Here is a 57327-nt window from a genome sequence, read left to right as displayed (position 1 = left end):
GATAAACAATGCCCCGAAACGCTCCAGCCGAATATCGCTCTGACTGGCCCAAGAGGCCTCCAGCACCCAGCTCGATAGCTGCAGGCTCGGCGACTCGAGTGTCAGATTCACTCCAGGATTGAGCACCAATGCACAGTGCTTACCGGCGCCTTGAATCTGATAAGTGACTTTCCCGTGCCAGATCGGGGGAAGAACAGGCACTACCAGCGAGCGCTCGACGGCATCGAGCAGCACGTTGATCACTGTTGGCCGATAGACAGGGAACAGGCGATAAAGGATGTAATCACTGGGAAATGAATAGAAGGAAAACAGAAACAGCCGCCCCCCATCCGCTTTCTTTTTCTCCAGACGCCGAGCCGTGTCGAACCCGGTGTCATGGCGCAGCGTAGCGAAAGGCAGCGCCTTGTACTCGTAGCCATAACAGGTTTGCGGTGTGCAAGGCAGCACGATGGCCTGTCCGGCGGGCGGAGTGAAGGTTATACGACCGGGCAGGCCCAGTTCTTGACGAATATCGATCGCCCGCTCGTAATCGTCATCAAAGGTCGGCACCCCGAAATGATCGCGTAACGGGTAAAGCCTGGGGCTGTCGAGCAGCAATTTGCCGGCGTTCAGATCCAGCGTCTGAACAATCAACGACGAGCGCGGTATCCACGCGGTCAAAGCGTTGTCGAATCGATAGGCTTGGCGATAAGCCTTTTCAACTTCATCGAAAAACAGCCCGACCTGTTTGGCTTCTTCGGCGATGGCGGCAAAACCCTGAGCCAGTGCCGTTACCCCCACTGCCAACCCGGCCAGCATCACAGCGGCCCCACCCAGAAACGCCCCGGCAGTTGTGACGCCGACGGCATAAGCGCCTGCCGACAACACCAGACTGGCCGAGTCGAAAGCCAGTTGCGTCCCAAACTGCGCCCGCTCGACATCGTTCTGCGCGGTCGTCAACTGGTAGATGTCGAACCCGACATTCGCCAGCTGCAGCAATCCTCCGCTCGCTTCGCCCACACTCGGCCCCACAGCGGCTTTAACCACCGGAGCGACAGTACGGGCAATCAGTTTCTCTTCCACCAGCGCCTGTCGAACCAGGCCTACCAGACCCGCCACATCGACCACATTGCCATGCACCAACTGCGCGTAATTGACATAGGCATGCAACCGGACAGCCAGGGTCAGGGACCGATCGGGTCCTTCCTGTTCCCTCAACGCGTTCATCAGCGCTTGTATGGCGAAGCCAGCGTTCAGGGTATGGACACTACCAACATCGGTAGGATCGACAGGATCGCCCGGAACGGATGATTGATTGGCCAAGGCTGCAAAACGTTCCGAGAGGTAATTTTTTATGCGCAAGAGTCTCGGGTCATCGGTGAAGACTCGTACCACGTGCTCAGGGTTTGCAGGGTCGACCAAGCTCATCCGGTACATCCCGTCGGGCATGATCTCCAGGGTTTCGAACAACGGTACAAGGTGGGGTGCCAGCTGATTCTGCTGCTGAAGGCGGGTCGTCACTTGCGCGATCTGTTGCCCCCACCCGTGACTGTCCAGCGCCAGCAGACAACTGCCCAGGCGAGGGTTACTCATCAATGATTGTCCGCGGGCACTGGCCAGACGCTGCCTGACAGGGCGTTGCGGCTGTCCCGCCAACGTGCCGGGTTGCAGCAGTTGCGAGACAGAAGTTGAGCCAGGCAATGCCACTCTCGACACCCGCGAGCCTTCCAGCTCGATCAGATCGAAGGTCGGACGCGCCGCATCGCCATAGGCCGCGTAATGCCTGGCCATCTTCTGCCGGAGGAAGAACTGTTCCAACGCCTGTCTGAACTGGGTCGGATGCTCGAACTCGAATACGCCAAAATTCGGATCATAGAAGTGATAAGTGCTGCGTTCGCCCTCAACGGTTTTGGCCACCAGCATGGCGTGATTATCGGAGTTGAGCATCAGCGTACTGGTGGCTGTTCTGGCTTGCAGAATGTCCACAACCTGACTCAGATCCGAACGCCCCAGCACGCTGCCCACCTCACTGATCTGCACATCCCGCAACGCCTCCAGGCTGTGCAGAAAGATCGCTGAATCACTCCCTTGCGGCTCGATTACCCCCAGGTAGAATCGCTCGCGCAGAATGTTGGCCGCGGCCTTCCCCTCCGACAAGGCTGCCGCCATCACCAGGGCCAGTGGATAACAACGCCCACCCACCCTGTCACCGGAGCCCTGAAGCAATAAATCCTGCGGGACAAGCTTGACGGTGCCCGCTTCGAAACCGTCCAGAACAACACCGAGGCGCTCGACAATCTGGTCACGGTATTCGAGTTTCGCCACCTGCTGGATTCGGGCCACTTGCTTGCCCCACCGGCGCAGCGTCAAAGGTTGCTCAAGCGCGTTTTTCTTCAGCCCCAGGGCGGTTTCGGAAAGCGCTGGCGGATGATCGAGAGGGCTGACAAGCCCGGCCAGAAACCCGGGAGCCTGGCGTTGATACAGCGCGTGTTCGATCGTCGCGTAGCGGCCCGCCGCGCCTAGTTCGCTGAAGCTGTTGGCCAGGTTATCCAGCTGCGGACGAACCGTGTCGAAGCTGTGATTATCCAATGCCTGCGCACCGGTCAAGGCGCCGAGCAGCAGACGCTGCAAGGGGCTCAACTGAGCGACTTCGAGGCTACCCTTGGCGAGTCGGCTCAAGAGTTCATCGATAGGCAACTGTTGTGTCTGCGGATCGCTCAATGATGCAGGCGGCAGCGCATCGGGGCTTTGAGCGAGGATCGATTGGCGGTCATCGAAGCTCAGGGATACAGCCTTGTCGAAGGTCACCGTACCGTTATGGCTACGACTCATTGTCCGCATGAACGGCTCGCCCAGCTCATCGGCCAGATGCTGCAACAGCTCGGTGGACAGCACATGTCGGCCCTCGATTACCGGCCAGCCTTCCTCAAAATCAATGCTCTGGTGTTTGAGCAGTTCCGCCATGTTTCCTGTGTAGCGGGCTTTCAGTTCGCCATCGGTCCAGCGTTTTTTTTCCGCTTCGAACCAGACCTCCGTATTTTCAGCGTTTTCTTTCCATGAGTGGTCCGTCTCCTCCTCTGTAGCGTTGTTGAACCCAGTGTGCAACCGTACCGCATCCCGAAATTCAACAGCGCCACCCGGCGTCAAAAGCTTGCTTTCGTAGTCCATTAGACCGGCCCGTACAGCTCCCGGCCCTGTCAGGAATATCGAGCCCTGGGCTTGGGGACGGATGCCGTCACTGAAGTAATCGGCGCCCCCCCTACACAAGTTACTGGCCCGATAATCATCGCTGCCGGATTTTTGGTCGAAGATATCGAATTCGTCCCTGAGTACTTCCTCCGTTAGCTCATAAATGCCATTGGCATCGTAGAGTTTGATTTTGCGCTTGTCGGCCTCGAGCTCAACCGCTAGCAGTACATGCAGGTGGATCTCGAAGCGCTCGATAATGGCTTCCAGCGCCGCCGACCCGGGATGGCTAATAATCAGCGCATTGGACTCGCCATTGTCGATCATCGCCAACTGCAAACTGTCGGGCCGAACATTGCGATTCTCGAATGGAACAAACACCTGTTCTAACGAAGGTGCGCTTTTGGCAAATCTTTCCAGCGCATCGCGATGCGCCGCCGGGATTTGCCCAGAGTAGTCGGTGTAACGACTGCGCAGCGTCTGGCGACCCGGTATCCAGTGAGGATTGTGGTCCAGCAATAGTTGCAAGACACCTAGCCGTGCGTCGAGCTTTAGTTGGTTAACGTCAATACCAGCCAGGTTCTGAGCAAGCGGCGGCAAGAAATCCACGTCGTTGTAGATGCCGCCCTCGCCATGTTCCACCAGCACCCGCACAATGTCCGAAGCGGCGGCGAGATTGCCGCGCAAGGACATTTCACGGTTATAGAAATCCTCCAGTCGCGAGAATGCTCGGAGTTCATGAACATCGCGCAACCGCATACCCTCTTCATTGAGGTTGGCCATGAGTTGAGCGTTTTTATCCCTCAACGCACGCAGGGTTACCTCGTCCTGACCGTAGCCGCGAACCAGCAAGTCCATTCGCGCCTCATCAGCACTGTTACCGCGTTCGGTCGCCTGATTGATGTGCATGTACATCTGGCGCTTCAACGCAGTGGCTCGCTCTTCATACCGATCGGCCAAATCATGGCCGGAGGCAACCCGTCCTTCGCCGGACAGCACATCAGCCTTTGCTGCCTCGACAATGATTCGATTGGTTTCGTGAACCAGTAACCCATCGCTGTCATACCAGACATTCAGCCCGTAGCCTTCCTTGGCCATCACCTGCTTCCAAACATTGATGTAGTCGCGCTGAATCGCCCCGACGCCACCCCCAAGCCAGACGAAATGCAGATTCTTCGGCACTTCGGTGGCAGGTGTCTTCAGTTGCTCAAGGCTGTTGTGCAGGCGCGCTTCGAATCCCTCTACTTTGTTGTAGATTTGCGCCAATTCATCAGCCTCGGTACCACCATTCAAAGGTGGCTCCGACTCTGCCGCGCGGCGCCGGCGGCTACCTCCCTCCAAAGCCCCCAATGCTTGTTTTAGCAGCCCTAACGGCTCCAACAGTTGTGGAGAACCCAGCGAATCGATACAACCCAAGTAATAGCGAAACACCGCGTCATATTGATCGGTGCCCTTATATGATATTAATGCCTGCTCAAGATCCACTCGCTTGAACAAATCCACAAAATTGACGTAGCCATCCGTCAACGAGAACTTAGACTCACTCATAAACAACACTTCCATTTATCGTATATAAAAAAGCCGAAACCGACTCTAGACAATGATAATTCCACAAGGGCACTCAGGCACCCGGGCATTTAACCTGTTATAAATAAAGCGAAGAAAGCGCCGCCGTTCCAAGACGGGCATCGAGCATCAATACATTTAGAGGTATATCGCCGAAGCGTCACACAACCTCTTTAAAATCGACCAACACCAATAAAGCACACGTTAAAACTAACCCGACACTCAATACCGCTCAACCAACAAGGAATTCAATTAATTACAAAACAAACATTACATCCAACGTTACAGACTTATGCACTTTTACTCGTTTAGTCATGACTCACAAGCCAAAATACTGGAAAGCCCTTTATAGGCCGGACCTCAGAACAAGCGCCTGAAATAATGATTCGTCACACCCTGAAAAATCCGGAAATCAAAGTAGAACGTCCTACAAAGCAGAATAAAAATTCTTCGTGGCAGGTAACAAAATCCCACTCAAACAACCGAACAGGCTTACACGCACAAATGCCGAAACAATCGAGAGAAATAACCGGACTGAGGTGATGAAGGCGGCCCGGGCGGGCCGCCAGATTTCAGCAGAGGGGTTTGCTGCCATACCAGCGCGGCGTGTACACCCAGTCACCGCCTTCGGCGCGGGGGAACACGCAAGTGGTGGACGAGCCGATCAGCACCATGGTGCGCATGTCCACTTGCTCCGGCGTGAGCGCGCCGAGTGTAGTGGTCCGCAGCGTCTGACCGGGCCGACCGATATCACGTCCCAGCACCACCGGGGTTTCAGGGGTACGGTGCTGTGCCACGATCTCCAGCGCACGGCCCAGCTGCCATGGCCGCGAGCGGGAGATCGGGTTGTAGAAGGCCAGCGCCAGATCGGCTTCGGCGGCCAGGTCAAGACGCTTTTCGATGATCGACCACGGCTTGAGGTTGTCCGACAGGGACATCACGCAGAAGTCATGCCCCAACGGCGCACCGGCCTGAGCGGCCGTCGCCAGTGAAGCGGAAACCCCCGGCAGAATCTCCAGATCGACGCTGTGCCAGGCCGGGTCAGTCGACTCGTGCAAGGCTTCCAGCACGGCGGCGGCCATGGCGAACACGCCGGGATCACCGGACGAGACCACGATCACCGACCGCCCCTGGGCCGCCAGTTCGAAGGCGTGACGGGCACGCTGCATCTCTTCGCGGTTGTCGGTGCAGTGCAGCACTTGATCCGGGCGAAACGGGCCGGCCATGCGCACATAGGTTTCGTAACCGAGCACATCAGTGGCTCTGGCCAGTTCAGCCTTCACCGCAGGCACCATCAATTCGGCAGCGCCCGGGCCCAGGCCGATCACCGCCAGTCGACCGCGTGGCTGGCCGATCTGCGCAACGTTCAGCGGCTGTTCGACGATTGCCAGCGCCAGGTTCGCGTCGATCGGGATAATCGTCGCGCCGGGAATAGCCTCGCGAGCCAACTCGCTGGCATCGCTGGCAGCCGACGCAAAACGCAGCGGCACACCCAACTCAAGCGCCGCTTCGCGCAACGTCGAGTTGGCCATCTCAGTGACCGGCGCCAGCAAGCACGCCAGCGATTGAACGGCGACTCGCGCCTGACGTAGCGCCGCGCGAATCGCCTGGGGCAAATCCGCCACACTGGCGCTGACCGCCAACAACACACTGCGCGGGTAGATCAACAGTTCATTGGCGGCCGGCGTCCGTTCGGCGCTGCCGACATGGATCGACAAATGAGCCTCGGGATCCTGCGGTAACTGTGCTTGCGCCAACCAGGGCGCAGCGCCTTCGATGCGCACGTGTTCGCCAGCCAGCAAGTCCGAGACAAAGCGCTTGCCCAGCTCCAGATCGCCCAAGGCATAGCCGCTGGGGGGATTGAGCAGGCACGTGCCGAAACGCAGCTCACCGCTGGTGGTAATCGCCGCCGCGACGTCGAGGCCGGCGGCAATCTCGCGCGCCATGACATTCACCCCACCGAGGCCGCCGAGCAGCGGCACCACGGCGCTGCCGTCTTCGGCCACGGCCAGCACCGGTGGCTCAGCACCTTTTTCCAGCAGCAACGGCGCCAGGGTGCGGATCACAATCCCGGCGGCGCACAGCGCGATGATCGGCGTGTCCTGTTGATAAAGCTCGCGCAGGGTCGCGCCGAACTCGTGATAAACAAGGTCCGCGCCATCGACCCGTTCGGCCAATCCATGGATCAATGCGCCCGGATACACCTGCTGAATTTTGCGTGCGGTCGCGAGGCTGCCATTACCGAGGATGACAATCGCCGGAGCGGAATGGGCCATCAGCCTTGCCACCTTTCACCAGGAACGATGATCAGCGAGAAATAAGGCGAGGACATCGGCTCGACCTGATCCAGCGGCACGATTTTCTGATTGGCCATGGTCGCGCGTTCCACGTACAGCGCACGCTCGGCCAGACCGAGTTCTTCGAGCACCTGACGGACCTTGGGAAAATTGCGCCCCAGTTTCATGATCACCGCGGCATCGGCATCGGCCAGCCGACGCTTGAGGTCTTCGTGGGGCAACACCCCCGACAACACCGACAGGCTCTGATTGCGATACACCAGCGGCGCACCGAGTACCGACGCACCGCCGAGCATCGAGCAGACGCCCGGCACCACTTCGGCTTCATAGCGTTCGGCCAGACGATCGTGCAGGTACATGTAAGAGCCGTAGAAGAACGGATCGCCTTCGCAAATCACCGCCACGTCACGGCCGGCGTCCAGATGCGCAGCGAGTTGTTCGCCAGCCGCATCGTAGAAATCGCTGATCACTTGTTCGTACGACAACGGCGCCGGCAGCGCTTCAGTGGTCACCGGGTAAACCAGCGGCAACAAGGTTTGTGCGTCCTGCAGGTGCGCTTCGATGATGCCGAAGGCGTTGCCCTTTTTGCCCTTGGCGACGAAGTACGCCACCACTGGCGATTCGCGCAACAGGCGCAAGGCTTTGACGGTAATCAGTTCCGGATCACCGGGGCCGACACCCAGGCCGATCAAACGTCCAGGTTGCTGCATCATTCGATCTCCGTAGCAAGGGCGTTGACGGCGGCGGCGGCCATGGCGCTACCGCCCAACCGGCCTTGCATGATGACAAAGGGCACGCCACGGCTGTCCGCCGCGAGCATCGCCTTGGATTCTGCGGCGCCGACGAAGCCCACCGGGAAGCCAAGGATCAGCGCCGGTTTCGGGGCGCCGGCGTCGAGCATTTCCAACAGATAAAACAGTGCGGTCGGCGCATTGCCGATCACCACCACGCTGCCTTCCAGGTGCGGGCGCCACAGTTCCAGCGCGGCGGCGGAACGGGTATTGCCCAACTCACGGGCAAGGTCCGGCACGCTGTCATCGCGCAGGGTGCAAATCACCGGATTGTTGGCCGGCAAACGCGCGCGGGTCACGCCTTCGCTGACCATCCGCGCGTCGCACAGAATCGGCGCGCCAGCCGCCAGCGCATCACGCCCGGCCTTGCCTGCGCCTGCGGAAAATTGCAGCCCGTCGATGGCCTCGACCATGCCGCAGGCGTGGATCACCCGCACCGCGAGTTTCTCCAGATCGGCCGGGATGCGCTCGAGGTTGGCCTCGGCGCGAATGATCGCGAAGGAGTTGCGATAGATCTCCTGACCGTCGCGGATGTAATCAAGCATCAAGGGAACTCCGTGGGCGGGCGTCGAGCAAGGCGCCGACCGCTTCAATAGTAAGATTGCGTGCGTGCAGGGCGCCGAAGCCCGGCTGCCCCGCATCGCGAAAATAGAGGTCGTAATAACCGGGGGCGACGGCCAGTAACGTGACCGGCACCCCATGGGCGGCGGCGCAGGAACGCTGGCAACCGGACAAATGCACTGTTTGATCGTGGCGTTGCAACAGCGCAGCCAATTGCAAGGCGTCGCTCTTGGTATCGGCCAGGCCTTTACCGCAGCCAGCAGAACCAGTGCAGGCGATCAATCGTGACAAGGGCTGATCGGGTTCACACAGCAGGCCCAGTTGTTCCAGACGTCGAACGACTTCGGGCGCCCGTTCTTTTCCAACAGTGGGTAGCAACAGACTTTGCCATGGGGTGAAACGCAGGCTCCCGTCGCCGCACTCGCGCGCCAGTTGCGCCGCGCCTCTGAGCATGACGGGATCGAGCCGCCCCAAAGGAGGTACGGCACCGATATAGACATATTCGGTTCCAGCCTGCGGATGAGCGCCGATGTGCAGAGCATCCGGAGTCAACGAGCGCCGCCAATCCGTGATCGACTTCAAGGGCACACGCTCGGCCAGGCGAGCGAGAAAATCCGCGGCCGGGATTTCGGCCAGCACATGACGCATCCGTGTTTGATCGGGCCGCGCCAAATCGAGAAACAACTCCAGCACTGCAACGACCAACGCGTGTCCTTGCTCAAGTGACACTGAACCTGCGGGCGTGTCCGTGGGGCAACCCGCCAGACCGAATGCCAGCAACTGTTCGCCCTCTCGCTCAGCAGCAGACAACCACAAATCATGGGGGTGTTCGAGCATCGCCAACGCCTCGCCGCCGTCGAGTTGCACGGCAAACTTGGCGCTGAGCTCGTGGAAGCGTTCGTGGCTTTGCAGGGTGGCGAGAATCTGTTCAGCCAGCGGGCGCGTGTCGAACAGCATATGCCGATCAATCCCGGCGCTCGGGCTGAGCATCAGGTTGCGCACATCGTCGCCAGCGGCGGTACGCGGGCCCAATCCGGCGGCGAGCAGGCTGTCGATCAGTGCCGTCTGCTCGCTACCGATCCCGCGAATCTGCAGATTGGCCCGGTTGGTCGCCTCGATCACGCCCTCGGCAAACCGTTCGGCCGCGCTGGCCACCGCTTCAGCCTGGGCAGTGTTGATCGAGCCGCCGTTCAATTTGATCCGACAGATGCCGCCATCCAGTGCCTGGACGATACGCAGCAACCCCGGGCAGGCCGAGGGGCGTAAAGCGGTGGACATCGGGCGTTCGTTCAAAGGGGTGACCGGCTGGCTGGCAGCGCTGTGGTGGGCGAAAGGTCGCCATTATGCCTGCTTTGCCCGAGCGCATGAAAATGCCTGCCGGTCGGAAACCGCCAAGGCTACAAATTACGCAGCCTGGCGCTGTTCAGAGTTCGTACTCTTCGAGCTTGAAAGGGATCTCGCGAAGGGCCTGCTCAACGCTCGCTCGATGGGCATCCATCGCCCGGCGCTTGATCACCAGTTTTCTGGCGCGAATATCCAGTTGCGACATCGGCTGATGGATCTGCCAAAACAGATAGGTGGTATTGAGGACCATCTTGATAAACCGGATGTGACTGAGCACCACAACCAACTCGCCGCTGGCGTTATAACTGATCGGCAAAATATGCGAGTTGAACGTCTTGCCACTCAGGGCCGTAAACTTTTTCAGGATCGCCGCATCGTTTTCCAGCGCTGCAAGTCCTGCTTCAACTTGTGCCAGTTGGGAACGCGCGAGCAACGGCGCCGCCAACTTTCGCCATGCCTCCTGCACGCTTCCGGAGAATTCGCGCTGGACCAGAACGACGGGCTGTTCCTCAAGATTCCAGCCAAATGACCAGAGAATGCCGGCAAAGTGATCGAACCATTCAGCAGGCTGGGTACTGCTGTTGTAAAGTTCGTCCGCCTTGATCTGCGCGAGTAGAACGCAGTTCTTTACAAAATGGTTGTCGGCTGCAGTCTGACCCCCGATGCCTGTGAACAACATATTGTTCACAGCGATTGCATTGCTGCGGATGTTATCTGTGTTTGAATTGATATCCATATCTCTCCTGCCAACCTGGCAATCATTAAAAAGTAAAATGTTTCGTCGTTAAATCAGAACTTTCATTAAGCCCGACTTAAGCTGGAGCCAAACTAGCAAAAACACGCATTAAGCAAACCGCTTTTGCACAACATTAAGTTTCCGCTATCGGTTAAACATTCTCCGACAACCGACCCGCGTCAGATACCGGCAGCCGCGTTATCATGCCGCCCTTGAGATCAACCCTGGATTAAGGAACGGCATGACACCCTGGCTAACGGTTGTGGGAATCGGTGAAGACGGCTTCAAGGGCCTGGGCAAGAATGCCCGGCGCGCCCTGATGGCCGCCTCGCGGATCATCGGCGGCCAGCGCCAACTGGACTTGCTGCCGGTGTGCATTCGCGGCGAACGCCAGCTCTGGCCCAGTCCGTTTACCCTTGAGCCGTTACTGGCGCTGCGTGGCGAGCCGGTTTGTGTACTGGCCAGCGGCGACCCGATGTTCTTTGGCGTCGGCGCCAGCCTTGCGCGGCAACTGCCCGGCGCGGAAATGCTGATCCTGCCCGCCCCGTCCTCCGTGTCACTGGCGGCCGCTCGCCTGGGCTGGCCGTTGCAGGACGTGGTAACACTGTCGGTGGTCGCCCGCCCCGTCGCCGCACTCTACGCCCATCTGTTCAGCGGTATGCGCTTGCTGGTGTTGAGCAACGACGGCCAGACTCCGGCGGCCATCGCGGCATTGCTGCGCGAGCGCGGTTTCGGGCCGAGTCGCCTCACCGTGCTGGAACATCTGGGCGGCGACGCCGAACGACGCATCGAGGGTGTCGCCAACGACTGGAACGACCCGGTGATCGCCGATCTGAACCTGATCGCCATCGAATGCATCGCCGAACCGAACACGCCACGCCTGTCCCGACTCGCCGGGTTGCCAGACTCTGCCTTCAAGCACGACGGCCAACTGACCAAACGCGATGTGCGCGCCATTACCCTCGCGCGCCTGGCCCCGATTCCCGGCGAACTGCTGTGGGACGTCGGCGCCGGCAGCGGTTCGATCGGCATCGAGTGGATGCGTGCTCATCCGAGTTGCCGGGCACTGGCCATCGAAGCGGATGAAGGGCGGCAGTTGTTGATCGAACACAACCGCGATGCCTTGGGCGTACCCGGTCTGCAATTGATTCGCGGCAGCGCGCCCCAAGCCCTGACCGGACTCGAACGCCCCGACGCGATTTTCATCGGTGGCGGCGTCACCCGCGAAGGCGTACTCGACACTTGCTGGGCGCAACTCAAACCCGGTGGTCGACTGGTGGCCAACGCCGTCACCCTGCAAAGTGAAGTGACCTTGATGGCCTGGCGCGAACGGCATGGCGGTGAACTGACCCGCATCCATGTCGCTCAGGCGCAGCCGCTGGGCGAGTTCGACACCTGGCGTCAGGCGCTGCCGATTACTTTGCTGGACGTGACGAAGCCCCTCGATGCGTGACGAAACCGCCGAACAACCCGCCCCGCTGCGCAGCGGCCTGACCACTGGCAGCTGCGCCACCGCCACCAGCCTCGCGGCGGCACGCCTGCTGCTCAGTGGCGTGGAAGCAGACGCCGTCGAGATCATTCTGCCCAAAGGCAAACGGGTGCAAATGCGCCTGGAATTCTGTCGGTTGATGAACGACGGCGCCGAAGCCGGAACGATCAAGGACGCCGGCGACGATCCGGACGTGACCCACGGCGCCCTGCTCTTTTCCCAGGTGCGCTTGCACTGTGAGCCGGGCATTCGCTTCAGCGCCGGTCGTGGGGTGGGCACCGTCACCCGACCAGGGTTGGTGCTGAACGTCGGCGAACCGGCGATCAACCCGGTGCCGCGCAAGATGATCAGCGAGCACCTGACGCTGCTGGCCGAAGAACTGGATTATCAGGGCGGCTTCGAGGTCACGGTGAACGTCGAGGGCGGCGAAGCCCTGGCACTGAAAACCATGAACCCGCGACTGGGAATTCTCGGCGGCCTGTCGATCCTCGGCACCAGCGGCATCGTCCGGCCATTCTCCTGCGCGGCCTACATCGCCTCGATCCACCAGGGCATCGACGTTGCCAAAACCAACGGTTTCCTGCACATCGCCGCGTGCACCGGCAACGCCAGCGAAGACACCATGCGCCGGGTCTACGACTTGCCGGAAATCGCCCTGATCGAAATGGGCGACTTCGTCGGCGCGGTACTCAAGCACTTGCGCAAAGTACCTGTGGATAAACTCAGCCTGTGCGGCGGGTTCGGCAAGATCAGCAAACTGGCGGCCGGGCACATGGATTTGCACAGTCGGCATTCAAGCATCGACCTGCCGCAACTGGCCGAATGGGCAGCAGCGGTCGGCGCCGATGAGACGTTGCAACAGGCGATCCGCGAAGCCAATACCAGTCAGCAGGCATTGGCCATGGCCAGCGCTGCCGGGATCGCGCTCGGCGACGCGGTGTGTCAGCACGCTCTGAACTTTGCCCGCAGCGTGGTGCCGGCGCAGGTTCAGGTCGAAGTATTCGCCATCGATCGCCAGGGCGGGATTGTCGGCCATGCAGGAGTTTTTCCATGAAGCGCGTGTTGTTGCTCGGCGGCGTCACTGAGGCCCTGGCCATCGCCCGAACCCTGGGGCCGGAACACATCTATAGCCTGGCCGGTGTCGGTCGCGTGCCGACGGATCTGGACTGCCAGGTTCGGGTTGGCGGCTATGGCGGCGCTGAAGGTCTGGCGCAGTTCATTCGCGATGAAGGCATCGACCTGCTGCTGGATGCGACCCATCCCTACGCGGCCCAAATCAGCCAGAACGCCGCGACCGCCGCGCAATTGAGTGGCATTGCATGCTGGGCCCTGCGGCGTCCGGCCTGGCAACCACAAGCCGGGGATGACTGGCGCGAAGTCAGCGATTGGGCCGAATTGATCGAAGCGTTGAAACCGTTCCGGCGACCGCTGTTTACCCTCGGTCGCGAACCGCTGCAGCACCTGCACGAAATCCCGCCGGAGCAATTCTGGACGTTGCGTGCGTTGGACGCTTATCCCGGGAATGAGCGCTGCGAGGTGATTGGCGCGCGTGGGCCGTTTCTGATCGAGGATGAACGCGAGCTGTTCGAACGGCGGCAGATCGATGTGCTGATCAGCAAGAACAGCGGCAGCACCGCCACCGAGCCGAAACTGGAAGTGGCGCGGGAACGCGGAGTGCCGGTGCTGGTGTTGAAGCGGCCGGTGTTGCCTGGGGTTGAGCGGGAGTTTTGGGCGGTGGATGACGTCTTGGCGGCTTTGTCAGTGTCAGACATTTCCTGAACCTGCACGAGCTTGCGACTTTGCCGACAACTTTCCAGGAGAGGACCGACTGTTCCCGGCAAGCGCTTCAACTCTATATTCGATTCCCCTGATCCTAGCTAGCAACACCACCCATGCCACTCATGGGTAAGGCCTCCCATTGGGCCGAGAAAAGTGTGGCTTGCCAACTTGTATCCCAAGGAATACGATCCAATATGATCGACTTCGAACGATCTCGTGCGTTTGCCGATTGGCTCGACTCACTGAGGGACATCATCGGTAAAGCTCGCATTATCGCCAGGCTCAGAGCTGCCGAACACGGTAATTTCGGTGATTGTGAACCCATAGGCGAGGCTGTTTATGAAATGCGTGTTCATTACGGCCCCGGCTACAGGATGTATTTCACTCGTCGAGGGGCAGTGGTCTATCTGCTGCTGGTGGGCGGTGACAAGTCGACTCAAAAGCGAGATATCAAGCGCGCTCTTCAAATGGCGCAAAACATCGGTAATGAGGAGTAAGTCATGGCCGAACAATTCACCCGATTCGACGCCGCCGAGTTTCTCAAAACACCAGAAGAAATGGCCGCTTACCTGGACGCCTGCTTTGAAGAAGATGCAGGTGACGGAGTTCTCATACGTGCCGCACTCAACGACATAGCGCGTGCAAAAGGCATGACACAGATTGCCCGTGATGCCGGGCTGGGTCGTGAGAGTCTCTACAAAGCATTGGGCAGCACTGGCAACCCGGAATTCGCGACTATCATGAAAGTGATGAAAGCATTAGGCCTGCGGTTGCATGCCAGCGCTCTCTGATTGCACTGCGACACCACACCGCACGCGGCCTTTTTACTTATCGCCCCTGATCAGGCTAAATAGCCGCGCCTGATCGCCCACTCAACCGGATCTGTCCTCATGTCCCGACAACGGCTCGCATTTGCCTGGATCGCCTGCTTTGCAGTGCTGTTCAACATGCTCGCCATGCCGATGTCCGGAGCGATGGCGCAGACGGCGAAATCGCCGGCCGAACAGTTGCTGTGGGGCAGTTTCTGCTCTTCCAACGGCACTAAACTGGTAGCGATTTCCCTGGGCGATATCGAGCAGAAAGCTCCGCAGAGCGACGATCATTCCAACATGCAGCATTGCTGGTGCTGTTCGGGCTCTGCGCCATTGGTGACGTTGCCGGGGCATACGCCGCAGCTGTATTTTGCGCGTTTCGAGGCCAATCGAAGCCTGCCGCCGGCCACGCTCGACACCCCTACACCGCGACAGCAATGGCCGAGTCTCAACCCCCGCGCATCCCCTCTGGTGTGATTCCTTCTCGCAATTGACCTGCGTTTTGAATCGTTCTGGAGAACTGCCATGTTGAACAAACTCATCGTTCTGGCTGTGTTGCTGCTGCCTGCCTGTTTTGCCAATGCTCACGAATACAAGGCTGGCGAGCTTGAGATCGCCCATCCGTGGTCGCAAGAGTTGCCGCCCAACGCGCCCACCGTCGCGGCGTATTTCGTGATTCACAACAACGGCAAAACCGCCGACCGACTGCTGAGCGTTGACTCGCCAATTTCGGGAAAGGCCGAATTGCACGAGCACGTGAAGCAAAACGACCTGATGAAAATGCAGCAAGTGCCAAGCGTCGAGATTCCGGCTGGCGGCGAAGTCACCTTCGCACCGATGGCCTATCACGTAATGCTGCTGGAGCTGAAAGACCGCAGCCTGTTGAGCGACGGCAAGCGCTTCGCGCTGACGATGCACTTCGAAAAATCCGGCGATGTGACGGTCGAGGTCGCGGTGCAGAAAAAGGCGCCTGACGGCATGCAAGAGCATATGCACGCTCAGTAATCGCCCACGTTGAAAACGCCCATGCGCCCGCTTGGCACCCGGTCATCCATGCACCGCCGTCAGCCAATGAGCCTGACGCGCGGCGGCTGGATCAGCCTGTTCGCCATGCTGATGATCTTTATCGGCCCGCTGATTTCTCAGTCGATGCCGATGGATCAACGCGCCTCAATGTCCATGAGCATGAGCATGTCGATGGACATGCCCATGGACATGTCGGCCATGGAACATGGCGCGCAACCCGCCGCCGAGCACTGCCCACCCAAAGCCGACCATCACGCACTCTGGGAAAAATGCGGCTATTGCAGCCTGCTGTTCAATTGCCCGGCGCTCACTGGCGGTCTGTCCTTCGTCGCCTTCGACAGTCCACAGACAACCACTTTCAGCACTCCCGCCACCCGCCTGGGCCACGCCCGGCAAACCTTCTTCCCCGGCGCCCGTACCCGCGCACCGCCGATCGTCGCGTAAACACCCACCTCCGATCTCACACGGTCCGCAAGATGGCCATAGCTACCTGTGGGAGCGAGCTGTGTGGTGAGGGGGCTTGCCCCCGTTCGACTGCGTAGCAGTCGTAAAACGTTGCACGCCGTGTACCTGATACACGGCGATCGCAGGTTTTGGGGCCGCTTCGCGGCCTAACGGGGGCGAGCCCCCTCGCCACAGGAACTCGCTCCCACAGAGATTTGCACAGGCTGCCGGCCGTGTCGTTTACGACTGTTCGATGGAAATTGTCATGTCCAGGTTTTCTGCTGACACACGTTTGGGCGCTGCCCAGGCTTCTTTTGCCCTGAACGAATCCCGCGTTCGTTTCAGGCACGCCACCGCCGTTCTTTGCGGCGTGCTGCTGACACCGATGGTGCTGGCCGATGAACACACCGGCCACACCGAAGAACTGAGCCCGACGGTGATCACCGCCATCGCGCCGAGTTCGCCGCTGACCATCGTCACCAACCCCAAGGACCCGCGCCAACCAGTGCCGGCCAGCGACGGTGGCGACTATCTGAAAACCATCCCCGGCTTCGCTCTGGTGCGTAATGGCGGCACCAACGGCGATCCGGTGCTGCGCGGCATGTTCGGCTCGCGACTGAATATCCTCACCAACGGCAGCATGATGCTCGGCGCCTGCCCCGGCCGCATGGACGCGCCGACCTCGTATATCTCACCAGAAACCTACGACAAACTCACCGTGATCAAAGGCCCGCAAACCGTGCTCTGGGGCCCCGGCGCATCGGCCGGCACCGTCCTGTTCGACCGTGAGCCGGAGAGCTTCGGCGAACTCGGCACCCGGGTGAACGCCAGCGTGCTGGCCGGTTCCAACGGCCGCTTCGACAAAGTAGTGGACGCCGCTGCTGGCGGGCCGCTGGGTTACGTGCGCGTGATCGGCAACACCGCGCATTCCGACGATTACAAGGACGGCAACAACGACACCGTGCCCTCGCGCTACGACAAATGGAACGGAGATGTAGCGCTGGGCTGGACGCCGAACGCCGACACCCTGCTGGAATTGACTGCCGGCAAGGGTGACGGCGAAGCCCGTTACGCCGGGCGCGGCATGGACGGTTCGCAGTTCTTGCGCGAAAGCCTGGGCCTGCGCTTCGAACAGTCAAACATCGGTGAGGTGCTGGATAAGGTCGAGGCACAGGTCTACTACAACTACGCCGACCACGTGATGGACAACTACACCCTGCGCACGCCGTCCGGCACCGGGATGATGGCCGGCCCCATGGCCTCCAATGTCGACCGTCGAACCCTCGGCGCGCGGATCAAAGCCACTTGGCGCTGGGCCGATGTGCAACTGATCAGTGGCCTGGACGCGCAGACCAACGAACATCGCCAACGCAGCGCGATGGGCGTCGACGCCTACAAGGATGTGCCGCGCAACAAGGACGCCGACTTCCACAACTACGGCGTGTTCAGCGAACTGACCTGGTACGCCGCCGACCGTGATCGGTTGATCACCGGTGCGCGCCTGGATCGCGCGTCGGCCAAGGATTATCGGCAGACCATTGGCTCCGGGATGATGGCCCGCCCCAACCCGACGGCCGACGACACCCGCGCCGACACGCTGCCCAGCGGTTTCGTCCGTTACGAGCATGACCTGGCCGACAGCCCGACCACGCTGTACGCGGGCCTCGGTCACGCCCAGCGTTTCCCGGATTACTGGGAACTGTTTTCACCCAAGTCCGGCCCCGCCGGTTCGGTGAATGCGTTCGACTCGATCAAACCAGAGAAAACCACCCAGCTCGACTTCGGCCTGCAATACAAGACCGAAGACCTCGAAGCCTGGGCCTCGGGTTACGTCGGACAGGTGCGTGACTACATCCTGTTCAACTACACGCCGGGGATGATGGGCATGACCTCGCAAGCCGAGAACATCGACGCGCGAATCATGGGCGGCGAACTCGGGGCGGCCTACAAGCTGACAGCCAACTGGAAAGCCGACGCGACCCTGGCCTACGCCTGGGGCAAGAACAGCAGCGACGGCAGCGCCCTGCCGCAGATGCCACCGCTGGATGCCCGTTTCGGCCTGACCTACAGCGAAGACAACTGGAGCGCCGGCGCTTTGTGGCGGGTGGTTGCGGCGCAGAACCGCATCGACCGGAACAAGGGCAACGTGGTTGGCAAAGACTTCGACACGAGCTCTGGGTTCGGCGTGTTCTCGCTCAACGGTGCGTACCGGATCAACAAGAACTGGAAGGTCAGCAGCGGCGTCGACAACCTCTTTAACAAGGCTTACGCCGAACACTTGAACCTGGCGGGCAACGCCGGTTTCGGCTTTCCGGCCAATGATCCGCAAGCCATCAACGAACCGGGGCGCACGCTCTGGACCAAGGTGGATATGCGTTTCTAAAAGCATCGCGAGCAGGCTCGCTCCCACATGGACGGTGTTGAACCTGTGGGAGCGAGCCTGCTCGCGATCGGTTGCGCAGCAACCGCACTAAACAACAAAAACCTACGCCTGGCGGAGCACACAAATGAAACAGCCCAAACCGAATTTCTACAACCTGGCCTGGCGCTGGCATTTCTATGCCGGCCTGTTCGTCGCGCCATTCATGGTGATGCTGGCCCTGACCGGCATCATCTACCTGTTCAAACCGCAACTCGATCCGTTGATGTACGGCAGCCTGCTGAACGTCCCGGCCGGTCATCACACCGTCACCGCCGACGACCTGCTCAAACGGGTGAAAGAGGCGTACCCACAAGGCCAGATCAAACAATACCTGCCACCGGCCAACGCCGAACGCAGTGCGCAATTTGTCGTCATCGATAAGGGTCATGAACTGAACGTGTTCATCGATCCGTACCACGGCGACATCCTTGGCGAGCAAGACGCGAAGAAGAATCTGCAAGCGATTGCGCGCTCGATTCACGGCGAATTGATGATCGGCACCGTCGGCGATCGGCTGGTGGAACTGGCCGCCGGTTGGGGCGTGGTGCTGGTGGTCTCCGGCGTCTTTCTGTGGTGGCCGCGTGGCCAGTCCGCCGGGATTCTCTGGCCTCGCTTGAACAGTCGCGGCCGAGTGCTCTGGCGTGACCTGCACGCGGTGACCGGGTTCTGGGGCGCTGCATTGCTGCTGGTGATGCTGCTCAGCGGCATGACCTGGACCGGGTTCTGGGGCAAGCAATACGCCGATCTCTGGAACCGCTTCCCGGTAGCCATGTGGAATGACGTGCCGAAGTCCGACGTCGAGGCCCGCAGCCTCAACAGCGCCACGCGCCAGACCGTGCCGTGGGCCATGGAAAACACGCCGATGCCGATGTCCGGCGACCACGCCGAACACATGGCTCACACCGGCACGCAAGCCGGCTCGGCAGCGCCCACCATCATCCTGCAAGACGTGCAAAACATCGCCGTGCAACGAAAGGTCGAACCCGGCTACAGCATCACCTTCCCCACCACGGCCACCGGCGTGTTCACCATCGCCTTGTTCGCCAACGACCCGCGCAACGACGCCACCTTGCATGTCGATCAGTACAACGGCGACGTCCTCGCCGACGTGCGCTGGAAGCATTACAGCAATGTCGCCTGGGCCACGGAAGTCGGCGTAATGCTGCACGAAGGCAAGATGTTCGGCCCGTTCAATCAGATCATTGTGCTGCTGATCTGCCTGATGATTTTGCTCAGTGCGGTCAGCGGTGTGGTGATCTGGTGGAAGCGCCGGCCACAGGGCAAGTTCGGTGTACCGCCGTTGCGTCACGACCTGCCGAAATGGAAAGCCGCGATGGTCATCATGTTCGGGCTGGCAGTGATGTTTCCGTTGGTGGGGGCTTCGCTGGTAGTCGTGTGGGTGTTGGATCGGGTGCTGCTGTCGCGCTTTAGCCGGCAAACTGAATCCACTTCAGCTTCATCATGAAGCAGGTGAGATGCGTGTTTTAGAGGGATCTATAGACTTCTGGCGATTATCTCTGAAGCATAGGGCCTCTTCGCGGGCAAGCCTCGCTCCTACCAGTCCTGTGTCGTATGTGTGATTTGATCGTTCCCACGCTCTGCGTGGGAATGCAGCCCGGGACGCTCCGCGTCCCAAAAGCGGACGCAGAGCGTCCATTGATGCCTTCCCACGCGGAGCGTGGGAACGATCGTTGGGAATGAAATGACCTCGCTGAACCTCTCCAACCTCGCCTGGACACCCCTGGGCCACGGCCATTGCCATCACCAGTTCCAGCTGCGTGACGCATCGTTGCACGTGGCCGCGGGCGAGTTCGTCGGGTTGATCGGTCCCAATGGCAGCGGCAAGACCAGCCTGTTGCGTTGCGCCTATCGCTTCAGCAAACCGGAAAGCGGCGAGGTAAAGCTCGACCACAACAACGTCTGGAAGCAATCCTCACGCTGGTGCGCGCAACGCATCGCCGTAGTGTTGCAGGAGTTCCCCGACGCCTTCGGCCTGACCGTGGATGAAGTGGTCGCCATGGGCCGCACGCCGCACAAAGGGTTGTTTGATGGCGACACCCTTGAAGACCGAAAACTCGCGACCCACGCCCTCGAATCGGTCGGCCTCAAGGGCTTCGAAAACCACGCCTTCGCCACCCTTTCCGGCGGTGAAAAACAGCGCGTGATCCTCGCCCGCGCCCTGGCCCAGCAACCGCAATTGCTGATCCTCGACGAGCCGACCAATCACCTCGACCCGCGCTATCAGCTGGAGCTGTTGCAACTGGTCAAGCGTCTGCAGATCGGCACGCTGGCGAGCATCCATGACCTCAATCTGGCGGCAGCTTTTTGCGACCGGCTGTACGTGATCAATCACGGGCGCATCGTCGCCAGCGGTCCACCCAAAGAAGTCCTGACCGCCCAACTTTTGCACAACGTGTTCGGCGTCGACGCCCTGATCGACGACCATCCCTTGCACGGCTACCCACGAATCACCTGGATAACCCAACCATGACTTTGCGTTCCCTGCTGTGTCTCACTCTGTTGCTGGGCAGTGCCCAAGCCTTCGCCGAGGCCACGAAATACCCGCTGACCGTCCAGAGCTGCAACCGCGGAGTGACGTTCAAGCAAGCGCCAAAACACGCGGTCAGCCATGACATCAACATGACCCAGATGATGCTCGCCCTCGGCCTCAAACCGCAGATGGCCGGCTACAGCGGCGTGACTGGCTGGAAGTCGGTGACGCCCGAGATGCAGACCATCCTTGATGGCCTGCCGGAACTGGCGGCCAAGTACCCGTCGGTGGAAACCCTGCTCAACGCCAACGTCGATTTCTTCTTCGCCGGCTGGGATTACGGCATGCGCGTCGGTGGCGATCTCACGCCGCAAACCCTGCAGCCGCTGGGTATCAACGTTTACGAACTCACCGAGTCTTGCGCCTTCGTCATGAAGCGCCCACCGGCCAGCCTGGAAGACACTTACAACGACCTGCGCAACCTCGGGAAAATCTTCGACGTGCAGGATCGCGCCAATGCCGTGATTGCCCAGATGCAGGCGCAAGTCGCCGAGGTACGCAACGATCTGCCGACCGACAAACCTCGGGTATTTCTCTACGACAGCGGTGAGGACCGGGCCATGACTTCCGGTCGTCTCGGCATGCCGCAGGCGCTGATCGACGCGGCGGGCGGGCGCAACATTCTCGATGATGTCGAGGCGAGTTGGACGCGGGTCAATTGGGAGAACGTGGTCGAGCGCAATCCGCAGGTGATCGTGATCGTCGACTACGGCGAAGTTACCGCGGAGCAGAAGGAGCAATTCCTGCTGAACAACAAAGCCCTGCAATCGGTGGACGCGATCAAGAATCAGCGCTTCATCGTCATTCCTTACGTACAGGCCACGCCGGGGATCGATAACGTACTGGCGGTCGAGACCCTGGCCAAGGGTTTCCACGGCGAATGATCGATCGTCGCTATGCCCTGTTGCTGACCGTCCTCGGCGCGCTGTTGCTGGTGTCGTGCGTGGTGTCGCTGGGCGCAGGCCCGGCGCGGGTGCCGGTGGACGTGGTGTGGCGAATATTGCTGCACAAGATTTTTGGTTTCGGTGTTCCGGACTGGACGGCCGGGCAGGAACACATCGTCTGGCTGATCCGCGTGCCGCGCATGTTGCTCGGTGCGCTGGTGGGCGCCGGCCTGGCGTTGATCGGTGCGGTGCTGCAAGCGGTGACGCGCAATCCGTTGGCTGATCCGCACCTGCTCGGGGTGACCTCCGGCGCGACCCTCGGCGCAGTGATCGTGGTGTTGCATGTTGGTGAGATCGCAGGCTTGCTGACCTTGCCGATTGCGGCGTTTATCGGTGCGTTGTTGAGCATGTTGATCGTGCTGATGATCGCCAACCGTCATGGGCGGCTGGACAGTGATCGGCTGCTGTTATGCGGCGTGGCGGTGTCGTTCGTGATGATGGCGATTGCCAATTTGCTGTTGTTTCTGGGCGACCATCGCGCCAGTTCGGCGGTGATGTTCTGGATGCTCGGCGGCCTCGGGCTGGCGCGTTGGGAATTGCTCGCGGTGCCGGCGGCGAGTGTGTTGCTTGGGTTGGTGTTGTTGCTGGGGATGGCCCGGCCGTTGAATGCGTTGATGGCCGGTGAACAGACGGCTGTGACCCTCGGCTTGAATGCTCGCACCGTGCGCTTGCGGGTGTTTTTGATTGCGTCGTTGATGACTGGGGTGTTGGTGTCGATCAGTGGGTCTGTCGGGTTTGTAGGGCTGATGGTGCCGCACATTGCCCGGCGACTGGTCGGGGCGGAACACCGGCGACTGCTGCCGGTGTGCGTGTTGCTTGGCAGTCTGTTCCTCGTCTGGGTCGATGTCGCCGCCCGCACCCTGATCGCCCCCGAGGACTTGCCCATCGGCGTCGCCACCGCGGCCATTGGCGGATTGTTCTTCATCGGCCTGATGCGCCGCCGCTGATCCATTGTGGGAGCGAGCAGGCTCGCTCCTCTGCACCTGTTTGATCGTTCCCACGCTCTGCGTGGGAATGCCGCCAGGGACGCTCCGCGTTCCGCTTTTGAATGTTTAACGGATGTGTCAAAACACGGAACTTTCCCACGCCTTTTTCAGGTTGTTCGTCGGACGCGGGCCCTCTAGTCTTGGGCTGTCGCTGACAACTCAGCGATCGGGTGTGAGAACCCGGTAGCCCTGTTAATCCAACATCAGTACCACCATAATTGCCGCCAGCTTATCCGCTGTCTGCAATGCTCTATGGCGGCTGTGTGCGGACGGACTTCGGTCCGGCCGGGTTTGGGTGTTGACCGGTTTCTCACTCCGCACATAGCTGCCACCCCTTCGTCGCGTGAGAAACGACAAAGAATGGCTCCAATTAAGAGACAACACCCGATGAGCAAGAAGATAGTTCCCGATCCACCCATCGATATCACCACTCCCGAAGCCGAAAAATCGCGCGACGACGACCTCCTCAAAGATCGCGAAGCCATAAAACGCGCCCTCGACTACTACCTCGATCCCCCGGCGCAATACACCGAAAAACCCCGTCGCCCCAGCACCCTGTTCCTGGTTGCCCCGGATGCCGGCACCGAAAGCCTGCTGGCCCACGCTTGTGAGTCGTTGGCCTCGGCAAGTGTCCTGGCCAGCGATTTCGCCAACAATCTGATCGGCCCGCAGCGCCATACGGCGATGGCAATTCAACAGGTCATCATGCTGGCGGAGCTGGCGGTGAACCGGGCGCTGGACAACGTCGACCCGGCGTAATCCCCCGCTCTTTGGGAACGAGCCTTTGTGGCGAGGGGGCTTGCCCCCGTTGGGTCGCGAAGCGGCCCCAAAACCTGCAACTGCGGTGTATCAGGTACACCGCGTGCAATGGTTTTACGACTGCTTCGCAGCCGAACGGGGGCAAGCCCCCTCGCCACAGGTTTTGTATTCACAGCGCCTTACCTTAACTGACCGGCATTGGGGCAATCCTTCGCCCCAATGTGGAGCATCTTCTCGCACCAACGCGCCATACGCGATCCTTCATGGTGCGTCGCCCACACCCCGCAACCGCTCTAATACGACATTTCCTTGCCCTTCCCCGACCGGGCACAGCCCTTGCTAAAGACCCTTCAGTCGTCCGCATCTGCCAACCATAAAAAACTTTAACGTTCATGGAGATCGCACAATGAAGCGTCGCAGTTTGATCAAGGCTTTCACTCTATCGGCAAGCATTGCCGCGATGGGCATGACCTGGACTGTCCAGGCCGCCGAGACCATCAAGGTCGGTATTCTGCATTCGTTGTCCGGCACCATGGCGATCTCCGAAACCTCGCTCAAAGACATGGCGTTGATGACCATCGACGAAATCAATGCCAAGGGCGGCGTCAACGGCAAGATGCTTGAACCGGTGGTGGTTGACCCGGCATCGAACTGGCCGCTGTTCGCCGAAAAGGGCCGGCAGTTGCTGACCCAGGACAAAGTCGCCGTGGTGTTCGGTTGCTGGACGTCGGTGTCGCGTAAGTCGGTATTGCCAGTGTTCGAAGAACTCAACGGCCTGCTGTTCTACCCGGTGCAGTACGAAGGCGAAGAAATGTCGCCGAACGTGTTCTACACCGGCGCAGCGCCGAACCAGCAGGCGATCCCGGCAGTGGAATACCTGATGAGCGAAGAAGGCGGCAGCGCCAAGCGTTACTTCCTGCTCGGCACCGACTACGTCTACCCGCGCACCACCAACAAGATTCTGCGCTCGTTCCTGCACTCCAAAGGTGTGGCGGACAAGGACATCGAAGAGGTCTACACCCCGTTCGGCCATAGCGACTATCAAACCATCGTGGCCAACATCAAAAAATTCTCCGCCGGAGGCAAGACGGCGGTCATCTCCACGGTCAACGGCGACTCCAACGTGCCGTTCTATAAAGAGCTGGCCAACCAGGGCCTGAAAGCCACCGACGTTCCGGTCGTGGCGTTCTCCGTGGGTGAAGAAGAACTGCGCGGCATCGACACCAAACCGCTGGTGGGCAACCTCGCGGCGTGGAACTACTTCGAATCGGTCGAGAACCCGCAGAACAAAAAGTTCGTCGCCGACTGGAAAGCCTACGCCAAGAAACACAACCTGCCGGGCGCCGACAAAGCGGTGACCAACGACCCGATGGAAGCCACCTATGTCGGCATCCACATGTGGGCGCAAGCAGCCGAGAAAGCCAAGTCCACCGACGTCAACAAAGTCCGCGAAGCCCTGGCCGGCCAGACTTTTGCCGCGCCGTCCGGTTACACCCTGACCATGGACAAGACCAATCACCACCTGCACAAACCGGTGATGATCGGCGAGATTCAGGCCGACGGTCAGTTCAACGTGGTGTGGCAGACCGAAGGGCCGATCCGCGCCCAACCGTGGAGCCCGTTCATTCAGGGTAACGACAAGAAGCCGGACTATGCGGTGAAGAGTAACTGATTCACCCCGCTTAGCCTGATCGTTCCCACGCTCTGCGTGGGAATGCCTCAACGGACGCTCTGCGTCCGCTTTGGGACGCGGAGCGTCCCGGGCTGCATTCCCACGCGGAGCGTGGGAACGATCAATACAGGACACTCGCTATGCCCACTGCCCTTTACCGTCTCATCCTCGCCCTCGCGCTGTTATTGCCGATGGCCACCCACGCCGGCGACGCCGAAGACTTCGTCGCGGCCAATCCCGTGCAGCAAGCCAAACTCCTGGAAGCCTGGGCCGCGCAGCCCGATCCGGCCCGTATCGAATTGATCAACGCCCTGCAACAAGGTGAGTTGACCATCGATGGCCAACCAAAAACCCTGCGCCTGAACAATCGCCTGCGCGGTCTGATCGATACCGCGCTGGCCAGCCACCAATTGCTCGCCGCCGACGCCAAAATCCGCTTGGCCGCCGCGCAGCAATTGCAGAAAAGCGCCAAACCGGCGCAGTTGAAATTCCTCGACCAGCAACTGGCTGGCGAAAAAGACGAAACCGTTCACGCCGCCCTGAGCCTGGCGCTGGCCAACCTGCAACTGGTCGATACCGATCCGACCGTGCGCCTCGCCGCTGTGCGCTTGCTCGGCGAAACCGGCGACCCGCTGGCCCGCACCCGCCTCGAAGGGTTGCTCGAGCCCGGCGTCGAAGCCGATGCCAATGTGCGCACCGCCGCCGAAACCAGCCTGGCCCAGGTCAAACGCAAACTGCTGATCGGCGAGATGCTCGGGCAGGCGTTCAGTGGTATGTCCCTCGGTTCGATCCTGCTACTCGCGGCGTTGGGACTGGCGATCACCTTCGGCCTGCTCGGCGTGATCAACATGGCCCACGGCGAGATGCTGATGCTCGGCGCCTACTCGACTTACGTGGTGCAGCTGATGTTCCAGCGCTTCGCCCCGCAAGCCATTGAGTTCTACCCGCTGATTGCCTTGCCGGTAGCGTTTTTTGTCACCGCCGGGATCGGCATGGCGCTGGAGCGCACGGTGATTCGTCACCTCTACGGCCGCCCATTGGAAACCCTGCTCGCCACGTGGGGCATCAGCCTGATGCTGATTCAGTTGGTGCGCCTGGTGTTCGGCGCGCAGAACGTTGAAGTGGCCAACCCGGCCTGGCTCTCGGGCGGGATTCAGGTGCTGCCGAATCTGGTGCTGCCGTACAACCGCATTGTGATCATCGCGTTCGCTTTGTTTGTGGTGGTGCTGACCTGGCTGCTGCTGAACAAGACGCGGCTGGGCCTCAACGTGCGCGCCGTCACCCAGAACCGCAACATGGCCGCCTGCTGCGGCGTACCGACCGGGCGCGTCGACATGCTCGCTTTCGGCCTCGGCTCCGGCATCGCCGGCCTCGGCGGTGTGGCGCTGAGCCAGATCGGCAACGTCGGCCCGGACCTCGGTCAGAGTTACATCATCGACTCATTCCTGGTGGTGGTGCTCGGCGGTGTCGGTCAATTGGCCGGTAGCGTATTGGCCGCATTCGGCTTAGGGATAGCCAACAAGATTCTCGAACCGCAGATCGGTGCGGTGCTGGGCAAAATCCTGATCCTCGCGCTGATCATTCTGTTCATTCAGAAACGTCCGCAAGGCCTCTTCGCACTAAAAGGACGGGTGATCGACTGATGAATCAGCCTCTGCTGCTCACGGCCACACAAAAGGCCGGCCCCAAGGTCACGATTGCTGTCGGTGCGGTAATCCTCGTTCTGTTGCTGGCGTTGCCATTGCTGTCGTTGTTGCCGGCGGACAGCACTTTTCATGTCTCGGCTTATACGCTGACCTTGGTGGGCAAAATCCTTTGCTACGCCATCGTCGCCCTGGCGCTGGATCTGGTCTGGGGTTACGCCGGCCTGTTGTCCCTGGGCCACGGTCTGTTCTTCGCCCTCGGCGGTTACGCCATGGGCATGTACTTGATGCGCCAGGCCTCGGGCGACGGTTTGCCGGCGTTCATGACGTTTCTGTCGTGGACCGAATTGCCGTGGTACTGGACCGGCACCAGCAGCTTCCTCTGGGCCATGTGTCTTGTTGTATTAGCGCCTGGACTGCTGGCGCTGGTGTTCGGTTTTTTCGCCTTCCGCTCGCGGATCAAGGGCGTGTATTTCTCGATCATGACCCAGGCCCTGACCTTCGCCGGGATGCTGCTGTTTTTCCGCAACGAAACCGGGTTTGGCGGCAACAATGGCTTTACCAACTTCCGCACCATTCTCGGGTTTGGCATCACCGAACCGGGGACGCGTGCGGTGTTGTTTTTCGCCACGGTGTTGTTGCTGGTGGCGAGTCTGTTCATTGGTTGGCGGCTGGCGCAGAGCAAGTTCGGCCGGGTGCTGACCGCGTTGCGCGATGCGGAAAATCGCTTGATGTTCTGCGGTTACGATCCACGCGGTTTCAAACTGTTTGTCTGGGTGTTGAGTGCGGTGCTGTGCGGCTTGGCGGGCGCGCTGTATGTGCCGCAAGTCGGGATTATCAACCCGAGTGAAATGTCGCCGACCAACTCCATCGAGGCCGCCGTTTGGGTGGCGCTGGGCGGTCGCGGCACGCTGATCGGCCCGCTGCTCGGCGCTGGTGTGGTCAACGGAATGAAGAGCTGGTTCACCGTGGCGTTTCCCGAGTACTGGCTGTTTTTCCTCGGCGCGCTGTTCATCGTCGTGACGTTGTATCTGCCTAAGGGTGTGATCGGTCTGCTGAAGAAAAGGGGCGAATCATGAGGCTTGTAGAAATGAGAACCACTGCAACGGCTGAATTCATGCTCGAACCGGCGTTTTTCCCCGTAGAGCCCAACAAAGATGCGGGCAGCAGCCGCGATGCCATCGGTCTCGGCCAACGCGTCGGCCCCGGCCTGAATACCCGCCACGGCACCATCCTGACCCTGGAAGACATCAGCGTCAGCTTCGATGGTTTCAAGGCGCTGAACGCTCTGAACCTGTACATCGGCGTCGGCGAGTTGCGCTGCATCATCGGCCCCAATGGCGCGGGCAAGACCACGTTGATGGACGTGATCACCGGCAAGACTCGCCCAAGTCATGGCAAAGCCTGGTTCGGTGAAACCCTGGACCTGACGCAGATGAGTGAAGTGCAGATTGCCCAGGCCGGCATCGGTCGCAAGTTCCAGAAGCCGACGGTGTTCGAGGCCTTGAGCGTGTTCGAAAACCTGGAACTGGCGCAGAAAACCGACAAGTCGGTGTGGGCCAGCCTGCGGGCTCGTCTCAGTGGCGAGCAGAAAGATCGCATCAGCGAAGTGCTGGAAACCATCCGCCTGACTGCCTCGGTCAATCGGCCGGCGGGCTTGTTGTCCCACGGTCAGAAGCAGTTTCTGGAAATCGGCATGCTGCTGATGCAAGACCCACAACTGCTGCTGCTCGACGAACCGGTGGCGGGCATGACCGACGCCGAAACCGAATTCACTGCCGAGCTGTTCAAAAGCCTGGCGGGCAAGCATTCGCTGATGGTGGTGGAACACGACATGGGCTTCGTCGGCTCGATTGCCGACCACGTCACCGTGTTGCACCAGGGCAGCGTGCTGGCCGAAGGGTCGCTGGAGCAGGTGCAGGACAATGAGCGGGTGATCGAGGTTTACCTCGGTCGCTGAGAGCTGTGGAGATGATCGTTCCCACGCTCTGCGTGGGAATGCCGCCGGGGACGCTCCGCGTCCCGCTGACAATGCAGGGCTCAAGTCCTGCGCACGGGTGACGCGGAGCGTCACGGGATGCATTCCCACGCAGAGCGTGGGAACGATCACTGGGGGAGGATTTTGAACATGCTGCAAGTCGACAAGCTGCACCAGTACTACGGCGGTAGCCACATCCTGCGGGGTCTGACGTTTGAGGTGAAGGTCGGCGAAGTCACCTGCCTGCTCGGGCGCAATGGTGTGGGCAAGACCACCCTGCTCAAATGCCTGATGGGTTTGCTGCCAGCCAAAGAAGGCGCGGTGAACTGGGAAGGCAAACCGATCACCACGTTCAAGCCGCACCAACGGGTACATGCCGGCATCGCTTACGTGCCTCAGGGCCGGGAAATCTTCGGCCGGTTGACCGTGGAAGAAAATCTGCTGATGGGCCTCTCACGGTTTCCCGGCTCTGAAGCCAAGGAAGTCCCGGCGTTCATCTACGAGCTGTTCCCGGTGCTGCTGCAAATGAAGCAACGGCGTGGCGGTGACTTGTCCGGTGGTCAGCAACAGCAACTGGCAATCGGCAGAGCACTGGCCAGTCGTCCACGGCTGCTGATCCTCGACGAACCCACCGAAGGCATCCAGCCGTCGGTGATCAAGGAAATCGGCGCGGTGATCAAGCAGCTCGCGGCTCGCGGTGACATGGCGATTCTGCTGGTGGAACAGTTCTATGATTTCGCCGCCGAACTGGCCGATCAGTACCTGGTCATGTCCCGGGGCGAGATCGTGCAACAAGGGCGCGGCGAAAATATGGAAGCCGAAGGTGTCCGTGGACTGGTTACGATCTAACCTGCAGCCTCCTGACGATAATTAGAAATCATGAATTTACCTGCCCCCATCACGCTGTTCACCCCCAGCTGGCATGCCGAGCTGGAACTCGGCTACGCCCGCTTCGGCGAGAGCACACGCCCGGTGCAGCGCCGCCACAAAGGCCCGCTGCGGGTGCAGAAGCATCTGTACGCCGAAGGCCCCGAGGTGTGTCAGCACATCATCGTCCACCCGCCGGGCGGGATTGCCGGGGGTGATCGGCTGGACATCTCGGCCAGCGTCGGTACGCACGCCTGGGCGCAAATCACCAGCCCCGGCGCCGCCAAGTGGTATCGCGCGGCCGGGCCGGCTTATCAGAAAATCGACCTGCGCGTGGCCGCCGGTGCTACGTTGGAGTGGCTGCCGCAAGAGACGATTATCTTCAGCGATGCTCAGGCGGAACTCAGCACCCGCATCGACCTTGAGGGCGATGCGCGGCTGTTCTACTGGGACGTGGTGGCGCTGGGTCGCCCGGCCAGTGGCGAGCGTTTCGATCTCGGACATTTTCAGGCGCATCTGGATATCCGTCGCGACGGCCAGTTGCTCTGGCACGAACGCCAGCGCATTGTCGGCAATGATGGTTTGCTGGATTCGCCGATAGGGCTGGACGGCCAACCGGTGTTTGCGACGTTGCTGGTGACGGGTGAAATTGATAGCGAATTGCTGGAGAAGTGCCGTTCGCTGCCCAATGACGTGCGCGGGGATCTGACGCAATTGCCGGGGCTTTTGGTCGCCCGATGCCTGGCCAGTGAAGCGCTGTTGGCACGTGGTTGGTTGATCGATTTGTGGCGGTTATTGCGCCCGGCGTTGCTGGGGCGAGAAGCCGTCCAGCCAAGAATATGGGCCACCTGAATGATGCTTTCATGTGGGAGCGAGCCTGCTCGCGATGGCGATCGCACAGTCAACATCTTCGCTGGATGTGATGACCTCATCGCGAGCAGGCTCGCTCCCACAGGTAACTCGTTCACAAATCCGAATACCTTTTTATCTGCCCAGATGGATTCCAAACGATGGACCTGACCCCACGCGAAAAAGACAAGCTGCTGATCTTCACCGCCGGCCTCGTGGCCGAACGACGTTTGGCTCGCGGCGTGAAACTCAATTACCCGGAGGCCATGGCCTACATTTCCGCGGCGTTGCTCGAAGGCGCGCGTGACGGTCAGACCGTGGCCGAGCTGATGCATTACGGCACCACCCTGCTCAGCCGCGAACAAGTGATGGAAGGCATCCCGGAAATGATTCCGGAGATCCAGGTCGAAGCGACGTTTCCCGACGGCACCAAACTGGTCACCGTTCACCAACCGATCGCCTGAGGCCGCGCCATGACTTACCACATCCGCGAGGCGTTGCACGCCGATCTGCCAGCGATCCGCGACATCTACAACGACGCCGTACTCAATACCACGGCGATCTGGAACGAACAGGCCGTGGACCTCGGTAACCGCCAAGCCTGGTTCAGCGCCCGGCAAGATCAGGGCTATCCGGTCCTGGTGATCGTCGACGGCGACAACAGCGTACTCGGCTACGCTTCATTCGGTGACTGGCGCCCGTTCGACGGGTTCCGCCATACGGTCGAGCACTCGGTGTACGTGCGCAACGACCAGCGAGGCAATGGCCTCGGGCCGCAACTGATGGAAGTGCTGATCGAACGCGCCAAAGGCTGCAACAAACACGTGATGGTCGCCGCCATCGAAAGCGGTAACGGCGCCTCGATCCGGCTGCACGACCGGGCCGGTTTTGTCGTCACCGGCCAAATGCCGCAGGTGGGTACCAAGTTCGGCCGCTGGCTGGACCTGACCTTCATGCAACTGATCCTCGACCCGGGCGCAATGCCACCCGGTCCCCACAAGGAGTGATACCCATGAACGCCGCCCAACTGCGCCGCGTCAACGTTGAAAGCTTTGCGCACTATCGTCAGGGTTTGATTGATTTGTTGCTCGACGCCGTCGGTTATGGCGCCAGCGTCGGGTTCATGGCGGATCTGGATGCGACCCAGGCCCGAGCCTATTTCGATGAAGTCCAGGAGAACCTGAACAAAGGCAACGTGCTGCTCTGGGTGGTGGTCAAGGACGAACAGGTACAGGCCAGCGTGCAATTGACGTTGTGCCAGAAAGCCAATGGGCTGAACCGCGCCGAAGTGCAGAAACTGCTGGTGCGTGAACACGCCCGTCGTCGCGGCCTGGGCCAACAGATGATGCATGCCGTTGAGCTCGCGGCCCGCCAACACAAACGCGGCATGCTCTACCTCGACACCGAAGCCGGCTCCCCCGCCGAAGACTTCTACAAGGCTTTGGGTTACACCCGCGCCGGTGAAATCCCCGACTACGCCTGCGACCCGAACGGCCGCTACAAACCGACGGCCCTTTACTACAAGATTCTCCAAGGAGCCCATTGATGATTCCCGGTGAATACCAGATCCAGCCCGGCGACATCGAACTCAACGTCGGCCGCCGCACCCTCAGCCTGAAGGTGGCCAACAGCGGTGACCGACCGATCCAGGTCGGCTCGCATTATCACTTCTTCGAAACCAACGACGCCCTGACCTTCGACCGCGCCGCCAGCCGCGGCATGCGCCTGAACATCCCCGCCGGCACCGCCGTGCGCTTCGAGCCGGGGCAGAGCCGCGAGGTCGAGCTGGTAGACCTGTCCGGGCATCGCCGGGTGTTCGGGTTTGCCGGGCGGGTCATGGGCGACCTCGACTAACTGATCGTTCCCACGGTCCCCCGTGGGAATGCATCCCGTGACGCTCCGCGTCACATAACGGCGGACGCAGAGCGTCCATGGCGGCATTCCCACGCAGAGCGTGGTAACGATCAATGAAGGAACTGCAATGAAGATTTCCCGTCAGGCCTACGCCGACATGTTCGGCCCCACCGTCGGTGACAAGGTCCGTCTGGCCGACACCGAGCTGTGGATCGAAGTGGAACAGGACTTCACCACCTACGGCGAAGAAGTGAAATTCGGCGGCGGCAAAGTCATTCGCGACGGCCAGGGCCAGAGCCAGTTATTGGCCGCAGAGGTCGTTGACACCCTGATCACCAACGCGCTGATCATCGACCACTGGGGCATCGTCAAGGCGGACGTCGGCCTCAAGAACGGGCGCATCGCCGCCATCGGCAAGGCCGGCAACCCGGACATCCAGCCGAACGTCACCATCGCCGTCGGCGCCAGCACCGAAGTCATTGCCGGTGAAGGCATGATCCTTACCGCCGGCGGCATCGACACGCATATCCACTTCATCTGCCCGCAGCAGATCGAAGAAGCGTTGATGAGCGGCGTCACTACCATGATCGGCGGCGGCACCGGGCCGGCCACCGGCACCAATGCCACCACTTGCACCTCCGGGCCGTGGCACCTGGCGCGCATGCTTCAGGCCGCCGATGCGTTCCCTATGAACATCGGCTTCACCGGCAAGGGCAACGCCAGCCTGCCGGAACCGCTGATCGAGCAGGTCAAGGCCGGCGCCATCGGCCTCAAGCTGCACGAAGACTGGGGCACCACCCCGGCGAGCATCGACAACTGCCTGAACGTCGCCGACCAGTACGACGTTCAAGTGGCGATCCACACCGACACCCTCAACGAGTCGGGCTTCGTCGAAACCACCCTCGCCGCCTTCAAGGGCCGCACCATTCATACCTACCACACCGAAGGTGCCGGCGGCGGCCATGCCCCGGACATCATCAAGGCCTGCGGTTTTGCCAACGTATTGCCGAGCTCGACCAACCCGACCCGGCCGTTCACCCGCAACACCATCGACGAACACCTCGACATGCTGATGGTCTGTCACCACCTGGACCCGAGCATTGCCGAAGACGTGGCCTTCGCCGAAAGCCGCATTCGCCGCGAAACCATTGCCGCCGAAGACATCCTCCACGACCTCGGCGCCTTCTCGATGATCAGCTCCGATAGCCAGGCCATGGGCCGCGTCGGTGAAGTCATCACGCGCACCTGGCAGACCGCCGACAAAATGAAAAAGCAGCGCGGCCCGCTGCCTCAAGATGGCGAAGGCAACGACAACTTCCGCGCCAAACGCTACATCGCCAAATACACCATCAACCCGGCAATCACCCACGGCATCAGCCACGAAGTGGGCTCGGTGGAAGTGGGTAAATGGGCGGATCTGGTGCTCTGGCGCCCGGCGTTTTTCGGGGTCAAACCGACGCTGATCCTCAAGGGTGGAGCCATTGCGGCCAGCCTGATGGGTGACGCCAACGCTTCGATCCCGACGCCGCAGCCGGTGCATTACCGTCCGATGTTCGCCAGCTACGGCGGCTCGCTGCACGCCACCAGCCTGACGTTTATCAGCCAGGCGGCGCAGGAAGCCGGTTTGCCCGAAACGTTGGGCCTGAAAAAGAAAATCGCGGTGGTCAAAGGTTGCCGTGACGTGCAGAAAACCGATCTGATTCACAACGATTACCTGCCAAACATCGATGTCGATCCGCAGACCTATCAGGTCAAAGCCGACGGTGTGTTGCTGTGGTGTGAACCGGCAGAAACCCTGCCGATGGCTCAGCGCTACTTCCTGTTTTGAGTCGCTGGATACGTCACAAGCAAAGGCCTCGAACATCTGTGTCGAGGCCTTTGCTTTTGCCCGCATTGCTAACGGTGTGCAACCCCAAACAGCGCTAAGCGGGCCCGATCCATCGCTTGCCGGGTCAGTATTCTCAACCGTTGCCTGATTTGCTGATCGATGTCCTCCAGCGCCTGGGTGTAGTCATCGTCACTCATGAGCTGACCCTCGGCGAAGTCGTTTTCGTCGTTGCCCAACTCGCGACACAACTGGTTGACCTGCACATCCAGGGCAGACTTCGCCTTCGGGGCAACCGCCTCGGCCCGACGTAGCAACGCCTCCTGTAACTCGGTGGTGGCGTCAATCCGTCGTTTCAAGCCACTCAGTTCATCAGGGTACGAAGTCTCCAGCCAGGTTTTCCAGACAGGTTGCTCAAGCAACCGATCCGGCAGCAGATCACCTTCCTCCAGCGCCACGATCCGCTCGAACGCCGCGTCGATCATCTGCCGGGTCACCCCGGCGATCTTGCGAAACTGCATGCCCCGGGCCTGCCATGGCAGAGACAGACGCTCGGCCAGGTCGGTCATGTAGGCCAAGTGGACTTCCACTTCATCGATCGTGCCGGTGACATTGTCATGTTCGTCAACCCGCCGGAACTGCTCGCCTGCCGCCACCCGCGCGGCGACCCGTTGACGGGCGATGGCGCCGATCTCATCGAGGCGAGACTTGCCCAGCGCCAGTTCCAGCAATTGTGGTTCGATCAGGTCCAGACGACCCAGGGCATAGGCCTCATGGATCAACACCTGCACCCCCATGGCGTTGAACAGTTGCGTCCCACCGTCCACGCATTCGGTGGGGGCGGCGGCTTCGGCGAACAACCTGACCCGCAGTTCGCTGTTCTGTGCCATGGCCTCGAGCATCCGCCAGACCTTGGCGGTCAAGTCCACCCGATAGACGCCGCCGGCCGTGAAGTCGGCGGACTGGGTGAGCTTGCGGATTTCATTGAAGAACGGTAGTGAGTCGAACTCATCCTCAACGTCGTACCAGACTTCCTGCGCGGCCAGCCATTGCGACTCCGTCAGCCCCTGAGACCACTCCAAACTGTCCAGCGTGCCTCGGGGCGGATACAGACGCTCGGGGTCCAGGCCGACCGACTCGATGTATAACCTGAGGGTGTTCAGATTGTCCGGCGAGATCCAGCGCGGCTCTTGACTGATCAATGTGCGCGCCAACAATTCGGCGCGAAATGAGCCGGGAGCGACATCTGGTACCCGAGTGATCGGGTTATAGCGCAAATCCAGATGAATATTGTGTGGGCGCGGCTGGGAAAACAGACCCACAGGCCAACTGTCCAGACCCGTCTCGCTTAGCAACAGTGTCTGCAGGCCCGGCATCCGACTGACGTCAGGGTTGATCTTCAACGGGTTGCCGCTCAAGTCTAAAGACCTCAGGCGGGTCAACCTCTTCAGACGTGCGACCGCCAGCACATCCAGTTCAATGCGGTTGTCATTGAGGTACAGATCGGTGAGATGGCTCATGTCACTGACCGCCTGCGGAATAGTGGTCAGCCGATTGCCTTGCAGGTTGAGCTGCCTGACCCGATGGAACGCCTCCAAAAAAGGCTCAGCCTGCGCAGTGAGCTCGCCATTGCTCAGGCTCAGCATGGTGACATGGTCAAAGTTGGCTTCCAGCTTCGGCAGGGTCGCCAGGTGGCGACCCATCATTGGAATGTTGTCCAGCAGCAATGCCTGGGGCAGAACCACACCCGCTGCCTCGGATCCCGGTGGCCCGGCTCGGCGCCAGCACTGCCTGATCGTTTTATAGAGCAGGTTTCGCGACCGCCCCTCCGCCAGACCCGCCGAGCTGAATCGAAACGAGGCGGTGGGCGATTTCAGCCAGCGTTGCAGCGCCCGGTTCAACTGATTGAACTCAACCTCCAGCGCTGTAAGACGCTCATGCGCCGAGCCGCCATTCTGAGTGAACCCCGCCAGCAACGTCTCGACCTGCTCTTGTGTGAACCCCGGATATAGCGAACAGGCTCGACGACGCAACCCCAAACCGTGCGGTGCTTGCTGCGCGTAACTTTGCATACCGCCACGAAGACGCATGATGGACGGATCATAAAAAGGCTTGAGAACAGGGTTTTCCAGCAATACAGGCTCAAATTGGTCGCGCGCCAGCGGATGTGTCTGGATCCTGTTTTCCAGCCGTTGCGCCTCGTGGATATCAAAGCCCAGGGTCGTGCGCTGGGTATCGGGTAACGCGTGCAGCACCGCGGCATACAGTGTGTCGTCACCATGCAGGTGCTGATCGAGCGCATCCCGAGCCTGGTACTGGCCGTGTTCCCCGAGAATCAACAGCTTGCGCATCGGTGCGTCCACCGGGCCGATACTGTCGAACAACCGGCCTTGAGCCGAGTATTCGCGAATTTCCAACCGCAGATCACTCGGCCAGCCTGGCAGGGTCTCAAGCGAGTGCAAGGCCAGCCGGGTCGTGTCGGTGCTGTACAGTTCTTTGAGGTATAGCCCTTCATAAGCGCGAGCCAAGCGTATTTGCTGCTCCGCGTGTCGGGCCTGTTGTGCCAGGTTCAGGGGCGTGCGTTGTTTCTCGTTCAAATGTTGCAAGTCCGCGGGATCGGCATGACGCAACAGATCCTCGGCCATGCTGATCGACAGATCCGGATAGTCGCTTTTGAGCCGTCGCACCAACAGATTGTCCGAGCGTTCGCGACGCGAATACAGGTAATCGAAAAGTCGTCTTTGCGATTGTCGTGCCTGCCCGCCAAGCAGCTCTCGGGTGGCCTTGATACGCGCCTGACGGTCACCGCCCAGCCATTGGCCAAGGAGTTCACGAAGCTCATGCTCATCAAGGAACTCGACAACCCGCTCAGGTAACATTCCGGCGACAAGCTCTTGTCGGCTCATGCGCAATGTATGCGCCGGTAACGCACTGGCAAAACCCTCCTTGATCGACGGGCCTGACAGATTCGCTGCGTCGAAAATCTCGATGGCCTTGCCCTCGGGCCAGCCCCGCACCTCAGTCATGAACCGCGGTACAAGCTCAGCCCATTCGTCATCGATCCGATTGCCGAGAATTCGTCCTGCGCAATCCTCGGCATCGGCATACGCGTTAAAGCGCTTAAGCGTGTCGCGCAATGAGGCGGGCGGCGTTTCGTGCTCCACGTGGAGCCAGCGCAGCCTATCCTCATGCACGCCACTGACGACCGAGATGTGTTCCAGGGTTTCATCGGAGAACCTATCCACTGAAGCCCCCAGACGCCGGAGCAACCGGCTCTTGTCCCATTCAAGCGGTTGATCGAGTTCGGTCTTCCAGCTGCCGGCGCCGTTGTGCTCCAGCAGCGGCTGATAAGCATCGGGCCGGCTCGGATGCTGGAGGCGATGCTGCCCGGTCTCCGGATCCTGCATCAGCGCATAGCATTTGTCGTCGAGCCGCAGCAGGTCTTTTTCTTGATACCGGAACAGGCCCTCTTCGCTGACCGGTGCATCCACCGGCAAGACCATCGCTTGTTCATAGGGTTTCAGGTCCGGGTTCCACAACCGCTCCTTGCCGGCCACCTCCACCGGTTTGAGATCTTCGACAAATGGCGAGATGTTGATCGGGGCCAGCCTGCCACTGGGCAAAACGTGCCCGGCGCCCATGAGCGCCAACTGCGCAAAGTTGATCAACACGCCGTTGATGTACGCCGAGGCCTGCGCCTTATCACCCTTACTCCAGTCTTCGATGCCCTCGGCCAGTTCCGCGAGCATCTGCGCGACCATGATTCCCAGCATGGCTTCGCCAAGGCCGGGCACCAGCATCGCGGTGAAATTGAAGAGGTTCCAGCCAACCGACAGATAGCTGGTCAAGCGTTTGAAGCGGGCGGTGGCGTCTTCGTCGTCGGTCGGCACGGCGATGCATCGCGCATCGGCAATGGCCTTGTCGCGGCGTTCGAGAAACAGTGTCTGCCACAACTCACCGGTAATGAGATTGGTGAACGGTTCTGCGTTGGGATTCTCGACCGCCGTTTCTCGCCACCACGGGCCCATGTCGAGAGGTTCGCGCTGCTGCCAGGTGAAGGTCGTGAGGCGTTCGTTGACCCGGGCAAAAAAGTGCCCTTTATCTTTGTGTGCCACAAATCGGCTGAAAAAGGTCTGGTATCCGGTATTTCGCAACTGACCGAGCAGGGTTGTCATGAACGCGGCCAGCGATGGGTATTCCTTCAACGGCTGTTGCGGATCCTCTGGCACATAAGCGATCAGCGGACCGGATAAACGGCTCTGCCGGTAAATATCTTCTCTGCGCAACAGTTCATCGTCCACACCCTGCGCACCATTGGCAAAGAACGCCTGCAACAGTTTGTATTGCTCGTATTCTCGCCCTGGCAACACTGGAATGCGCTGCGACCAGTCCAGCCAGAACTTCAAGGTGACGGGGGTCAGGGCATCGATGGCGCGTTTGATCTGCGACGGTTCGCTGACCGCGCTGAACAACACGATGCCGGTCAACCTGAAACCCATCAGCGATAAACGATGAGCGTGCAACGGGCGGTCGTACAACGTGATACCCGCGCGGTTCTCACAGACATCGCACAGTTTGGCGTAGGCGTGATCGCTGATATCGCCCTTCAATCGGGCAACCAGCGCCGCCACCTGAAAGGCTGCCTTCTCGCTGGCGATTGAATCTTGCTGCAAGGTTCGCTGCGCCATGGGTGTTGCGGGCAACAGGATGGATTTGATGTGTTGCTGGTATTGCTCACCAATATTCAGACTTCGGCATAAGGACGCAAACCTTGGCAATGTGATCTGCGGGACCCGCGCAAGAACGCCACGGGTATTCTTGCGATAGATACCCGAGCTGCTGCGCCATGCATCTGGCCCGGTTTCAGACGTTTCGAAATTATGTAATGCCGCCTCCAACAAGGTAGATGAGCGGACGCGACTGGCGCCGGTATCGATGCCGAAGATGATCTTGCTCGGCACTTCAAGTTGCACGACCCAATCATCAACGTTTTCGACCACATTAAAGTTTTCTTTTAATAACGAACCGAGCAGAGGCTCGGCGAATGCCTTTATCTCCTGTTGCAAATCAGCCAGCGTCTTGTCCAGCACGGCCTGCAAGCGCCAGCGCCGTTCAATCAGTGCTTTAAGCTGTTGGCGGTCAATGGCTCGCGCCTCGCCATACCAATCGGGAGTCTGTGGATCCAGTTCCGTCAGGGCTTTCAACCTCGGCGCCGATGCACGCTTGATTGAGTCCGGGATAACACCGAGTACGCGACTGTAATGCCTGCCGTTGTTTTCGATTTGAGATGCTTCAGATTCCAGCGAATTGCTTCCATGCAAATCAGCCACTGTTCAATCACCTTGCTGTCAGGTCGGGAATCAACAGCTTTATTCACCCTCGGCCAAAACAAAAGACGAAATATCGGGTAAGCCCCCCCTTGAAAAGCCACTGGAACCTTCGAAAATCATGTGGCCGAAAATACACAGATACCACCACGCAGCCGTGGGCCTATGCCAACCGGTGAGCGGTCTTCTTTTCGCAATCAAAAGCGCTACTATGCGACTCGCTGTCTCGCACTCAGGTAACCGCCATGCGCCTTTCCGAATTCATCGTGTTACACGTTGACCGCATCGTCGATGAATGGGAGCAATTCGCCAAAACCATCACCCCTGCCGCCGAATCCATGGACCGCACCGCACTGCGCGACCATTCAAGGTCGATCCTGCTGGCGGCTGCGCGGGACATGACCAAGCCCCAGAGCGCCAGCGAGCAGCTGGCCAAAGCCCGTGGCGAAGGCCCGGAAAAGACCCCGAGCCTGGACGAAGCCGGCGCCAGCCATGGCGAGCTGCGGCATACCGTGGGGTTTGACCTGGTACAGATGACCAGCGAGTTCCGCCATCTGCGCGCCTGCGTGATCCGCTTGTGGGTCAACAGCCTGGACACCCCCGACATCGCCTATTTCCAGGACATGATCCGTTTCAACGAAGCCATCGACGAAGCCCTGGCCGAATCTACGGCGGCCTATGCCGAGCAGGTCAATCACTCCCGGGACATTTTTCTGGCAATTCTTGGCCATGACCTGCGCGCACCGCTGCAAGCGGTGAGCATGTCCACCGAAATACTGATGCGTAAAACCAACCTTGAGGGCGACGCATTGACCTGTGCGCTCCACATCAAGCGTGGCACCCGCCACATGGCGGTGATGGTCGGCGATTTGCTGGAGCTGGTCCGCAGTCGCCTGGGCAAGAGCCTGCCGATCGAACCGGCGCCCATGAATCTGGCCGATACGGCGCGTGAAGCGATTGCCCAGGCCTGCGCCGCTCAGCCGCAATGCGATCTGACATTGAGCGTCGAAGGCGATACCCAAGGTGTGTGGGATGGCCGAAGGCTGGATCAGATGCTGCAGAACCTGATCGGCAATGCCTTGCAACACGGTTCGAACAACAGCGCGGTCAAGCTCACCCTCAGGGGCGAAGCGGACAGCGTTCGGCTCACCGTGCACAACGACGGTGCGCCGATTCCACCCGAGGCGCTCCCCACGATCTTCGATCCGCTGGTACGCAGTGCCGACGAATCGCTCAACGGGCCGACCACCAGCCTTGGTCTGGGACTGTTCATCGTCAAGGAAGTGGTCAAGGCCCATCAAGGGACGATCGAAGTCAGCTCCAATGAGGCCGATGGCACGATGTTTACCGTGGTGTTGCCCAGGAAGGGGTGAAGCAGGGGGACCGCGTTATCGTTCATCGCGAGCAGGCTCGCTCCCACAGAGGATCGTTGGTGTTCACAAATCCTGTGTTCGCAGCAGATCACCTGTGGGAGCGAGCCTGCTCGCGAAAGCAACCTGACAGGCAATGCAGAAGCATCAGAACGACTACTCGACCAGCAACCGCCCCAACCGCTGCCTGAGCATGCGGTTCTCTGCCCGCAGTTGCTGGACTTCTTCCAGCAGGTTCAGCGCCAGGGCGACGCCTTCCCATTCCAGCTCCAGATCGCGCCGCAGCTTGGCAGCGCGCTTGGCCAGTGCCAGTTCATAATCGGTGAAACGCCAATCCTTGGGCTGTGCTCCCTGAGGTTCGAGGATGCCGTGCTCGACGATCTCGATCACATGCACGTCCGACAGCTCGGTCGCCTCACAGAATTCTGCCAGGTCCAATAGAACGATCACAGGGTCGCTCATGATTGGCTACTCCTATCTCTGAATCAAAAGTTCTCTCGCGGATCGAAAGCGGCTTTTTTCGCCAGCTCTTCCCACAACGCCTTGACGTCATGATCGAGTTTTTTCGGCATCACTGCCTTGAGCTGCACGAACAGATAGCCACGGTGACCAGCCTTGTGCAGCAGGCCGTGGCCCTTGGCGCGCATGCGCTGGCCATTCTGGCTGCCGGCCGGAACCTTGAGGTTGATCTTGCCGGTCAGGGTCGGCACCGCGACTTCGGTCCCCAGCGCCAGCTCCCACGGAGCCAGCGGCAAGGTGATGATCAGGTTCTCGCCTTCGACGTCGAATTTGGGGTGCGGCGCAAAACGGATGGTCAGGTACAAATCGCCATTGGCTCCGCCACCGATGCCCGGAGCGCCTTGGCCCTTGAGGCGGATGCGCTCACCGTCGGTCACGCCAGCGGGGATCTTCACGTTCAGGCTTTTGCTGGTGTTGCTGACATGCTGGCCGGCAGCGTTGTAATGCGGCACCTGGAAGCTGACCTTCTTCGATTCGGTCGAGAGGGTTTCTTCCAGAAAAACCGGTAATTCCATTTCCACGTCTTGCCCTCGACGCCCGGCGCTATGGCCCGACCGTCCACCACCACTGAAACCCGGACCACGGTTGCCGAAGATCGAACTGAAAAAGTCCGAGAAATCGCCCGTGTCCTGACCACCACCCCCGAAACCACCGCGGCTCTGCCAACCCGGTGGGCCCTGAAAGGGCTGACCGTGGTGGCCGTATTTGCGCAAGTCGTCGTATTCGGCGCGCTTGTCGGCGCTTTTCAGCGCTTCATAGGCTTCCGAAGCGTCCTTGAATTTGGCCTCGGCGTCCTTTTCCTTGCTGACATCGGGGTGGTATTTGCGCGCCAGCTTTCGATAGGCGGCCTTGATCGCCTTATCGTCCGCGGTCGGCTCCACACCGAGAATCTTGTAATAGTCTTTGAAGTCCATCGAGGGAATCACCATCCATTATCGAAATCGCGCAGCCAGGCACAGCATGCTCTTGTTTGCAGCGTTTGGATTGACCGATCTCAAGGTTGTGACCGGGCAGCGCATCAGAAGTTTATCGGCAGCAGGGCGCGGTTCTTGCAGTCGCCCCAGGGGTTGCCAAGTCTATGCAGGGAAGTTTGGGGGTGATTGGGCATCTTTCAAGCGCTGAGCGCTGCGATTTAACGGATAGTCGGCCTACGAATCTTCGCCGCACTGACATACACTGCGCGGCCGTTTTTTAACCGGAACTTGAAAGACATGAAAAACGCATCTCCAGCCCGTGCCTGTGGTATCGACTTCGGCACATCCAACTCCACCGTCGGCTGGCTGCGCCCCGGCATGGAAACGCTGATCGCGCTGGAGGACGACAAGATCACCCTGCCCTCGGTAGTCTTCTTCAATATGGAAGAACGCCGCCCGGTGTACGGTCGGCTGGCGCTGCACGAGTACCTGGAAGGCTACGAAGGCCGGCTGATGCGCTCGCTCAAGAGCCTGCTGGGTTCCAAACTGATCAAGCACGACACCAGCGTCCTCGGTACGGCGATGCCGTTCAAGGACCTGCTCGGGCTGTTCATCGGCCAGTTGAAGAAGCGTGCCGAAGCCGCTGCCGGCCGGGAATTCGAGGAAGTGGTGCTGGGCCGGCCAGTGTTTTTCGTCGATGACGATGAAATGGCCGACCAGGAAGCAGAAAACACCCTGGTAGACGTGGCCCGCGCCATCGGTTTCAAGGATGTCTCGTTCCAGTACGAACCGATTGCGGCGGCATTCGACTATGAGTCGACCATCGAAAAAGAAGAGCTTGTCCTGATTGTGGACATCGGCGGTGGTACCTCGGACTTCTCACTGGTGCGCCTGTCGCCTGAGCGCCGCAACCACGACAACCGTCACGACGACATTCTCGCCACCGGTGGCGTGCATATCGGCGGGACCGATTTCGACAAGCAGCTGAGCCTGCAAGGCCTGATGCCGCTATTTGGCTACGGCAGCCGGATGAAGAGCGGCGCCTATATGCCGACCAGCCACCACATGAACCTGGCGACCTGGCACACCATCAACTCGGTGTACTCGCAGAAGTCGACCCTGGCCTTGGGCAGCATGCGTTACGACATCGAAGACACCGGCGGCATCGATCGCCTGTTCAAACTGATCGACCAGCGCGCCGGCCACTGGCTAGCCATGGAAGTGGAAGAAACCAAGATTCAATTGACCCACGCCGACAGCCGCCATGTGCCACTGGATCGGATCGAGCCGGGTTTGAGCGTGGAACTGAGCCGGGCACTGTTCGAATCGGCCATCGACAATCTGCTGGAGCGGGTGCGCAACAGCGTGACCCAATTGCTGGCAGACGCCAATGTGCGGGTCGATCAGGTGGACACCGTGTTCTTCACCGGCGGTTCGAGCGGAATCCCGGCGCTGCGCAACAGCGTCTCGGCGATGTTGCCAAATGCGCGGCATGTGGAAGGGAACATCTTCGGCAGCATCGGCAGCGGGTTGGCGATTGAAGCGGCCAAGCGTTACGGCCCGATGGATTGACCTGAAATCCTGTAATGATCGTTCCCACGCTCTGCGTGGGAATGCCGCCATGGACGCTCTGCGTCCGCTGTTGAGGCTGTGACGCGGAGCGTCACGGGATGCATTCCCACGCAGAGCGTGGGAATGATCGGGCGGGGTTACACCATCCCCACCTGCTTCAACTCACTCTTCAGATACGCGTAATAAATCGGCCCCGCCACCACCCCCGGCAGGCCGAACGCGGCTTCGAACACCAGCATTGCCAGCAGCAACTCCCACGACTTGGCACTGATCTGCCCGCCAACGATGCGCGCGTTGAGGAAGTATTCGAGCTTGTGGATAACGATCAGGTAACCCAGCGCCGCCACCGCCACCCAGATAGACAGCGACAAGCCGACGATGGTGATCAACGTGTTCGAAATCAAGTTGCCGATCACCGGCAGCAGGCCGAGCAGGAAGGTCAGCACGATCAGGGTTTTGGTCAGCGGCAGCTTGATCCCGAACATCGGCAGGACCACCGCGAGAAAAATCCCGGTGAAGAAGGTGTTGAGCAGGGAAATCTTGATCTGGGCGAAAACGATGTTGCGAAACGCCTGGACCAACAGGTGCAAACGGTCGAACAGCGCCGCGGCCAAGGGCTTGCGTTTGGTCACGTCCGGCGCTCGCTGCAAGGCGATGATCGCCCCCAGCACCATGCCGATCAGCAGCGTCACGAACATGTGCGCCGCGTCCTTGCCCACCAGTTGCAAATCACTGAGGTGCTTGCTCATCCACTGACCGATGGCCACGCGAAACTCGGCGGCACTGGCCGGCAAATAAGCGTCGATGAACGGCGGCAACTGCCCGCGTGCGCGGTCGACCACGACCATGAATTTGTCGAGAGAAGCACCAGGGTTTTCCGCCTCGTGCAGCAGAAAACTGATCGCACCGGCAAAGATCAGCGCCAGCACGCTGACCACCAATGTCCCCAGCAACGCCACCGCCAGCCAGCGCGCACGGCGGCCTTCGATCAGCCGCTGCAATTGCGGCGTGAGCATGTTGACCAGTTCGAACACCAACAACCCGGCCAGCAGGCTGGGCAGTAATCGCAGAGGGAGCACCAGCAGCAAACCACCAAAAATGATGACCCAGCTGATAAGCAACAAGACCTGACGCTGAGAAAACGCTGACATACAGCCTCAAAACGAACGACGTAAAAGGATTGGCAGTCTGCCAGCGTTCCGGCTCCGAAGCGAGCAAACACGAACCTGTGGGAGCGAGCCTGCTCGCGATAGCATCACCGCGGTCCTTCGTGATACTGAGTCGCCTGCATCGCGAGCAGGCTCGCTCCCACCATGCTTATTTTTTCTTCAGGCAATCGCTCATGAAGGTTTTACGTGCATCACCCGTGAGGGCCTGGGTGGCGGCGGTGGCGTTGCAGGTTTTCATCTTTTCTTGTTGAGGGGTCATGGGCTTGGCGGCATCGGCGGCCGGCGCGGCTTTGAGGCAGGTGCTCATGAAGGCTTTGCGCTCGTCGCCCTTGAGGCTTTTGGCGGTAGCGTCGGCATTGCAGGTGGTCATTTTGTTCTGCTGGGCAGTGGCGGCGAAACCCTGGGAGCAGAGCAGCAAACCGACCATCAACAACGGGGCACGCAACATCTTCATGGAGTGTTCTCCTTGTTACCGCACCGATGGATGCGGCCTTGTTTCGGAGTGTAGACAAAGCCTGTTACACGTTCACCTGCTATCGAGGTGGCTGCGTCGATATTGCTCAGGTGTGCACCCGGCCTGACGCTGAAACATCGCGATGAATGCCGAGCCGGTGCTGTACCCCATGTCGAAGGCGATTTCCTGAATGCTGCGCTGGCTATCGAGCGCTTCGATCGCCGCCAGAAACCGCAACCGTTGCCGCCACTCCCCGAAACTCATGCCCAACTCGCGGACAAACTGCCGGGCCAACGTGCGTTCGCTGACGTGAATTTGCGCGGCCCAGTGCGCCAATGGTCGGTTATCCCCAGGCTCGGCCTGCAAGGCCTCAAGAATTCCAAGCAACCCGGGACTGCTGGCGTAAGGCAAATAACACTCATGCATCGGCGCCTGTTGCAGTTGGTCCACCAACACTTGAGCCAGACGCTTGTCAGCGTCGTGCTCAGGAATTTTCACATCGCGGGCGGCGAAGTCTTTCAGGATCGCCTTGAGGATGTCGCTGATCGCCAGGGTGCAAGCCTGCTGCGGCAGATCACGGCACAGCGCCGGCGCAAGGCAGACCGCGCGATAGTTGATCGGCTGATTGCTATAGAAACTGTGCTCGGTCCCGGGCGGCACCCACACCGCGTATTGCGGCGGCGACATGAAGCGGCGGCTGCCGATTTCCATGTGCAAGACCCCATTGGCCGAGTACTCGAGGGTGCCCCAAGGGTGATGGTGGGCCGAGGCGTATTCATGGGTGTTGAAGTCGGCATAACGGAAATAGACCGGGGCCGGCAGCTCGCTGAAATCCAGCAGGTCGATATGTTTGCTGTTCATGCTGTCCGGAATCAGAGGCAGGTTGTCTGGATCGCAGTATAGGCATTGATACAGACAAGCGGATAATCAACCTTCATTAACGGTCTGGTTTTTCCCGATGCAATACGCTTATCCCCTGCTGGCCATTTTCATTTGGGCCGGCAACACCGTGATCAACAAACTCGCGGTCGGCGCGATCTTTCCCGCCGAAATCGGCTTCTACCGCTGGTTGCTGGCCGCAATGCTGTTCACGCCTTTCATGCTTAAACCGGTGATCGCTCACTGGCCGTTGATCCGCCCGAATCTGGGCAGGATTTTCATCCTCGGCGTACTCGGTATGGCGGTTTATCAAAGCCTGGCCTACTTCGCTGCGACGCTGACTTCGGCCACCAACATGGGGATCATTTTGTCGCTGATGCCGTTGATGTCGCTGGCCATGGCGATTGTCAGCCTCGGCCAACGCCTGACCGCCGGTGCACTGGCCGGCTCGGTGTTGTCGTTTGCGGGTGTTTTGGTGGTGGTGTCGTCCGGCAGCCTTGGCGCGTTGCTGGAACACGGGGTGAACCTGGGTGACGCGATGATGCTGATCGCCACGCTGGCGTATGCGATTTACAGCACCCTGCTGAAAAAATGGCAGCTGCGTTTGTCGCCGCTAGTGTTGTTGTATTTACAGGTGTTGGTCGCGGTGGTGGTGCTGTTTCCGCTGTTCCTCGCCTCACCGAAAGTCGGCCCGACCCTGCAGAACATCCCGCTGGTGCTCTACGCCTGCCTGCTGGCCTCGATGCTTGCACCGCTGGCGTGGATGCAGGCCGTGGTGCGCCTGGGACCAAGCCGGACCACGCTGTTTTTCAATCTGCTGCCATTGATCACCGCGCTGATTGCGGCGGTGGTGCTGCATGAGCAGTTGGCGTTGTATCACCTGGTGGGTGGGGTGTTGACGTTGGGTGGGGTGATTTTGTCGGAGCGCTGGACCACCGTGCTTGGCCATAAGGGCAGTGTTGCCTGATATGACGCTTTCGCGAGCAAGCCCGCTCCCACAGGTTTGGCGTCGTTCTCATTGCCGGCGTCCGACACAAAACCTGTGGGAGCGTGGCTTGCCCGCGAAGAACGATAACGCGGTCCAACTGCCGTTCACACACCGGCTGCCTTCAACCGCGCCGCATGCTCGACAAACAACCTCACCGGCTCTGCCCCCTTGCCCACCAACCCGAGCGATTGGTTGACGATATCGAAGTGATCCATCGGGTATTCATCACCGATCACCGTCCCCAAATGCGAGCTGTAACGCCCGACCATCCCGTCGCAATGCCCCGCCTCACGCACGAAGGTCCTGGCAAACAACCGGCAACTGCGATTGGTCCCGTCGAACAGGTTGCACCCGCGATCGGTCTTGCCCGGTTGTAAAGTCCCGGACCAGGAGTAATAACGCACGCCGTTGACCACTTCCGGGCCGGGCCCGCCCCAGGTTTCAGGCAGCCCCTGTGGATAACGCTGATTGAACAGCGCCACGCCCGCGGTGGTCAGGGATTGATGTGAAGCCGGGATATCCACCGGCAGTTTCGGCCCGCGATAGCCGGTTTCCAGCAGGCACATCAACGCGCTGATCAACCACAGTAAAAAGCTCAGGAGCCGGCCCTTGGCGCTGTCAGCCGGATAATGGGTGTGCAGATGGTCCGCCAGTTCCGAGCCGTGATTCGGCCCGGCTACCGAGGTCACTGAAGCCACTTGATCCGGGCGTTTAGCCGCAGCGTAACGGGCGGTCAGCGAGCCCTGGCTGTGGCCGATCAGGTTGACTTTCTCGGCCCCGGTTTCGCGCAGAATCTCCTCGATCCGTGTCAACAATTGCTCGCCGCGCACCTCGGTGGAGTTGAGCGGCGAGACCTGCACCGCAATCACGGTCGCCCCATCCCGGCGCAGCGCCGAAATGATTCCGTACCAATAGGGATAGAGCAGCAAACGGATAAACCCGAGCATCCCCGGGACCAGTACCAACGGGTAACGCGTGGCGGAACCTTGCGACATGGATGAACATCCTTGTGATCGGTGAGATGAAGCAAGGCTGGATGCAAGGCGTCAGCCAAGCATCGTCACCCAAGATGACAACTCAACGACCAGTCTATGACATCGCTCACTTCAACCCCACCACGCCCGCCACTATCAGCCCGACCGACACCAGCTTGAGCGCGGTCAGGCTTTCGCCAAGCAGCGCAAAGCCGAGAAACACCGTGCCCAGTGAACCGATGGCGGTCCAGATCGGGTAGGCGATGCTCACCGGCAATTCGCGCATGGCCAAGGTCAGAAAGTAAACCCCGCCCACCGCGGCCACCACCGTCATCACTGAGGGCCAGAGCCGGGTGAAGCCTTCGGCATACTTCATGCCCATGGCGAAGGTCACCTCGAACCCGGCGGCGATCAGCAAGAACAACCAGGCCATCTAGAACTCCCTGGCCAGCGCCAGCAATCGCTGCTCGGCCTCGGCCACGGACACCTGGAAAGTTCGTTCGGCAGATTCTTCGCCCTCGGCGGCGACAACGGTGACGTCGGTGATGCCGATGAACCCCAAAGCGGTGCGCAGAAACGGATCGGCATGGTTCATCGCCTCAAGTTCACCACCCGGCCCGAAGCCGAACCCACCGCGACTGGTGACGATCAACGCCTTCTTGCCCCCCACCAGCGGTTCGTACTGCGCGATGCCGTTGTCCAGGGTGTGATTGAACGTCAGCCCGAGTCGCACAATCTGGTCGACCCAGGCCTTGAGGCCGCTGGGCACGCTGAAGTTGTACATCGGGGTGGAAATCACCAACAGATCATGGCCGAGCAACTCCCCCACCAATTCATCGCTCAGTGCCAGGTCGGCCTGCATCGACAGCGGTCGCGCGTCAGGTTCTGGATGAAAAGCGGCCGCCACAAAGGCTTCGTTGACGGCCGGGATCAACGCCCGACCGACTTCACGGCGGGTCAATTGCGACTGTGGGTTGCGGACCTGCCAGGCGGAAAGAAACACCTCGGCCAGACGCCGCGAATGTGAACGATCGCCACGGGGGCTGGCGTGAATGGCAAGAATTCTACTCATCTGAATCTCCTTGAAGGGCTAAACTGAAACGGCTTGTGCTTGCAGCTTGAAGCGCGTGACTGTCTATCTTCAAATGAACAAAAATCAGTCTGGATGAATCCATTTCATCCATGGAGTTCTAAAATGTTTGCCTCGTTGCCGCTGACCGCCCTGCGTGCCTTCGAATCCGCCTCGCGCCTGCTGAGCTTCAAAGCCGCCGCCGAAGAGCTCTCCGTGACGCCGACGGCGGTTTCCCATCAGATCCGCTCCCTGGAAAGCTGGCTCGGCGTGCCGTTGTTCGAGCGACTGCCACGGCAGGTGCGCCTCACCGAGTGCGGCGAACGGCTGTTCCGCAGCCTGCACGGCGCCCTGCTGGAAGTGGCGCAAAGCGTCGATACCTTGCGCCCGCAACGCAGCGGCACGAGCCTGACGATTTCCACCACGGCTGCGTTCGCCGCCCTCTGGCTGGTACCGCGGCTGGGGCGTTTTTACGCCCGCCATCCAAACATCAGCCTGCGCCTGGACACTCACTGTGAAGTGATCGATTTACATCAGGACGCCAGCGTCGATCTGGTGGTGCGTTACAGCCTCGACGATTACCCGAACCTTTATGGTTTGTGCCTGTTCGATGAATCCTTCGGGGTCTATGGCTCGCCTGAACAAGTGGCCCTGGCGGCCAATCGGGTACCGACCCTGATCAGCGTGCACTGGCACAACTCCAAGCTGTACGCCCATGGCTGGGAGGCTTGGTGTGCACGATCCGGCGAAACCTGGCTGACCGAACAACCGGCGGTGCGTGAGTACGACGAAGAGCATTACGCCCTGCAAGCCGCCATCGCCGGACAAGGCCTGGTGCTGGCGAGCAACATTCTGGTGTCGGAAAGTGTGGCCAGCGGTTTGCTGCTGCCTTATCGAGGGGATATTCAGGTCGACGGGGCCGGATACAGCGCACTGTGCGTACCGGGCCGCGAACGGCATCCGCCGGTGCGGGCATTTTTTGCGTGGTTGCAGGAAGAGACTCGATTGTCTGGTCTATTGCCAAGATCGCAGCCTGCGGCAGCGCCTACGGGAGAACTCGTTCCTCTGTAGGCTTCGATTGCATTCTGAAAGATCGGTAGCGTCGGGCATATCGCCATCGCGAGCAGGCTCGCTCCCACATTTTTCCTGTAAACACAGGTCCATTGTGGGAGCGAGCCTGCTCGCGATGGCGTCTTCACAGACGCCGAAAGTTACTGGGTGGGCTTGACCGTCACCGGCGCCTTCCCGGCCTTCATCTGCTCCAGCAACGGCGCACACTGATTCGGCTCACCACCGCTGGGCGCTATCAGCGCCAGCAAGCCCGCCGCCGGCGCGGCAATCACACCCAGCGCAACCATCCCGGCCCCGCGCAGCATTAACGGCACCGGTTTCACGCCCGCATCCGGCTTGATGAACTTTCCTCGCACATACAGCGGCGAACGCAGTGAAATCAAACGCCAGCCCTTGGATTCCGGGGAGATAGTCAGATCCAGTTGCTCGGTCGCCATGTTCGCCGTGCCGTCGACATAGACGATTGCATTCTCGGTATCGAAGACGAACAGCCGCGTGGTCGCCAGACCGGCCTTGATCTCGAAATCGGCCGCCGCGCAGTTGATCTTCACTTCCTTGTCGCCAAAGATCTTGCCGACCACATAGTTGCCGACGTTGAGCCCCGCCAACTCCATCAACTCACGACTGATCGCGCCGTCATTGATCAGCATCTTCAAATTACCGTCGGCAGTGCCCAGCAGTTTGGCCACCGAGTTGCCCCGCCCAGTAAGGTCGGCATCGCCATTGAGCTCACCGAAACTGGTTTTCATCCGTTCCAGGGTGGGGAACAGCTGCTTGAGCTTGAACTTGCGCGCGGTCAGTTTGGCCCGGCCTTCCAAAGGTTCTGCGCGCCCGTTCAGACGAATCTGCGCATCCAGATTGCCGCCAGCCACGCCGAAACGCAGGGGCTCGAGGCTGAGCACACCATCCGTCAGCACCAAGTGCGTGTAGAGATCGTTGAATGGCAGTTTTGCGCTGTGGACGATGCGTTTTCCGGTGAATTCCACATCTGCGTCCATGTCGCGCCAACGTTCAGTCCTGAATTCCTCGACGGGTAACAGCTTGTCTGCCGGCTGCTTGCTTTCACCGCCGCGGGCCTCTTGCCTGGCGTTGGAATCGGCACCGATCAATGGGGCCAGGTCGGTAAACAGCAGTTGATTGGACTCCAGCGCCCCGCTGAGTTTGGGCCTCGGCTGGCTCGCCACGTAGGTCAGGTTGCCATGGATGTCGCTCTCGCCGATCTTGCCGTTGAACGCCTCATAGCGGTACACCGCCCCGCCCGGCTCATGCAGCTTGGCAATCAAATGCCCGTCGGTGGCGTACGGCGGGGTATCCGGAAGCGTTACGCCGATCAGTGGATAGAGATTGCCCAGGCTGGCACCGGCCAGTTTCAGGCGCAAATCCAGGGCGCCGAGGTTCAATGGATCGGTGAGCGTACCGGCCAGCTCGACGCTGGTGTCGGCGATCTTCACTTGCGCCTGAAGCGAGAACGGCTTGGAGGCGTCCTGTAAAGCCAGCAGGCCGCCGGTCTTGCCCTCGCCCGCGAGATTCTGACCGTGGTATTGGCCTTTGACCTTCAATGCGAATGCGTAATCCTGCGGCGAACCGCCCTTTTCAACCGCTTTTTTTGCCGCTTTGTCTCCGACAATGTCGCTGAACGGAATCGGTTTTCCCAACGGATCGATGAGCAGATCAAGCTGAGTCTTCAGCTTCTGGTCGTCGAGCGTGACGTGGCCCTTGTCGAAGCCTATGGCGCCGATGTCCAGCACCCAGTTCGAAGGTTCGGTGTTCGGGTCTTTGGGGTCGAACTTGAACGTCCAGTTGGCGCGGCCGTCGGCCAGACGCTGCAGGTCGGCATTGGGTTCGCTCAGGTCGATGCGCGGGATCACCACCCGCTGCGCCAGCAGGGCCAGCGGTGAAATGCGCAGCTCAACGCGTTTGAGGGTGGCCATCTGCGGTTGTTTCGACCAGTCCGGATTGCCCAGGGTCAGGTCCTCAGCCACCACATGCGGCCACGGCACCCAGGCCCGCCAGCCGCCCTCATCAGACTCGCGCTGCCAGACCACCGCAAAGTTGCCATTGATGGCGAACGGACGATGCAGTTCTTCGGACACTTTGTCGCTCAGGGGCAGTTTGATTCGGTTCCAATCGAAGAACGCGATGATCAGCACCAGGACGGCCAGCAGGACAACGAGGCTGGCGAAGGTCCAGGCAAGAATTTTACGAGTGCGCGTCATTGCACAGGGCTCCTGAATACGACTGAGCGCCCCGACAGCGACGCACTGATGAAACGTTAGGCCAGAACCGGCCTGCCATGACATCTAGGACTGGGAAATGGCGCGCAGGTTTAACCGAATAAGCACTTAACACTCAAATAATCGGCCGGGGACATCCTGCCCCCTCATCCGGCGTTACCGCACCCGCACTTTTGCGAGGCGAGAGTGGGTCGAAAACACCCACCTCAGTGCAAAAAAGCTCGCCGGAAACAACCGTTCTAGAGCGCTGCGGCCGAACAATCAATTCTGTTGATTATTACCATTGCGTTTATGAACTTTTATATCGATTTCTCGAGAGTAGCATTGCCCTCGTACCCACTTTATCGCCCTCCCAAGGAGCAACCCATCATGAAACGCGAATTACTGCTTAGCCTGACCCTCTCGATGTTAGCCAGCACCGCTTTTGCTTTGCCGGCTGCTGATCAAGCCACTCCACAAGTCAAAGACAGCCGCTCGGTGTTCAGCCAGACCGTTGCCGCCGATGGTTCCGACCGCACACCACAGGGCCAGACCTTGGCCGAAGGTGGTAATGATCGCCTGAAAGAAAAAGGCCTGATCACTCAAGATGGCTCGGATCGCACTCCACAAGGTCAAACTCTGGCCGCTGACGGTTCCGATCGCACGCCACAAGGCCAAACCCTGGCTGCTGACGGTTCCGACCGCACTCCACAAGGCCAAACTCTTGCTGAAGGTGGTTCCGATCGCACTCCACAGGGTCAAACCCTTGCTGAAGGTGGTGGTGACCGTGTGATCGAACGCAACAGCGCTGTGAGCTAAGCCCATGGCGGCCCCGAAAAAAAGCCCAATCTGCGGATTGGGCTTTTGACTTTATAGACGCTGCATTTCCCCGCGTGATCTCCCGATAGTCGTTCGACGCAAGCGAAGCCGATTTGCTAGAGTGCGCCGCTGTCTTGTCCAGAAAACACCCTTGCGATGCTGCCCCGCGCCGAACAGAAACAACAGACCCGCAACGCCCTGATGGACGCTGCCCGCCACTTGATGGAAAGCGGCCGAGGATTCGGCAGCCTAAGCCTGCGCGAAGTGACCAGAACCGCCGGGATCGTACCCACCGGTTTTTACCGGCATTTCGCCGACATGGATGAACTGGGCTTGGTGCTGGTGAGCGAAGTCGGTCAGACCTTCCGTGAAACCATCCGCCTGGTGCGCCATAACGAGTTCGTCATGGGTGGCATCATCGACGCCTCGGTGCGGATCTTTCTCGACGTGGTTACCGCCAATCGCTCGCAGTTCCTGTTTCTTGCCCGCGAGCAGTACGGCGGCTCACTGCCGGTGCGCCAGGCCATTGGCCGCTTGCGCGAAGACATCAGCTCGGACCTGGCGGCGGACTTGTCGCTGATGCCCAAACTGCAGCATCTGGACATCGCAGGCTTGAGCGTCATGGCTGATCTGATTGTTAAAAGCGTGTTCGCCACCTTGCCGGACATTATCGATCCGCCGGCGCAGGCGTTGCCGGATCATCTGACGCCTCAAGCGAAAATCACTCAGCAGCTGCGGTTTATCTTTATCGGCCTCAAACATTGGCAAGGGCTCGGTAGTACCGAGTAACCCCCTTTGTCACTGATGATCGTTCCCACGCTCTGCGTGGGAATGCCTCAATGGACGCTCTGCGTCCGCTCTTGGGACGCAGAGCGTCCCGGGCTGCATTCCCACGCAGAGCGTGGGAACGATCTGGAGCACCGCGCACGCACCAACTTTGCGCACAGCCCTCCCCGCACGCACCAATCCCAGCCAAAGCACGCCACTTCCTGAATCATCCCCCCGCACTCCGACAGGCATTTCCCACGTCGCACCCGATTGGCAAGCCCCTTGCTCTATCCCTGAGCATTGTCCATTGCTGGAAGCCTTCCGATGCTGGTGATTCATCGCAGAATCGACCCTCAACCCGTCTGGGCCGCCGAGTTGCACCTGGCCTTCGAAGCCCGGAGCAAAAGCCGCTTGCGCTGTTTCAGTGCCGAGGGCGAAGACGTCGGGTTGTTTTTGGAGCGCGGCCAGCCGCCACTGTATGACGGTGAATGCCTGCAAGCCGAAGACGGGCGCGTGGTTCGCGTCTGTGCTCGCCCCGAACAACTGCTGCACGTCACCTGCGCCAACGCTTTCGAACTGACCCGCGCCGCCTATCACCTGGGCAACCGCCATGTGGCCCTGCAGGTCGGCGATAGCTGGTTGCGCCTGCTCGACGATTACGTGCTCAAGGCCATGCTCGAGCAACTAGGCGCCAAAGCCGAGAATATCGAAGCGCCATTCCAGCCGGAACACGGTGCCTACGGCGGCGGCCATCACCATTCGCGGCACGGTGACGAGGATTTCAACTACCCGCCGAAACTGCACCAGTTCGGCGTGCGCTTATGAACCCGGCCTGGGCGCTGCTGCGTCTGGCCAGCCCGCAGCTGCCGATTGGCGGCTACAGCTATTCCCAGGGTTTGGAGATGGCTGTGGATAACGGCCGAGTGGACGATCCCGACAGCGCGCGGCGCTGGATCAGCGATCAGTTGCTGCTGAACCTGGCGCGCTTCGAAGCGCCGCTACTGCTCGCCCATTGCACTGCTGCGGCCGAAGAAAACTGGGCCGAACTGCTGCAACGCTGCGAAGAACATCGCGCCAGCCGGGAAACCCGCGAGCTGCATCAGGAAAGTCGGCAGATGGGTTATTCGTTGAAGCAACTGCTCAACGGTTTACCGGAACTGGATGCGCCGGCCCGGGCCTTTCTCGTCCAATGCCCTGAACCACACCTGGCCCTTGGCTGGGCGCTGGCGGCCCGCGCCTGGCAGATCAGCCCGCAAGATGCGCTGGCCGCCTGGCTCTGGAGCTGGCTGGAAAACCAATTGGCGGTGTTGATGAAAACCCTGCCCCTGGGCCAGCAAGCCGCGCAGCGCCTGACCAGTGAACTGCTGCCGCTGCTGCAACAGGCGCAGCAAGACGCCACCCGAATCAACCCCGAACACTCTGGCAGCGCCGCTTTCGGCCTGTCCCTGGCGTGCATGGCCCATGAGCGCCAGTACAGCCGTCTGTTCCGTTCCTAGGGCCTGTTACTTTGGAGAATCACATGAACACACAACCTCTGCGCGTCGGCATTGGCGGCCCGGTCGGTTCCGGCAAAACCGCCCTGACCCTGGCCCTGTGCCTGGCCCTGCGCGACCGCTACAACCTGGCCGTCGTGACCAACGACATCTACACCCGCGAAGACGCCGACTTCCTGGTGCGCAACGAAGCGCTGGCACCGGAGCGGATCATCGGTGTGGAGACCGGCGGCTGCCCGCACACCGCGATCCGCGAAGACGCCTCGATCAACCTCGAAGCCGTGGATCAACTGAACCGGCGCTTCCCGGGGCTGGACCTGATCCTGGTGGAGTCCGGTGGCGACAACCTCTCGGCAACCTTCAGCCCGGAACTGTCCGACCTGACCATTTACGTGATCGACGTCTCGGCCGGCGACAAACTGCCGCGCAAGGGCGGGCCGGGGATCTGCAAATCCGATTTGCTGGTGATCAACAAGATCGACCTCGCGCCGCTGGTAGGCGCCTCGCTAGAGCTGATGGACAGCGACACCCAACGCATGCGCAACGGCAAACCGTTCGTCTTCAGCAACCAGAAAACCGGCCAGGGTCTGGAAGCGATCATCGCCTTCATCGAACGCCAGGGCTTGCTGACTGCGGCCTGATCACACTTATCAACAAGGAAGCTTATCCATGACACTGAAACGCATTCTGGGCGCCATGGCCCTGCTGCTGACCCCGGCCATCGCGTTCGCTCATCCGGGCCACGGCGACAATGGCTTGATCGCTGGCATCAGCCATCCGATTGGTGGCCTCGATCATTTGTTGGCGATGGTTGCCGTAGGGTTGTGGGCCGCGCAGCAAAAAGGTCCGGCGCGCTGGGCGCTGCCCTGCACGTTCGTGGGCACTATGCTGATCGGCGGGCTGCTGGGCTTTGAAGGGTTGAACCTGCCGGCGCTGGAGGGCGGGATTGCGGCATCGGTATTGGCGTTGGGCCTGGCAGTGGCTTTGGCGGTGCGTCCGCCGCTGAGCGTGGCGGTGGGTGCGACTGCGTTGTTCGCGCTGTTCCATGGTGTGGCGCATGGCCTGGAATTGCCGGACATGTCCAGCCCTTGGGCGTATGCGGCTGGGTTTGTGGTGGCGACGGCAGCTTTGCATGCAGCGGGATATGCGGTGGTTCGCGTCTTGCCTCAGGCTGCCGCACCACTGGTTCGGTTGGCGGGGGCGGCTTCGGCGGCGACTGGGGTGTGGTTGCTGGCGGGTTGATTCTCTAGCGCCTGAACCAGCCTCTTCGCGGGCAAGCCCGCTTGTATGCTGGGACTTGAAGGGAGGAGGAGGGACAAAGCCCGATTCTGACTGTTGACGCAGTACAGATCCGTGGGAGATTTCGCC

The 57327-nt window shown here is 60.3% G+C and carries 51 protein-coding genes (1 of these 51 only partly in view); 35 read left to right on the top strand and 16 right to left on the bottom strand.

The window, feature by feature from the left end; genetic code table 11:
* The 6 genes from ACZ9IM_RS26470 to ACZ9IM_RS26445 form a co-directional block, all read right to left on the bottom strand.
* A protein-coding gene (locus ACZ9IM_RS26470) for a TcdA/TcdB pore-forming domain-containing protein (protein WP_476225402.1) crosses the window boundary here: on the bottom strand, positions 1-4713 show its 5' portion. The gene continues 2367 nt to the left of window position 1, outside the view; 4713 of the gene's 7080 nt are visible here — the first part of the coding sequence; it begins with the start codon at positions 4711-4713; the stop codon falls past the left edge of the window.
* Positions 4714-5303: 590 nt separating this feature from the next.
* A complete protein-coding gene (cobJ, locus tag ACZ9IM_RS26465; RefSeq protein ID WP_427627401.1) occupies positions 5304-7007 on the bottom strand; it encodes a precorrin-3B C(17)-methyltransferase in 1704 nt (567 codons plus the stop codon).
* Positions 7007-7738 carry a precorrin-2 C(20)-methyltransferase gene (locus ACZ9IM_RS26460; protein WP_030128260.1) on the bottom strand — a complete coding sequence of 244 codons (732 nt, stop codon included), beginning with the start codon at positions 7736-7738 and terminating at the stop codon, positions 7007-7009. Before ACZ9IM_RS26460 ends, cobJ begins: the two co-directional genes overlap by 1 nt.
* On the bottom strand, positions 7738-8364 hold the full coding sequence (locus tag ACZ9IM_RS26455; RefSeq protein WP_427627399.1) for a precorrin-8X methylmutase: 627 nt from the start codon (positions 8362-8364) through the stop codon (positions 7738-7740). The genes ACZ9IM_RS26460 and ACZ9IM_RS26455 overlap by 1 nt, the downstream gene beginning before the upstream one ends.
* Positions 8357-9658 (bottom strand): precorrin-3B synthase, encoded by a 1302-nt coding sequence (gene cobG / locus ACZ9IM_RS26450; protein ID WP_476225401.1) that lies wholly within the window; start codon positions 9656-9658, stop codon positions 8357-8359. Before cobG ends, ACZ9IM_RS26455 begins: the two co-directional genes overlap by 8 nt.
* Before the next feature lie 145 nt (positions 9659-9803).
* Positions 9804-10460: a hypothetical protein gene (locus ACZ9IM_RS26445; protein ID WP_427627395.1), complete on the bottom strand. Its 657-nt coding sequence runs from the start codon at positions 10458-10460 to the stop codon at positions 9804-9806.
* A gap of 241 nt (positions 10461-10701) precedes the next feature.
* Here ACZ9IM_RS26445 and cbiE point away from each other — a divergent pair, with 241 nt between their 5' ends.
* From cbiE to ureC, 25 genes are all read left to right on the top strand, one after another.
* Positions 10702-11913 carry a precorrin-6y C5,15-methyltransferase (decarboxylating) subunit CbiE gene (gene cbiE / locus ACZ9IM_RS26440; RefSeq protein WP_476225399.1) on the top strand — a complete coding sequence of 404 codons (1212 nt, stop codon included), beginning with the start codon at positions 10702-10704 and terminating at the stop codon, positions 11911-11913.
* Entirely contained in the window at positions 11906-13003 is a 1098-nt protein-coding gene (locus ACZ9IM_RS26435; protein WP_476225398.1) for a cobalt-precorrin-5B (C(1))-methyltransferase, read from the top strand. The genes cbiE and ACZ9IM_RS26435 overlap by 8 nt, the downstream gene beginning before the upstream one ends.
* On the top strand, positions 13000-13728 hold the full coding sequence (locus ACZ9IM_RS26430) for a cobalt-precorrin-6A reductase (RefSeq protein ID WP_476225397.1): 729 nt from the start codon (positions 13000-13002) through the stop codon (positions 13726-13728). The genes ACZ9IM_RS26435 and ACZ9IM_RS26430 overlap by 4 nt, the downstream gene beginning before the upstream one ends.
* 194 nt (positions 13729-13922) lie before the next feature.
* Positions 13923-14225, top strand: coding sequence for a type II toxin-antitoxin system RelE/ParE family toxin (locus ACZ9IM_RS26425; protein WP_008011206.1), 303 nt, complete (start codon positions 13923-13925; stop codon positions 14223-14225).
* Between the two features lie 3 nt (positions 14226-14228).
* On the top strand, positions 14229-14519 hold the full coding sequence (locus ACZ9IM_RS26420) for an addiction module antidote protein (RefSeq protein ID WP_074873403.1): 291 nt from the start codon (positions 14229-14231) through the stop codon (positions 14517-14519).
* Between the two features lie 99 nt (positions 14520-14618).
* Positions 14619-15017, top strand: coding sequence for a DUF2946 domain-containing protein (locus ACZ9IM_RS26415; protein WP_476225396.1), 399 nt, complete (start codon positions 14619-14621; stop codon positions 15015-15017).
* Between the two features lie 48 nt (positions 15018-15065).
* Complete coding sequence (locus ACZ9IM_RS26410) at positions 15066-15545, top strand: copper chaperone PCu(A)C (RefSeq protein ID WP_427627385.1); 480 nt, start codon at positions 15066-15068, stop codon at positions 15543-15545.
* A 21-nt stretch (positions 15546-15566) separates the two neighbouring features.
* The gene (locus ACZ9IM_RS26405) at positions 15567-16010 is read left to right on the top strand and encodes a DUF2946 domain-containing protein (RefSeq protein ID WP_476225395.1); all 444 of its coding nucleotides are present in this window, start codon (positions 15567-15569) and stop codon (positions 16008-16010) included.
* Positions 16011-16275: 265 nt separating this feature from the next.
* Positions 16276-18393, top strand: a complete 2118-nt coding sequence (locus ACZ9IM_RS26400; RefSeq protein WP_427627381.1) for a TonB-dependent copper receptor — start codon at positions 16276-16278, stop codon at positions 18391-18393.
* 124 nt (positions 18394-18517) lie between these two features.
* Positions 18518-19897, top strand: coding sequence for a PepSY-associated TM helix domain-containing protein (locus tag ACZ9IM_RS26395; protein ID WP_476225393.1), 1380 nt, complete (start codon positions 18518-18520; stop codon positions 19895-19897).
* A 237-nt stretch (positions 19898-20134) separates the two neighbouring features.
* Positions 20135-20923, top strand: coding sequence for an ABC transporter ATP-binding protein (locus ACZ9IM_RS26390; RefSeq protein ID WP_427627377.1), 789 nt, complete (start codon positions 20135-20137; stop codon positions 20921-20923).
* Complete coding sequence (locus ACZ9IM_RS26385; protein ID WP_427627375.1) at positions 20920-21867, top strand: ABC transporter substrate-binding protein; 948 nt, start codon at positions 20920-20922, stop codon at positions 21865-21867. Before ACZ9IM_RS26390 ends, ACZ9IM_RS26385 begins: the two co-directional genes overlap by 4 nt.
* Positions 21864-22874, top strand: coding sequence for a FecCD family ABC transporter permease (locus ACZ9IM_RS26380; protein ID WP_476225391.1), 1011 nt, complete (start codon positions 21864-21866; stop codon positions 22872-22874). Before ACZ9IM_RS26385 ends, ACZ9IM_RS26380 begins: the two co-directional genes overlap by 4 nt.
* Positions 22875-23300: 426 nt before the next feature.
* Complete coding sequence (locus ACZ9IM_RS26375; RefSeq protein WP_429429666.1) at positions 23301-23672, top strand: DUF6124 family protein; 372 nt, start codon at positions 23301-23303, stop codon at positions 23670-23672.
* Positions 23673-24078: 406 nt separating this feature from the next.
* Positions 24079-25344 (top strand): urea ABC transporter substrate-binding protein, encoded by a 1266-nt coding sequence (gene urtA, locus ACZ9IM_RS26370; RefSeq protein WP_476225390.1) that lies wholly within the window; start codon positions 24079-24081, stop codon positions 25342-25344.
* A 140-nt stretch (positions 25345-25484) separates the two neighbouring features.
* The gene (gene urtB / locus ACZ9IM_RS26365) at positions 25485-26987 is read left to right on the top strand and encodes an urea ABC transporter permease subunit UrtB (RefSeq protein ID WP_476225389.1); all 1503 of its coding nucleotides are present in this window, start codon (positions 25485-25487) and stop codon (positions 26985-26987) included.
* Positions 26987-28066 (top strand): urea ABC transporter permease subunit UrtC, encoded by a 1080-nt coding sequence (gene urtC / locus ACZ9IM_RS26360; protein WP_427627369.1) that lies wholly within the window; start codon positions 26987-26989, stop codon positions 28064-28066. The genes urtB and urtC overlap by 1 nt, the downstream gene beginning before the upstream one ends.
* A gap of 11 nt (positions 28067-28077) precedes the next feature.
* Complete coding sequence (urtD, locus tag ACZ9IM_RS26355) at positions 28078-28947, top strand: urea ABC transporter ATP-binding protein UrtD (RefSeq protein ID WP_476225388.1); 870 nt, start codon at positions 28078-28080, stop codon at positions 28945-28947.
* A gap of 168 nt (positions 28948-29115) precedes the next feature.
* Positions 29116-29814 carry an urea ABC transporter ATP-binding subunit UrtE gene (gene urtE, locus ACZ9IM_RS26350; RefSeq protein WP_007907370.1) on the top strand — a complete coding sequence of 233 codons (699 nt, stop codon included), beginning with the start codon at positions 29116-29118 and terminating at the stop codon, positions 29812-29814.
* Positions 29815-29844: 30 nt separating this feature from the next.
* Positions 29845-30684, top strand: coding sequence for an urease accessory protein UreD (locus ACZ9IM_RS26345; protein WP_476225387.1), 840 nt, complete (start codon positions 29845-29847; stop codon positions 30682-30684).
* Positions 30685-30842: 158 nt separating this feature from the next.
* Positions 30843-31145: an urease subunit gamma gene (gene ureA / locus ACZ9IM_RS26340; protein ID WP_007937143.1), complete on the top strand. Its 303-nt coding sequence runs from the start codon at positions 30843-30845 to the stop codon at positions 31143-31145.
* A gap of 9 nt (positions 31146-31154) precedes the next feature.
* Positions 31155-31688, top strand: a complete 534-nt coding sequence (locus ACZ9IM_RS26335; RefSeq protein ID WP_476225385.1) for an N-acetyltransferase family protein — start codon at positions 31155-31157, stop codon at positions 31686-31688.
* A 5-nt stretch (positions 31689-31693) separates the two neighbouring features.
* Positions 31694-32227: a GNAT family N-acetyltransferase gene (locus ACZ9IM_RS26330; RefSeq protein WP_007907362.1), complete on the top strand. Its 534-nt coding sequence runs from the start codon at positions 31694-31696 to the stop codon at positions 32225-32227.
* Entirely contained in the window at positions 32227-32535 is a 309-nt protein-coding gene (locus tag ACZ9IM_RS26325; RefSeq protein WP_427627360.1) for an urease subunit beta, read from the top strand. The genes ACZ9IM_RS26330 and ACZ9IM_RS26325 overlap by 1 nt, the downstream gene beginning before the upstream one ends.
* Positions 32536-32662: 127 nt before the next feature.
* Positions 32663-34363, top strand: coding sequence for an urease subunit alpha (gene ureC, locus ACZ9IM_RS26320; RefSeq protein WP_476225384.1), 1701 nt, complete (start codon positions 32663-32665; stop codon positions 34361-34363).
* A gap of 68 nt (positions 34364-34431) precedes the next feature.
* Here ureC and ACZ9IM_RS26315 read toward each other — a convergent pair whose 3' ends face one another.
* Positions 34432-39690, bottom strand: coding sequence for a dermonecrotic toxin domain-containing protein (locus tag ACZ9IM_RS26315; protein WP_476225383.1), 5259 nt, complete (start codon positions 39688-39690; stop codon positions 34432-34434).
* Between the two features lie 242 nt (positions 39691-39932).
* Here ACZ9IM_RS26315 and ACZ9IM_RS26310 point away from each other — a divergent pair, with 242 nt between their 5' ends.
* Positions 39933-41060, top strand: a complete 1128-nt coding sequence (locus ACZ9IM_RS26310; RefSeq protein ID WP_476225382.1) for a sensor histidine kinase — start codon at positions 39933-39935, stop codon at positions 41058-41060.
* 153 nt (positions 41061-41213) lie between these two features.
* On the opposite strand, the gene ACZ9IM_RS26305 is transcribed toward ACZ9IM_RS26310, so the two are convergent.
* Positions 41214-41519, bottom strand: coding sequence for a chaperone modulator CbpM (locus tag ACZ9IM_RS26305; protein ID WP_429375483.1), 306 nt, complete (start codon positions 41517-41519; stop codon positions 41214-41216).
* A gap of 23 nt (positions 41520-41542) precedes the next feature.
* Positions 41543-42490, bottom strand: coding sequence for a DnaJ C-terminal domain-containing protein (locus ACZ9IM_RS26300; protein ID WP_427627351.1), 948 nt, complete (start codon positions 42488-42490; stop codon positions 41543-41545).
* A 297-nt stretch (positions 42491-42787) separates the two neighbouring features.
* Between ACZ9IM_RS26300 and ACZ9IM_RS26295 the strand changes: the two genes are divergently transcribed.
* Complete coding sequence (locus ACZ9IM_RS26295; RefSeq protein ID WP_192345911.1) at positions 42788-44062, top strand: Hsp70 family protein; 1275 nt, start codon at positions 42788-42790, stop codon at positions 44060-44062.
* 137 nt (positions 44063-44199) lie between these two features.
* Here the strand turns inward: ACZ9IM_RS26295 and ACZ9IM_RS26290 are convergent, their stop codons facing one another.
* The 3 genes from ACZ9IM_RS26290 to ACZ9IM_RS26280 form a co-directional block, all read right to left on the bottom strand.
* Complete coding sequence (locus ACZ9IM_RS26290) at positions 44200-45213, bottom strand: AI-2E family transporter (RefSeq protein WP_063341719.1); 1014 nt, start codon at positions 45211-45213, stop codon at positions 44200-44202.
* Positions 45214-45379: 166 nt separating this feature from the next.
* The gene (locus ACZ9IM_RS26285; RefSeq protein ID WP_038978747.1) at positions 45380-45685 is read right to left on the bottom strand and encodes a PsiF family protein; all 306 of its coding nucleotides are present in this window, start codon (positions 45683-45685) and stop codon (positions 45380-45382) included.
* A 72-nt stretch (positions 45686-45757) separates the two neighbouring features.
* Positions 45758-46546, bottom strand: a complete 789-nt coding sequence (locus tag ACZ9IM_RS26280) for an AraC family transcriptional regulator (protein WP_008068941.1) — start codon at positions 46544-46546, stop codon at positions 45758-45760.
* A gap of 97 nt (positions 46547-46643) precedes the next feature.
* On the opposite strand from ACZ9IM_RS26280, the gene ACZ9IM_RS26275 reads away from it, so the two are divergent.
* The gene (locus tag ACZ9IM_RS26275; protein WP_476225380.1) at positions 46644-47531 is read left to right on the top strand and encodes a DMT family transporter; all 888 of its coding nucleotides are present in this window, start codon (positions 46644-46646) and stop codon (positions 47529-47531) included.
* A gap of 125 nt (positions 47532-47656) precedes the next feature.
* Here the strand turns inward: ACZ9IM_RS26275 and ACZ9IM_RS26270 are convergent, their stop codons facing one another.
* The 3 genes from ACZ9IM_RS26270 to ACZ9IM_RS26260 all read right to left on the bottom strand — a co-directional run bounded on the left by ACZ9IM_RS26270 (position 47657) and on the right by ACZ9IM_RS26260 (position 49598).
* Complete coding sequence (locus ACZ9IM_RS26270; protein WP_476225379.1) at positions 47657-48547, bottom strand: esterase/lipase family protein; 891 nt, start codon at positions 48545-48547, stop codon at positions 47657-47659.
* Between the two features lie 106 nt (positions 48548-48653).
* On the bottom strand, positions 48654-48959 hold the full coding sequence (locus ACZ9IM_RS26265) for a DMT family transporter (RefSeq protein ID WP_052965895.1): 306 nt from the start codon (positions 48957-48959) through the stop codon (positions 48654-48656).
* The gene (locus ACZ9IM_RS26260) at positions 48960-49598 is read right to left on the bottom strand and encodes an FMN-dependent NADH-azoreductase (RefSeq protein WP_427625151.1); all 639 of its coding nucleotides are present in this window, start codon (positions 49596-49598) and stop codon (positions 48960-48962) included.
* 123 nt (positions 49599-49721) lie between these two features.
* On the opposite strand from ACZ9IM_RS26260, the gene ACZ9IM_RS26255 reads away from it, so the two are divergent.
* The gene (locus tag ACZ9IM_RS26255; protein ID WP_427625150.1) at positions 49722-50666 is read left to right on the top strand and encodes a LysR substrate-binding domain-containing protein; all 945 of its coding nucleotides are present in this window, start codon (positions 49722-49724) and stop codon (positions 50664-50666) included.
* Positions 50667-50806: 140 nt separating this feature from the next.
* On the opposite strand, the gene ACZ9IM_RS26250 is transcribed toward ACZ9IM_RS26255, so the two are convergent.
* Positions 50807-52882: an AsmA family protein gene (locus ACZ9IM_RS26250; RefSeq protein WP_427625149.1), complete on the bottom strand. Its 2076-nt coding sequence runs from the start codon at positions 52880-52882 to the stop codon at positions 50807-50809.
* Positions 52883-53269: 387 nt separating this feature from the next.
* On the opposite strand from ACZ9IM_RS26250, the gene ACZ9IM_RS26245 reads away from it, so the two are divergent.
* The 6 genes from ACZ9IM_RS26245 to ACZ9IM_RS26220 all read left to right on the top strand — a co-directional run bounded on the left by ACZ9IM_RS26245 (position 53270) and on the right by ACZ9IM_RS26220 (position 57201).
* Positions 53270-53698, top strand: a complete 429-nt coding sequence (locus ACZ9IM_RS26245; protein ID WP_476225378.1) for a hypothetical protein — start codon at positions 53270-53272, stop codon at positions 53696-53698.
* Positions 53699-53854: 156 nt separating this feature from the next.
* On the top strand, positions 53855-54487 hold the full coding sequence (locus tag ACZ9IM_RS26240; RefSeq protein ID WP_007902733.1) for a TetR family transcriptional regulator: 633 nt from the start codon (positions 53855-53857) through the stop codon (positions 54485-54487).
* 303 nt (positions 54488-54790) lie between these two features.
* Positions 54791-55291, top strand: a complete 501-nt coding sequence (gene ureE / locus ACZ9IM_RS26235; protein WP_476225377.1) for an urease accessory protein UreE — start codon at positions 54791-54793, stop codon at positions 55289-55291.
* On the top strand, positions 55288-55962 hold the full coding sequence (locus ACZ9IM_RS26230) for an urease accessory protein UreF (RefSeq protein WP_427625144.1): 675 nt from the start codon (positions 55288-55290) through the stop codon (positions 55960-55962). Before ureE ends, ACZ9IM_RS26230 begins: the two co-directional genes overlap by 4 nt.
* A 23-nt stretch (positions 55963-55985) precedes the next feature.
* Positions 55986-56600 (top strand): urease accessory protein UreG, encoded by a 615-nt coding sequence (gene ureG, locus ACZ9IM_RS26225; protein WP_007902730.1) that lies wholly within the window; start codon positions 55986-55988, stop codon positions 56598-56600.
* Positions 56601-56628: 28 nt separating this feature from the next.
* Positions 56629-57201, top strand: coding sequence for a HupE/UreJ family protein (locus tag ACZ9IM_RS26220; RefSeq protein WP_427625143.1), 573 nt, complete (start codon positions 56629-56631; stop codon positions 57199-57201).
* Positions 57202-57327 lie beyond the last annotated feature (126 nt).

Source organism: Pseudomonas sp. TE12508 (assembly GCF_056279485.1).
Note: the sequence above shows the minus strand (reverse complement) of the source record. Positions and strands in the feature narration are given on the sequence as shown.

Bases quoted from the DNA above. Each gene is read 5' to 3' on its own strand.
- cobJ (WP_427627401.1), bottom strand. From the start codon at position 7,007: ATGGCCCATTCCGCTCCGGCGATTGTCATCCTCGGTAATGGCAGCCTC.
- ACZ9IM_RS26460 (WP_030128260.1), bottom strand. From the start codon at position 7,738: ATGCAGCAACCTGGACGTTTGATCGGCCTGGGTGTCGGCCCCGGTGAT.
- ACZ9IM_RS26455 (WP_427627399.1), bottom strand. From the start codon at position 8,364: ATGCTTGATTACATCCGCGACGGTCAGGAGATCTATCGCAACTCCTTC.
- cobG (WP_476225401.1), bottom strand. From the start codon at position 9,658: ATGTCCACCGCTTTACGCCCCTCGGCCTGCCCGGGGTTGCTGCGTATC.
- ACZ9IM_RS26445 (WP_427627395.1), bottom strand. From the start codon at position 10,460: ATGGATATCAATTCAAACACAGATAACATCCGCAGCAATGCAATCGCT.
- cbiE (WP_476225399.1), top strand. From the start codon at position 10,702: ATGACACCCTGGCTAACGGTTGTGGGAATCGGTGAAGACGGCTTCAAG.
- ACZ9IM_RS26435 (WP_476225398.1), top strand. From the start codon at position 11,906: ATGCGTGACGAAACCGCCGAACAACCCGCCCCGCTGCGCAGCGGCCTG.
- ACZ9IM_RS26430 (WP_476225397.1), top strand. From the start codon at position 13,000: ATGAAGCGCGTGTTGTTGCTCGGCGGCGTCACTGAGGCCCTGGCCATC.
- ACZ9IM_RS26425 (WP_008011206.1), top strand. From the start codon at position 13,923: ATGATCGACTTCGAACGATCTCGTGCGTTTGCCGATTGGCTCGACTCA.
- ACZ9IM_RS26420 (WP_074873403.1), top strand. From the start codon at position 14,229: ATGGCCGAACAATTCACCCGATTCGACGCCGCCGAGTTTCTCAAAACA.
- ACZ9IM_RS26415 (WP_476225396.1), top strand. From the start codon at position 14,619: ATGTCCCGACAACGGCTCGCATTTGCCTGGATCGCCTGCTTTGCAGTG.
- ACZ9IM_RS26410 (WP_427627385.1), top strand. From the start codon at position 15,066: ATGTTGAACAAACTCATCGTTCTGGCTGTGTTGCTGCTGCCTGCCTGT.
- ACZ9IM_RS26405 (WP_476225395.1), top strand. From the start codon at position 15,567: ATGCGCCCGCTTGGCACCCGGTCATCCATGCACCGCCGTCAGCCAATG.
- ACZ9IM_RS26400 (WP_427627381.1), top strand. From the start codon at position 16,276: ATGTCCAGGTTTTCTGCTGACACACGTTTGGGCGCTGCCCAGGCTTCT.
- ACZ9IM_RS26395 (WP_476225393.1), top strand. From the start codon at position 18,518: ATGAAACAGCCCAAACCGAATTTCTACAACCTGGCCTGGCGCTGGCAT.
- ACZ9IM_RS26390 (WP_427627377.1), top strand. From the start codon at position 20,135: ATGACCTCGCTGAACCTCTCCAACCTCGCCTGGACACCCCTGGGCCAC.
- ACZ9IM_RS26385 (WP_427627375.1), top strand. From the start codon at position 20,920: ATGACTTTGCGTTCCCTGCTGTGTCTCACTCTGTTGCTGGGCAGTGCC.
- ACZ9IM_RS26380 (WP_476225391.1), top strand. From the start codon at position 21,864: ATGATCGATCGTCGCTATGCCCTGTTGCTGACCGTCCTCGGCGCGCTG.
- ACZ9IM_RS26375 (WP_429429666.1), top strand. From the start codon at position 23,301: ATGAGCAAGAAGATAGTTCCCGATCCACCCATCGATATCACCACTCCC.
- urtA (WP_476225390.1), top strand. From the start codon at position 24,079: ATGAAGCGTCGCAGTTTGATCAAGGCTTTCACTCTATCGGCAAGCATT.
- urtB (WP_476225389.1), top strand. From the start codon at position 25,485: ATGCCCACTGCCCTTTACCGTCTCATCCTCGCCCTCGCGCTGTTATTG.
- urtC (WP_427627369.1), top strand. From the start codon at position 26,987: ATGAATCAGCCTCTGCTGCTCACGGCCACACAAAAGGCCGGCCCCAAG.
- urtD (WP_476225388.1), top strand. From the start codon at position 28,078: ATGAGAACCACTGCAACGGCTGAATTCATGCTCGAACCGGCGTTTTTC.
- urtE (WP_007907370.1), top strand. From the start codon at position 29,116: ATGCTGCAAGTCGACAAGCTGCACCAGTACTACGGCGGTAGCCACATC.
- ACZ9IM_RS26345 (WP_476225387.1), top strand. From the start codon at position 29,845: ATGAATTTACCTGCCCCCATCACGCTGTTCACCCCCAGCTGGCATGCC.
- ureA (WP_007937143.1), top strand. From the start codon at position 30,843: ATGGACCTGACCCCACGCGAAAAAGACAAGCTGCTGATCTTCACCGCC.
- ACZ9IM_RS26335 (WP_476225385.1), top strand. From the start codon at position 31,155: ATGACTTACCACATCCGCGAGGCGTTGCACGCCGATCTGCCAGCGATC.
- ACZ9IM_RS26330 (WP_007907362.1), top strand. From the start codon at position 31,694: ATGAACGCCGCCCAACTGCGCCGCGTCAACGTTGAAAGCTTTGCGCAC.
- ACZ9IM_RS26325 (WP_427627360.1), top strand. From the start codon at position 32,227: ATGATTCCCGGTGAATACCAGATCCAGCCCGGCGACATCGAACTCAAC.
- ureC (WP_476225384.1), top strand. From the start codon at position 32,663: ATGAAGATTTCCCGTCAGGCCTACGCCGACATGTTCGGCCCCACCGTC.
- ACZ9IM_RS26310 (WP_476225382.1), top strand. From the start codon at position 39,933: ATGCGCCTTTCCGAATTCATCGTGTTACACGTTGACCGCATCGTCGAT.
- ACZ9IM_RS26305 (WP_429375483.1), bottom strand. From the start codon at position 41,519: ATGAGCGACCCTGTGATCGTTCTATTGGACCTGGCAGAATTCTGTGAG.
- ACZ9IM_RS26300 (WP_427627351.1), bottom strand. From the start codon at position 42,490: ATGGACTTCAAAGACTATTACAAGATTCTCGGTGTGGAGCCGACCGCG.
- ACZ9IM_RS26295 (WP_192345911.1), top strand. From the start codon at position 42,788: ATGAAAAACGCATCTCCAGCCCGTGCCTGTGGTATCGACTTCGGCACA.
- ACZ9IM_RS26290 (WP_063341719.1), bottom strand. From the start codon at position 45,213: ATGTCAGCGTTTTCTCAGCGTCAGGTCTTGTTGCTTATCAGCTGGGTC.
- ACZ9IM_RS26285 (WP_038978747.1), bottom strand. From the start codon at position 45,685: ATGAAGATGTTGCGTGCCCCGTTGTTGATGGTCGGTTTGCTGCTCTGC.
- ACZ9IM_RS26280 (WP_008068941.1), bottom strand. From the start codon at position 46,546: ATGAACAGCAAACATATCGACCTGCTGGATTTCAGCGAGCTGCCGGCC.
- ACZ9IM_RS26275 (WP_476225380.1), top strand. From the start codon at position 46,644: ATGCAATACGCTTATCCCCTGCTGGCCATTTTCATTTGGGCCGGCAAC.
- ACZ9IM_RS26270 (WP_476225379.1), bottom strand. From the start codon at position 48,547: ATGTCGCAAGGTTCCGCCACGCGTTACCCGTTGGTACTGGTCCCGGGG.
- ACZ9IM_RS26265 (WP_052965895.1), bottom strand. From the start codon at position 48,959: ATGGCCTGGTTGTTCTTGCTGATCGCCGCCGGGTTCGAGGTGACCTTC.
- ACZ9IM_RS26260 (WP_427625151.1), bottom strand. From the start codon at position 49,598: ATGAGTAGAATTCTTGCCATTCACGCCAGCCCCCGTGGCGATCGTTCA.
- ACZ9IM_RS26255 (WP_427625150.1), top strand. From the start codon at position 49,722: ATGTTTGCCTCGTTGCCGCTGACCGCCCTGCGTGCCTTCGAATCCGCC.
- ACZ9IM_RS26250 (WP_427625149.1), bottom strand. From the start codon at position 52,882: ATGACGCGCACTCGTAAAATTCTTGCCTGGACCTTCGCCAGCCTCGTT.
- ACZ9IM_RS26245 (WP_476225378.1), top strand. From the start codon at position 53,270: ATGAAACGCGAATTACTGCTTAGCCTGACCCTCTCGATGTTAGCCAGC.
- ACZ9IM_RS26240 (WP_007902733.1), top strand. From the start codon at position 53,855: ATGCTGCCCCGCGCCGAACAGAAACAACAGACCCGCAACGCCCTGATG.
- ureE (WP_476225377.1), top strand. From the start codon at position 54,791: ATGCTGGTGATTCATCGCAGAATCGACCCTCAACCCGTCTGGGCCGCC.
- ACZ9IM_RS26230 (WP_427625144.1), top strand. From the start codon at position 55,288: ATGAACCCGGCCTGGGCGCTGCTGCGTCTGGCCAGCCCGCAGCTGCCG.
- ureG (WP_007902730.1), top strand. From the start codon at position 55,986: ATGAACACACAACCTCTGCGCGTCGGCATTGGCGGCCCGGTCGGTTCC.
- ACZ9IM_RS26220 (WP_427625143.1), top strand. From the start codon at position 56,629: ATGACACTGAAACGCATTCTGGGCGCCATGGCCCTGCTGCTGACCCCG.